Consider the following 55459-nt stretch of genomic DNA (forward strand, 5'->3'; position numbering starts at 1 on the left):
CGCGGCGGTGTGCTTCATCGTCGTCTTGACGAGGTCGCAGACGACGGCCACGGTGTGGACGGCCTGCTGGAACTCGCCCAGGCGCAGCGCCGCCGAAGCCGCCGCCCCGCCGGACCAGGAGGGCAGGATGCCCTCGATGGTGACCTTCCCGATGTGCTCGGCGAGGTCCACCAGCGCCTCAGAGGCGGTGCCCCACATCTGCCCGGAGACGCCGATGCGGTCCGGGTTGCCGGAGAACATGCCGATGATGTCCTCCAGCGGCTGGAACAGGGAGACGATGGCGTCGAGTCCGGTCTTCGCGATCAGGCCCAGCCAGTACGCCGGGTCCGGCGGGAAGGGGATCGTCGAGACGGCCATGTCCGCGATCTCGATGCCCGCGCTGAGCAGGCCCGTGAGCTGCTGCGCGTGCGCGAGCAGGTCGTCCAGGACGAGTTCCCCGTCGAACAGCTTGCCCACCAGCGAGGCGGTCTCGTCGCAGACGGCCATGACGTTGTTGACCAGCGCCGCGGGAGGCGTCTTGCCGTAGGCCGACATGAGCGCGTCGGAGGCCGAGCCGGAGGTCGCATCCCCGGTGTCCTCCCCCGGGCCGGTGTGCCGGGGAGCGTCGGACAGGTCCACTATGCCTTCATCGGACACCGTCGGCTCCCTCGCCGCGGTCCTCGATCTCCCCCGCCGCGCGGTCGTCGGTGTCGCCGTAGTCGTCGCAGGCGCGTCCGATCCGGACGGCCACGCCCTCGACGGCCGGGGCGAGCATGCCCATCAGGACGCGCAGCGAGTTCGCGGTGACCTCGTACTGCATGGCGAACGCCGCACCCGGCGCACCCCACATCCAAGACTCGGGGTCGGCTTCGGCGGCGTACCGGAAGACCTCCTCGAAGTCCGGGCTCAGTGATCCCAGCCGTTCGCACGCCTCTCGCACGGGGCCGGTGTCGATCGCGAATCCGTCTTCGGACATGGCTCACTCCTTCAGGGGTCGGCGGCCGGTCCGCCGTCACCGGGCGTCCGCCGAGCATTCCGCGCGAAGGCACGGGAACCGCATCGAATCGGCACGCGCATCGAGGCGAACAATGAGGGCTTGGCCTGCGTCGATACGATGAGCAGGGATGTCGGTGCGCTCCAAGGAGGACGATGCGGTTTCGGGTACTCGGCTCGCTCGAGGTGACGCACGGGGACGGGCGCGTCCCCGTGACGGGCATGAAGGCCAAAGCGCTGGCGCAGCTGCTGCTCGAATCCGGGCGATGGCTGCCCGCGCACCGCTTCGTGGACGTCCTGTGGGACGGCGAGCCGCCGTCGACCGCGCTGCGGCAGGTGCAGAACACGCTCGCGGCGCTGCGGCGGCTGCTCGCCGCGAACGGCGGCGACCCGATCGAGCGCTCCGGCCTGGGATACCGGCTGCGCTCCGAGGAGATCGACCTGGCCCGCTTCGAACGCGACACCGCCCGCGCCCGCGAGGCGATGCGCTCGGGCGACCCGGCCGCCGCCGTGGAGCTGCTGCGGGCGGCGCTCGAGCTGTGGCGCGGAGCGGCCCTCGCCGACCTGCGCGGCGACCGGATCGAGGCCGCGGCGGCCCGCTTGGAGCGCGAGCGCCTCGACGTGCTCGAAGTCCTCAACGATGCCGAACTCGCTTTGGGGCGCAACGAATCGGTCGTGCTCAGAGCCGGCGAGCTGCTCGGCGCCGACCGGTACCGCCAGCGGGCGGCCGCCCAGCTCATGCACGCCCTGCGCGGACAGGGCCGCGCCGCCGAAGCGCTCGAGGTGTACGCCGAGGTCCGCGCCCGCCTGGTCGAGGAGCTCGGGCTCGACCCGGACACCGAACTGCGGGAGGCGCAGCGCCGCGTCCTGGAGGCCCGGTCCGAGGCGGCGGCCCCGCCGCCCTCCTGGACGGCGGCCGTCCCCGCGCAGCTGCCCGCCGCGCTCGGCGGCTTCTGCGGCCGCGGCGCCGCGCTGAAGGAGCTGGACGACCTGCTCGACGCGGAATCCGAGGCGCTGCGGATCGCCGTGGTCTCCGGTCCCGGCGGGGTCGGCAAGACCTCGCTCGCGGTCGAATGGTCCCACCGGGTCAGGGACCGCTTCCCCGACGGCCAGCTCTATGTGGACCTCCGCGGGTTCCACCCGAGCGGGGCCGCGCTCGCCCCGGCCGAGGCGCTGAGCGGATTCCTGACCGCGCTCGGGGTCAGCGCCTCGTCGCTGCCCCGCGGCCTGGAGGCGCGGGCCGATTTGTACCGGAGCCTGGTGGCCGACCGGCGCGTCCTGGTGGTGCTCGACAACGCGCGCGACGCCGAGCAGGTGCGTCCGCTGCTGCCGGGGGCGCCGAACTGCGCGGTGCTGGTGACCAGCCGCAGGCTCATGCCCGGCCTGGCCGCCCGGCACGGCGCGCGGCAAATCCGGCTCGAGGTGTTCGAGCGAGCCGAGGCGCGGGCGCTGCTCGGCCTCAGGCTCGGGGAGGCGCGCGCCGCCGCCGAGCCCGAGGCCGTCGACCGCATCCTGGGCTCGTGCGCGGGCCTGGCGCTGGCGCTGGCGGTCGTCGCGGCTCGGGCGGCGACCGAGACGCGGTTCCCCTTGAGCGTGCTCGCCGAGCGGCTGAGCGCGGCCGACAGCGCTTTGGACGCTCTGGCGAGCGACGACGCGCTCGGCGACGTCCGGGCGGTGTTCTCCTGGTCCTACGACGCGTTGAGCCCGGACGCGGCCCGCCTGTTCGCGCTGACGGGCCTGCACCCGGGCCCGGACTTCTCGGCGGCCGCGGCCGCGAGCCTGGCGGGGGTGCCGCTGCGGCGGGCACGGGCGCTGCTGCGGGAGCTGACCGGCGTCCACCTGCTCACCGAGCACCAGCCCGACCGGTACGCCGCCCACGATCTGCTGGCCGCCTACGCGCGGGAGATGGCGGCGGGCGAGGACGAGTCGGAGCGCGCCGCGGCGAGGCGGCGCATGTTCGGCCATTACACGGATTCGGCGTACCGCGCCTCGAAGACCGTCGACCGCTTCCGCGAGCCGCTGCCGATGCCCACCGCCGAGCCCGGCGTCGTCGCCGAGCCGTTCGAGGAGTCCGAGGCCGCGATGGCCTGGGTGCTGCGGGAGCTGCCGGTGCTCGGCAACATGGTGCAGTGCGCCGAGGACACCGGTTCGGACCGGTACACGACGGCGTTGGCCTGGGCGATCGCCGGGATGCTGCACAGGAACGGCAATTGGGATGTCGGTGTGGCGACGCAGCAGTGCGCGCTCCGCGCCGCGCGGCGGCTCGGCGACCGCGCCCACGAGTGCACCGCGCACGTGTACACGGCGATGTTCCTGTTCTCGTGCGCCGCGTTCGAGGAGGCCGAGCGGCATCTGCGGCGGGCGCGGGCGCTGTGCGACCCCGAACGCGACCGGAAGCCGCTGGCCCGGGTCAACCACCAGTTCGCGGTCGTGTTCAACGAGAGCCGGCGTTTCGAGGAGGCCCTGGATCACTGCCGGGAGGCCTATCGGCTGTACCTGGAGGCCGGCGACGACAACGGCCAGGCCAACACGCTCAACGGCATCGGATGGCTCCAAGCCAAACTGGGCAGGCTCGACGAGGCCCTGGAGCACTGCCGCAAGTCGCTGGCGCTGAGCGAGGCGATCGGGGCGCACAGCGCGCAGTCGGCGGTCCTCGACACCATCGGATTCGTCCTGCACCGGCAGGGCCGGAACGCCGAGGCCGTCGCCTACTACCAGCGGGCGATCGACTTGAGTCGGCGGATCGGGTTCCGCTACAACGAGGCCGAGGTGTCAGACCACCTCGGCGACCTGTACCGGGCGATGGGCGATCCGGCGTCGGCGCGCGAGACCTGGCGGCGCGCGCACGCGATCTTCACGGAGGTGCGCGAGTTCCGCGCCGCCCAGGTGCACGCGAAGATCCGCGAACTGGAGGTGTAGGCGCTGTGGCATCGGCCTCCACTCGGGTTGGGCTCCTTCGGTATCCGGCTAGGCTTAGCGCATGACGCGAATCCCTCACGGTCTCATCTACCGTCGTGCCGCACGGGTCCTCATCGTCGACGAGGACGACCGGGCGCTGCTGTTCTTCGGCGGGGGGCTGGTCCGGCAGGACGCCGACTACTACTTCACCGTCGGCGGCGCCGTCGACGAGGGCGAGTCCCTGGCCGAGGCCGCCGCCCGCGAGGTGCTCGAGGAGACCGGCCTGCGTGTCACTCCGGAGGAGCTCGGGCCGCTGGTGGCCCACACCGAGGGCGCCTGGACCACCCACGACGGGGTGCGCTTCTACTCCGACGACAACTTCTTCTTCCTGCGCACGAGCCACTTCGAGGTGAGCCTCGACGGCCTGGAGGCCGGCGAGGAGAAGGAGATCAGCCGCTACGAGTGGCTCAGCATGGAGGACCTGCGGTCGACCGACGCCTACGTCTTCCCGATCGGCCTGGCCGGCGTCCTCAAGCGGCTCATCTCCGGCGAGGACGTGACCGGCCCGATCGAACTGCCCTGGGTCGACCAGAGCTCGCGGTAGCCGCCGGGGGCCGCCGCGCGGATACTCGAACGGTGAACGCCGCACCAGAGCCCCACATCGTCAGGCGCCGCTGCGCGCGGGTGCTCCTCGTCGACGAGGACGACCGGCTGCTGCTGTTCTACAGCAACGGCTTCGTCGCCCCGGGCGTGGAGTACTACGTGACCGTCGGCGGCGGTGTCGAGGAGGGCGAGTCCCTGGCCGAGGCCGCCGCCCGCGAGGTGCTGGAGGAGACCGGGCTGGCCCTCGACCCGGCCGAGCTCGGGCCGGTCGTCGCCCGCGCGGCCGGCATCTGGTCGGATGCGCCCGACACGCCGATGCACAACGACGAGTCGTACTTCTACCGCCGCGTCCCGCACTTCGAACCCGTGCGCGACGGGCTCGAGGAGGTCGAGCGGCGGGAGTTCGCCGAGGCCCGCTGGCTCACCGCCGAACAGCTCGAGGCCGTCGACCGCCTCGTCTTCCCCGCCGGGGTCTCCGGCCTCCTCAAAGCACTCAACGCGGGGACGGTTCCCGTTGTGCCCGTTGAACTCGAATGGGGCGCTTGGTGCTGGGACGGGAATAGGGGGTGGACGGCGACCGAGCGTCCCGGGATACTCGAGCGATGAGCGTGACCGAACCGACACAGCGAATCGACCGGCGCGGGGCCCGGGGGATCGTGATCGACGAGCAGGACCACGTCCTGTTCATCGGCCGGTCCGCGACGGCCGAGCGGCCCGCGGGCTGGCTCCTGCCCGGCGGCGGCATCGACCCCGGCGAGTCGATGGCCGAGGCCGCCGCCCGCGAGCTGTTCGAGGAGACCGGCCTGCGCGTCGCCCCCGCCGAGCTCATCGGCCCGGTCGCCCGCCAGCTCTACCGCGGTCGGCGCGAGGACCGCCCGTGGACCCAGCAGAACCACTTCTTCTTCACCCGCGCCGAACGCTTCGAGCCGCGCAACTGCGGCGGCGACGCCTACGAGCAGGACCTCGAGTTCCAGTGGGTCGCCGTCGACGACTTCGCCGCGACCGAGGGCCTCGACCGCATCGACGGCCTGCTCGGCCTGGTCAAGCGGCTCGTCAGTGGCGACATCCCCGCCGAACCGGTCGAACTCGACCCCACCGGCCGCCGAAGCGAAGCCGCCGAATGAGCATCGAGACCGAGACCGGCGCCGCTTGAAGTCGAGTGATTCCCCAGCGTAGTGTTGTAGTATTATCTCTACATGCCGAAGCGCCCCAATAAGGACATCCGGGCGGCAATCGAGTACTTGGAGGCGGCGGGCTGGTTCATCGAGAAGGCGGACGGGCACGCATGGGGGCGTGCGTACTGCCCGGGAGGGCGCGACGGCTGTCGTCCACCGACGTCCATATGGTCGACACCGAGGTCGGCCGAAGGCCACGCAAGGCGTCTTCGGCGCCTTGCCGACCAATGTCCGCATGGCTTCGCATCGGAGGATGAGTAAGGAGGCTGAGCTCATGACCGTCTACGCTTTCGAGCTGCGGTTCTCGGCTCCGGCCGGGCACGAGGTCATAGATGCCTTGTACGAAGCCGGTTGGGACGACGCCGTGGTCTCGTTCGATCCGGAGGCCGGTGGTGAAGGGACCGCGATGTTCGACCGGGAGGCCGCTTCGGCCGTCACAGCGGTGGCATCGGCCATCGCCCAGGGGCGCGGCGCCGGTGTCGAACTCACCGGCGTCACCGAAGACCTGGTCACCCTGAAGGAGATCGCCGAACGCACTGGCAGGAGTTTCGCGTCTGCGGATCACTGGGCGGTGGGGCGGCGCGGCCCAGGCGGATTTCCGGCACCTCGGATCCCCCGGGCGAGAGTCAGCCTGTATTCGTGGGCCGAGGTGGCGGTATGGCTGCACGAACACGGTCTTGCGCGCGTTTCGCCGGCTGATGTGGAGATCGCCCGCGTCTGCGAGGTGGCCGATTCGATGATTCGGGCGCATCGTCTCCAGGCCGGTCTGCCCGAACGGGACCGCCGCGAGTTGTGCCGGGCGGTCGCCTTATGCGTTCGGCCGGCCGCTGAAACGGAGCGGGAGGCGCGGGCCGGAGCCCGCGCCTCCCGTGGCGTTCGCTCAGACTTCGCCTTCGGTGCGGTCGCCGGACCAGTCGGTGTGGAAGACGCCCTCGCGGTCGACGCGCTTGTAGGTGTGGGCGCCGAAGAAGTCCCGCTGGCCCTGGATCAGGGCCGCCGGGAGGCGCTTGGAGCGCAGGCCGTCGTAGTAGGCCAGCGCCGCCGAGAAGCCCGGCGTCGGGATGCCGGCCTGCACCGCGGCGGCGACGACGCGGCGCCACGCGTCCTGCGCCTCGGTCACGATCCGGGTGAACTCGGGGGCGGCCAGTAGGGTCGGCAGCTCGGGGTTCTCGCGCCACGCGGCGGTGATCTTGTCCAGGAAGCGCGCCCGGATGATGCACCCGGCCCGCCACAGCGCCGCGCACGAGCCGAGCTCGATGTCCCAGCCGTACTCCTCGCTGGCGGCGGCGATCTGGTCGAAGCCCTGGGCGTAGGCGACGATCTTCGAGGCGTACAGCGCCTGGCGGACGTCGTCGACGAAGCTCTCGGGCAGGTCGATCTTCCCGTCCGGGCCGGTCAGGACGCCGACGGCGCCTTCGCGCTGCTTGGCGCCGCTGGAGAGGGCCCGCGCGAACGTGGCCTCGGCGATGCCGGTGACCGGGACGCCGAGGTCGAGGGCGTTCTGCACGGTCCAGCGCCCGGTGCCCTTCTGCCCGGCCTGGTCGAGGATGACGTCGACCAGGGGCTTGCCGGTGGCCGCGTCGGTGTGCCCGAGGACTTCGGCGGTGACTTCGATGAGGTAGGAGTCGAGGTCGCCCGAGTTCCACTCGGCGAAGATCTTCGCGAGCTCCGAGGGCTCGATGCCCAGGCCGCGGCGCAGCAGGTCGTAGGCCTCGCCGATGAGCTGCATGTCGGAGTACTCGATGCCGTTGTGCACCATCTTGACGAAGTGCCCGGCGCCGTCGGGGCCGAGCCTCGTGCAGCACGGCGTGCCGTCGGGGGCCTTGGCGGCGATGGCCTCCAGGATCGGGCCGAGGCTCTCGTAGGACTCCGCGGAGCCGCCGGGCATGATCGCGGGGCCGAGCAGCGCGCCCTCCTCGCCGCCGGAGACGCCGGTGCCGACGAAGTGGATGCCCCTGTCGCGCAGGGCGGCCTCGCGGCGCCGGGTGTTCTCGAAGTGGGCGTTGCCGCCGTCGATGATCATGTCGCCGGGCTCCATCAGCTCGGCGAGCGAGTCGATGACGGCGTCGGTGGCCTTGCCGGCCTGCACCATGATCATGGCCTTGCGGGGCCGCTTCAGCGAGGCCACGAAGTCGGCGAGCTCCTCGGAGGGCACGAAGTCGCCCTCGTCGCCGTGCTCGTCGATGAGTTCGGTGGTCTTGGCGTAGGTGCGGTTGTAGACCGCGACGGTGAAGCCGTGGCGGGCGAAGTTGCGGGCGAGGTTCGAGCCCATGACGGCCAGCCCGACCACTCCGATGTCGGCGGTGCTCATGCCTTATCTCCCTACTGTGTCGAGCGGCCCTCGGCGACGCCTGCGGAGCCGTCAATCGGTACGGCGTGTGTCCCCGTGATTCTCGCGGAGCCGCCTCGCGGTGGCGCCGCCACGGCACATCGTATCCACGCTGCGGGATCGGCTCGGCCCCGCCGATGACACGGCCCCGACTGCGGACGGCTCGCCCGCCCGGGGCTTAGGCTGGGGGCGTGCAGTATTACGACTCAGTGCTCGACCTCATCGGCGACACCCCGCTGGTGCGGCTGGGCTCGGTCACCGACGGGGTGGCCGCCACGGTGCTCGCGAAGGTCGAGTACCTCAACCCGGGCGGTTCGGTCAAGGACCGCATCGCCCGGCGCATGATCGACGAGGCCGAGGCCTCCGGGGCCCTGAAGCCGGGCGGGACGATCGTGGAGCCGACGAGCGGCAACACCGGCGTCGGCCTGGCGATGGTGGCCCAGCGGCGCGGCTACCGGTGCGTGTTCGTCTGCCCCGACAAGGTCTCCGAGGACAAGCGGAACGTGCTCAAGGCCTACGGCGCCGAGGTCGTGGTGTGCCCCACCGCGGTCGACCCGGAGGACCCGCGCTCCTACTACAAGGTCTCCGACCGGCTCTTGACCGAGATCGAGGGCTCGTGGAAGCCCGACCAGTACTCGAACCCGGCGAACCCGGCCTCGCACTACCACCAGACCGGACCGGAGCTGTGGGCGCAGACCGAGGGCCGCATCACGCACTTCGTGGCGGGGATCGGCACGGGCGGGACGATCACCGGCACCGGCAAGTACCTCAAGGAGGTCTCCGGCGGCGCGGTCAGGATCGTCGGCGCCGACCCCGAAGGATCGGTCTACTCAGGAGGGACCGGCCGCCCGTACCTGGTGGAGGGCGTCGGCGAGGACTTCTGGCCCGAGAACTACGACGCGGGCCTGCCCGACGAGATCGTGGAGGTCACCGACGCCGAGGCGTTCGAGATGACCCGGCGCCTCGCCCGCGAGGAGGGCCTGCTGGTGGGCGGCTCGTCGGGGATGGCCGTGGTCGGCGCGATCGAGGTCGCCCGCAAGGCCACGCCCGAGGCGGTGATCGTGGTGATCCTGCCCGACGGCGGGCGCGGCTACCTCTCGAAGATCTTCAACGACGGGTGGATGACCGAGTTCGGCTTCATGGGCGCGGGCAAGGGCGACACGACCGTCGCCGAGGTCCTGGCCGCCAAGGACGGCGAGATTCCCGAGCTGGTCCACGTGCACCCCAACGACACCGTGCGCGAGGCGATCGACATCATGCGCCAATACGGGGTCAGCCAGATGCCGGTGCTCAAGGCCGAGCCGCCGGTGATGAGCGGCGAGGTCGCCGGGGCGGTGGCCGAGCGGCACTTGATGGACGCGCTGTTCAAGGGCGAGGCGACGCTGCACGACCCGATCGAGGGGCACGTCGGCGGGCCGCTGCCCACGATCGGCAGCGGCGAGCGGGTCGAGCGGGCGGTCGAGGTGCTCCAGGACCACGACGCGCTCATGGTCTTCGCCGAGGGCAAGCCGACCGGGGTGCTGACGCGGCAGGACCTCCTCGGCTACGTCGAAAGGTGATACAAGCGTCACCGAATCGGCGACACGCCGGCTGAAAGACGAGGGCTCGCACGGGAAGTCGCTTAACCTCCGGCCATGCCGAAAACTCCCCATGAGGCGCTGCACCACATCTTCCGTGAGGACCCCGATCTGGTCCGGCGGGCGCTCAAGGAATGCCTGGACGAGGACTTCCCCGCTTTCCGGAGCGTCGCCGTCATCGACTCCGACCTGACCGAGATCAAGGCCATCGCCCGCGAGGTGGACACGGCGCTGATGGTCGAGACCGACGAGGGCGCCGAGATCCTCGTCATCGAACCGCAGTCCACGCCGCCCACGCAGGCCAAGCAGCGGGCCTGGCACTGGTACCTGTCGTACTTCGAGGCCTATTTCGACGTGCCGTCCACCCTGATCATCCTCACGGCCGAGAAGGCCACGGCCGCGACTTGCCGGAAGCCGATGACGCTCGGGCCGGAGCGGCGGGCCTCGGCCACCGTCCACCCGTTCGTCATCGGCCCCGACAACACGCCGTTCATCACCGACCCGGCTCAAGCCGACGACATCATGCTGGCGGTGATGGCGGCGCTGGCCCATCGCAAGAACCCCGAGATCAACACGGCGCTCGACACGCTCGCCGAGGCACTCGACGGCATCGAGATCGAATCCGCCGAGTTCTTCGCCCATTACGTCGAGGTCGGCCTCGGTGAAGGTAGCGCATACGATCACTGGAAAGGCATAATCATGACCATGACCTACCCGTTCGCCTCCAAACTCCGCGACGAGCTCGAGGCCCGCGGCCGCGTTCAAGGGCGAGCGGAGACCTTGTTCGAGCTGCTCGCCGCCCGCGGCATCGAGCTCAGCGAGCCGCAGCGCGAACTCGTGTCGACCTGCGAGGACGAGACGACCTTCTTCCTGTGGGTCCACCGGAGTCTGACCGCCGAGAGCGCGGAGGACGTCTTCGGCGAAGAGTGAGGACACGCCGAGCGGTGACGAAATGGTGAGCAGTCCGTACTGATGGCGGCCGCCCTGCCGTGGGAGCGTTGGGCAAATCGGGCGAGAGGGAATTATCCGCTCCGAAGGGCTTGACATCGCATCGCTGTATGGACAACCATGATTGTAATTTCTGTAAGGGATGTTTACGAATCATGGAGGGCGCCTTGAACCGCATCCGAAGAGCGGCGCTGATCGCCGCCTCCGCCCTGGTGGCCGCGGCCGCCGCGGCCGTCCCGATCGCCTTCGCCACGGGCGCCTCCGCGCAGGCCGCGTGCGAGGGCGCCCCCTGGCAGTCCAGCGAGGTCTACACCGGCGGCGACCTGGTCAGCCACGACGACCACGAGTACCGCGCCAAATGGTGGACCACCGGCGAAGAGCCCGGCACCACCGGCGAATGGGGCGTGTGGGAGTCCCTCGGCGCCTGCGACGGCGCCGGCGAACCGACCGACGAGCCCACCACCGACGAGCCCACGGACGAACCCACCGACCCGCCGGGAGGCGAGGCCGGCGCGGACACCCTCACCGGCTACTGGCACAACTTCGAGAACGGCTCGGGCACGATGCACCTCTCGGAGGTCCCCGCCGAGTACGACATCATCGCCGTGACCTTCGCCGAGGCCGTCGCCAGCCCCGTCGGCGCCGTCGACTTCACCCTCGACCCGGTCCTGAACTACTCCGAGGCCGACTTCAAGGCCGACATCGCCGCCGTCCAGGCCGAAGGCCGCGAGGTCGTCATCTCCGTCGGCGGCGAGCGGGGCAACGTCACCATCAACGACACCGCGAGCGCGAACGCCTTCGCCGACTCGATCCTGTCCCTGATGGACGAATACGGCTTCGACGGCGTCGACATCGACCTCGAACACGGCATCGACGCCGGGGCCCTGGAGACCGCGATGCGCCGCATCCACGCCTCCGCCGGCCCCGACCTGGTCTACACGATGGCCCCCCAGACCATCGATTTCCAGTACACCAGCGGCGGCTACCGCGAGCTCGCGGTCAACACCAAGGACATCCTGACCATCGTCAACATGCAGTACTACAACTCCGGCACCATGCTCGGATGCGACGGCCAGGTCTACGGCCAGGGCGACATCGACTTCATCACCGCCCAGGCGTGCATCCAGCTCGAAGCCGGACTCGCGCCCGGCCAGGTCGGCCTCGGCCTGCCGGCCGTCCCGAGCGCCGCCGGCAGCGGCTACGTTGACCCGTCGATGGTCAACGACGCCCTCGCGTGCATGGAGACGCTCCAGCGCTGCGGCGACTTCGTCCCCGATCAGGCCTACCCGGGCATGGGCGGGGCGATGACGTGGTCGATCAACTGGGACGCCACGAGCGGCTACGACTTCGCCAACACCGTCGGCTGACCGCCGACGCCTTCCCCCGCAGGTGGACCGGCCCCGCTCGACGAGCGGGGCCGGTCCCGTGCGCGGCGGACCCCCCTTTTCCGCCGCGGCCGGACCGGGCTCAGCGAGCCCGGCCCGTCGACGGACCCATCTCGTGCTCGATCGCCGTCAGCCGCTCCTCTGTCCGCAACTCCTCGGCTGTCGGGACGGTGACCACCGTGAAGATCAGGAGCAGCAGCACGATCGCCGTCAAGGTCGCCATCGGGAAGATCAGCTCGATCGAGTGCACGCCGTGGATCTCCTCGCTGATGGTCCCGCCGACTCGCACCCCCATCATCGCCGTGTAGTGCATGAGGTTGACCGCCAAGGCCATCACGGCCGCGGCCAGCCACATCGACACGGTCCGCTCCAGCCGCCACGCCATCCACAGCGCCACCGTGGTCGCCACGACCGCGATCGCCACCGAGGCGATCATGTACGAGGTCTCGTCGCTCATCTCGACGTCGGCGCTGATGGCCGCCATGCCGGTGTAGTGCATGGCCGCCACGCCGACACCGGTGAGCGGACCGGCCACGAGCAGTTTCGGCACCGAGTAGCGGCCCAGCCCGATGACCAGCAGCCCGCAGGCGACCACGGCGACGGCGATGAGCGCGCTGAGCGCGGTCAGGGCCGGGGAGTAGAGCAGCTCGGCGTCGACGACGTTGAAACCGAGCATGGCCACGAAGTGCATGGTCCAGATGCCGGGGCCGCCGATGGCGAAGGCGGCCAGGCACAGCCACAGGGCCCGGCGTCCCGCCTCCTCCTGGCGGCGGGCGTGGCGGGCCACGAGCAGTCCGAGGGCGGACCCGGTCATGGAGACCAGGAACCCGATCGGGAGCGTGATGTATCCGTAGGAGAGGTGTTCGATCATATCGGGCTCCGGGGCAACGGAAGAGGGATCGGAAAGGCTGCGTTTTGGGCGCCGGGCAGTCCCTTGAATCGTACAGCGAATAAGACCGGCGCACTATACCCGCCTTTTCTGGAATGGAGCGCTTCCATTCACCGAGAGAACGTCGCAAATGTCGCCCACATGTCGTTTTGCCAGGGAAAACACCCTGTCATAAACCGTGAAGAACGGCCCGAAAAACCACCGGCGCCGACAATGGAATAGCGCCTCGGCGACGAAGTGATGAACCGATTCCGGCCGTTCGAATTGAACCGGGCAATTGCCTTTGCGCATTTCGGTCCCCGCCGTTCGCTCCGACCGGGCCGGCCCGGTCGGCGAAGCCGGGCCGCACCGGTGCTCGCCGGGCCCCGAGCCGAGAGGTTAGGGTCCCGTATGGCCATGAATGATGACGAACAGATCGTGCGCTCGGCCCTCGCCGCGCCCGCCAGACTCCCCGAGGACGTCATGGACCGGCTCGGCGACGAGCGCGTGACCGTCCTCCTCAGCGCCGCCACCGCGCTGGCGCTGCGACGCAGGTTCCAGACGCACCCCGGCCGGACCCGGATCCTCGAATTCACCGAGGCGCTCCAGGCCCGCTTCCCCGACGCCGCCCCCCTCATCAAACCCATCGTGATCGAAGCGCTGGTCGGCTTCGCCTTCGGCGAGAGCGAACTCGCCGACGGCGCCTCCCCCGACGACCTCCGCACCGCCCTGCTCGTGCTGCCCTACGCGGTCATCTCGGAAGAGGACCTCGAAGGCGAGGACCTCGACCGCTTCGTGACCGAAGTGCTCCAGTCCGTCTACGCCTCAGAGCAGTAGACGCCGAAGGGCCCGCCGCTTCGCGGCGGGCCCCGCACGTCCGCGCGTTCAGGACACGGTGATCTTCGGCTTGCGGCCCACCGTCAACACCGGCTGCCGCGTGTCCTCGAAGAAGTCGTTGCCCTTGTCGTCCACCACGATGAACGCCGGGAAGTCCTCCACCTCGATCTTCCAGACCGCCTCCATGCCCAGCTCCGGATACTCCAGGACCTCCATGGCCTTGATGTTGTCCTGCGCCAGCTTCGCGGCCGGGCCGCCGATCGAACCGAGGTAGAAGCCGCCGTGGGACTTGCACGCGTCGGTCACCTGCTGCGAGCGGTTCCCCTTCGCCAGCATCACCATCGAACCGCCCGCCGCCTGGAACCGGTCCACGTACGAGTCCATCCGCCCGGCCGTGGTCGGGCCGAACGAACCCGAGGCGTAGCCCTCCGGGGTCTTCGCCGGGCCCGCGTAGTACACCGCGTGGTCCCGCAGGTAGTCCGGCATCGGCTCGCCCGCGTCCAGGCGCTCCTTGATCTTCGCGTGCGCGATGTCCCTCGCCACCACCAGCGGCCCCGACAGCGACAGCCGCGTCTTCACCGGGTGCTTCGACAGCTCCTCGCGGATCTCGGACATCGGCCGGTTCAAGTCGATGCGGACGACGTCCCCCTCCAGATCCGTCTCCTCGGTGTCCGGCATGTACCCCGACGGGTCGGTCTCCAGCCGCTCCAGGAACACGCCCTCGGCGGTGACCTTCGCCAGCGCCTGCCGGTCGGCCGAGCACGAGACCGCCACCGCCACCGGCAGCGAGGCGCCGTGGCGCGGCAGCCGGATCACCCGCACGTCATGGCAGAAGTACTTGCCGCCGAACTGCGCCCCGATCCCGAAGTTCCGCGTCAGCTCCAGCACCCGCTGCTCGAGCTCGACGTCGCGGAAGCCGTGCCCCGCGGCCGAGCCCTCGAGCGGCATCGAGTCGAGGTACTTCGTCGAGGCGTACTTCGCGGTCTTGAGCGCGTACTCCGCGCTGGTGCCGCCGATCACGATCGCCAGGTGGTACGGCGGGCACGCGGCCGTGCCGATCTGCCGCAGCTTCGCGTCCAGGAAGGCCATCATCGCCTCCGGGTTCAGGATCGCCTTGGTCTCCTGGAACAGGAACGACTTGTTCGCGCTGCCCCCGCCCTTCGCGATGAACAGCAGTTTGTAGGCGTCGTCGCCCTCGGCGTACAGCTCGATCTGCGCCGGCAGGTTCGAGCCGGTGTTCTTCTCGTCCCACGTCGTCAGCGGCGCCATCTGGCTGTAGCGCAGGTTCAGGTCCCGGTAGGCCTGCCACACGCCCCGCGAGAGGTGCTCGGCGTCGCGCCCGTCGGTCAGGACGTGCCGGCCCCGCTTGCCCATGACGATCGCCGTGCCGGTGTCCTGGCACATCGGCAGCACCCCGCCCGAGGCGATGTTGGCGTTCTTGAGCAGGTCCATCGCCACGAAGCGGTCGTTGCCGCTCGCCTCGGGGTCGTCCAGGATCGAGCGCAGCTGCGCCAGGTGCGCCGGGCGCAGGTAGTGGGAGATGTCGTGGATCGCCTCCGCGGCGAGCTCCGTGAGCACCTGCGGCTCGACGGTGAGGAACCGCCGCCCGGCGGCCTCGGTCACACCGACCCCGTCCTTGGTCAGCAGCCGATACTCCGTCGTGTCGGGTCCGATGGGAAGCAGGTCGGTGTATTCGAACGCGCCAGTCACCGTTCCAACTTAGCGCGCGGGGCACTCCCCGCCGGGCGGGGAGCGCCCCGCCTCACGCGCGATGCGGGCGGAGGCCGCGCACCCCGACTTGTCGGTGCCCATTGGTAGCGTCACATGGACGCGGTCCGGCAGAATCGGACCACGTCAACGCAGGTACGATTGCCAGGTTGTCCACCCGGCCGCCTCCGGTGAGGTGTGGCCCGGCGGGCAGCGAGCAAGTGACCCTCCTGCCGCGGAGAGACCGCGGCCGATGAGACCAGAGGAGGTGGAGCGATCTTGCGGCATTACGAACTCATGGTGATCTTCGACCCGAACGTCGAGGAGACCCAGGTCAGCCCGACGCTGGAGCGGTTCCTGAAGGGCGTCAAGGACGCCGGAGGCGCGGTCGACAAGATCGACGTCTGGGGCCGGCGTCGTCTCGCCTACGAGATCGAGAAGAACAGCGAAGGCATCTACGCCGTCGTCGACCTGCAGTCCGAGCCCGCTCCCGTGGCGGAGATGGACCGGCAGCTGCGGCTCAACGAGTCGGTGCTGCGGACCAAGGTGCTGCGGCCGGAGCTTCGGTAACCCGACATTGCAACTGCGAGACCTTAGGGAGAAGAGGTCATGGCAGGAGAGACAGTCATCACGGTTATCGGCAACCTCGTCGACGACCCGGAACTGCGTTACACGCCGTCCGGTGCAGCCGTCGCGAAGTTCCGGATCGCCTCGACCCCGCGCACCTTCGACCGCGAGTCGAACCAGTGGCGCGACGGCGAGGCGATGTTCCTGACCTGCAGCGTCTGGCGCCAGTACGCCGAGAACGTCGCCGAGTCCCTGTCACGCGGCACCCGCGTGATCGTGCAGGGCAAGCTCAAGCAGCGCAGCTACGAGACCCGCGAGGGCGAGAAGCGCACGGTGTACGAGCTCGACGTCGAGGAAGTCGGCCCGGCGCTGCGATTCGCCACGGCGAAGATCAACAAGTCCGGCGGCGGAGGCGGCGGCCGCTCCCAGTTCGGGGGCGGTGGCGGCGGCGGTGCCGTTCCGGACGACCCTTGGGCCTCGGCCGCCCCGGCCGGTCAGAGCTCCGGCTCTGCATCCGGCAGCCAGGGCTTCGACGAGGACCCGCCGTTCTAACCGGGCCAGACCCGGATCGATCCAAGTAAGGCAAGACATCAATGGCCAACCCGAAGTCGGCTCCCCTGCGGAAGCCGAAGAAGAAGCCCAACCCTCTTGAGAAGGAGGGCATCGAGTACGTCGACTACAAGGACACGGCGCTGCTGCGGAAGTTCATCTCCGACCGCGGCAAGATCCGTGCCCGCCGTGTCACCGGCGTCACCTCGCAGCAGCAGCGGCAGATCGCCGCGGCCGTCAAGAACGCCCGCGAAATGGCGCTGCTCCCGTACACCAGCCAGACCCGTTAAGGAAGGAGCGCACTTATGAAGATCATCCTGACTCATGAGGTCGCCAACCTGGGCTCGGCCGGTGACGTCGTCGAGGTCAAGCCCGGCTACGGACGCAACTACCTGCTGCCCCAGGGCCTGGCGATCGCCTGGACCAAGGGCGGCCAGAAGCAGGTCGACTCGATCCAGCGCGCCCGCGCGGCCCGCGAGGTCCACGACCTCGACCAGGCCCGCACCATTTCCGAGCGGCTGAAGCAGACCGACGCCCACATCGTCGCCCGCGTGGGCGACGCGGGCCGGCTCTTCGGCTCCATCACCGCGGCCGATGTCGTCAAGGCCGTCGACGAGGCCGGCGGCCCGAAGATCGACCGCCGCCGCGTCGAGCTGCCGGGGACGATCAAGTCCATCGGCACGTACGACATCTCGGTGAAGCTGCACCCGGAGGTGACCGCGAAGTTCAAGCTTCAGGTCACCCCGGCCAAGCGCCGCAAGAAGTAGCGCCGAACGAAGTGGAGGCGGGGTCGCGTACGCGACCCCGCCTCCACTTCGTTCCCGCCTTCGAGTGAACCTCTCGGGTCCGCCGGCTCAGGGTCAGATCACCCAGCCGGCCGTCCGCAGCACCACCGTCACCAGGCCCGCGCCCAGGATCGCCGCGGCCGTTCCCGCCACCCCCGCGCGCCAGCCCGCGCGCGGCAGGCGCAGCAGCACCGCCACCAGCAGGCTCGCCGTCAGCGAGGAGCCCAGCCACGCCCACCCGCCCGAGAGCGTCGCCGAGATCCGGGCCGCCGCCGAGCAGCCCGTGTCGGCGCAGTTCGCCTCCACCGCCGGGTGTGAGACCACCCACACCAGGTACACGAGCCCCGGCACGACGTACCACGCCAGCGTCACCAGCAACGTCGGAGTGAACGCCCGCTCCCCGGGCCGGTCGTCGCCCTCGGGATCCAGGCGCGGTCGCCGCTCGGGGCTCTCATTCGAGGTCATCTCGGGCCTTTCGTCACGGCGGGGCCCCCGGGCCGGTGGCGAGCGCGGGGTGCGGCGAGCGCTGTCCCCACCATCATGCCAAGTTGGCACGAAGAAATTCTCATCCACAGGCGGTGGATGAAGAATCCGCAGATCAGACGCGCAACATGAGCAGGAATTCCGTTTCTGTCCACAGCTTGTCCACAGGCCGAGCCGAGTTATCCACAGCTTGTCCACAGCCTTGTCCACAGCTTGTCCACAGGGTTGTTTGCGCCGACGGCCCGAACGACATAGCGTCATTGACGCCGCTCGGTGTCGTACCCGGGCGGTAGATTCTCCATGAACGCACGGTGTCCGGAGGGGGTGGCGAAATGACCGACGTGTCAACCGAAGGCGGCTACTCGCGAGGTTCGAACGGGGCGCGAACCGCCGGTCCGTACTTCGACGACCCGCCGCAGGACGACCCCTTCGGCGGCGCCCGCGCCTACGAGCGCACCCCGCCTCAAGACCTCGCGGCCGAGCAGTCGGTCCTCGGCGGCATGCTCATGAGCAAGGACGCCATCGCCGACGTCCTCGAGACCCTCAAGTCGAGCGACTTCTACAAGCCCAGCCACGGCATCATCTTCGACGCCATCCTCGACAAGTTCGGGAACGGCGAGCCCGCCGACGCGGTCACCATCGCCGCCGCGCTCGCCGACTCCGGCGACCTCGGCAAGGTCGGCGGCGGCCCCTACCTGCACGACCTCCTCGACGCGGTCCCCACCGCCGCGAACGCCGGCTACTACGCCCGCATCGTCAAGGACAAGGCGATCCTGCGCCGCCTCATCGAGGCCGGCACCAAGGTCGTCCAGTACGGCTACGGCGGCGGCCAGGGCGGCCGCGACATCGACGACCTGGTCGACCTCGCCCAGCAGGCCGTCTACGACGTCACCGACAAACGCCAGAGCGAGGACTTCTCGATCCTGTCCGACCTCCTCCAGCCGGCCATGGACGAGATCGAGGCGATCGGCGCCAACCAAGGCGTCCTGACCGGCGTGCCCACCGGCTTCGCCGACCTCGACCGGCTCCTGTCGGGCCTCCAGCCCGGCCAGCTCATCATCGTCGCCGGCCGCCCCGGCCTGGGCAAGTCCACCGCCGCGATGGACTTCATGCGGCACGCGTCCCTCCACCACCGGCACGCCGCCGCCCTGTTCAGCCTGGAGATGAGCAAGCTCGAGATCGTCATGCGCCTGCTCAGCGCCGAGACCCGCGTCCCGATGCACGTCCTGCGCTCGGGCGATCTGTCCGACGACGACTGGACGCGCCTGGCCAAGCGGATGGGCGACATCTCCGAGGCGCCGCTGTTCGTCGACGACACCGCGTCGATGACGATGATGGAGATCCGCGCCAAGGCCCGGCGGCTCAAGCAGCGCCACGACCTCAAGCTCATGGTGGTCGACTACCTCCAGCTGATGACCTCGCCGAAGAAGGTCGAGTCGAGGCAGCAGGAGGTCTCCGAGATCAGCCGCGGCCTCAAGCTGCTGGCCAAGGAGATCGAATGCCCGGTGATCGCGGTCGCCCAGCTCAACCGCGGCCCCGAGCAGCGCACCGACAAGCGCCCGCAGCTGTCGGACCTCCGCGAGTCCGGCTGCTTGACCGCCTCGACAAGGCTGCTGCGAGCCGACACCGGCGCCGAGACCACCCTCGGGGAGCTGGTGTCGTCGGGCGCCGAGGACGTGCCGGTCTGGGCCGCCGATGAGCGGCTGCGGATCGAACCGCACACGCTCACCCACGCCTTCCCCAGCGGCCGGAAGGAGGTCTTTCGAATGACGCTGACCTCCGGCAAGGAGATCGAGGCCACGGCCAACCACCGGTTCCTCACCGTCGACGGATGGGTGGAGCTGCGCGATCTCGCCGTCGGCTCCCGGATCGCGACCCCCCGCGAGGTGCCCGAGCCGCTCAAGGCCGAGGAATGGCCGGAGGCGGAGGTCGTCCTCCTCGCCCACATGATCGGCGACGGCTCGATGGTGAAACGCCAGCCCATCCGCTATGCCAGCGTGGACGAGGCGAACCTCGAAGCGGTGACCAAGGCGGCGGAGCACTTCGGGGTCACGGCTGTCCGCGACGATTACGCTGCGGCCCGAGTGGCGACACTCAGACTCCGGGCGCCGTACCGTCTCACTCACGGCAAACGGAACCCGATCGCCGCCTGGCTCGACTCGCTCGGGCTGTTCGACAAGCGCTCACACGAGAAGTTCGTGCCCGCCGGGGTCTTCTCCCTGCCGAACGATCAGGTGGCCCTGTTCCTGCGGCACCTGTGGGCGACCGACGGGAGCGTGCGTTGGGATGCCAAGGGAGGCCAGGCTCGGATCTACTACGCCTCGACCAGCAGACGGCTGGTGGACGACCTTCGCCTGTTGTTGCTTCGATTCGAAATCCAATCTTCTATCACCGTGGGGAAGAAGGGCGGTTATCGCGATCAGTATCAGCTATGGATTCATGATGGAGCAGACCAGCTGAAGTGGTTGCGACAGATCGGTGTCCACGGGGAACGCGGTGCACGAGCGGAAGTGTGCAAGGCAGAACTCGAAGTTCGTCGGAGGCGGATTGGGCGTGACACTCTGCCTGCGGAGGTCTGGAACCGCATTCGTGCGTTGATGGCCGATCGCGGGGTGAGTCGTGCGCAGCTGTGCCGACAGGTCGACATTGCCAATCGCGGGGATGCGATGTGGAAGAGCGGGCCGAGCAGGCCACGCCTGGCCAAGATCGCCGAGGTCCTGTCCGATCAGGATCTGACTCTTCTCGCAGTCAATGACGTCTTCTGGGACAAGGTCGAGTCGATCGAGCCGATCGGCGAGCAGGACGTCTATGACGCTACCGTGCTCGGGGTTCACAACTTCATCGCAAATTGTGTCATAAGTCACAACTCGCTTGAGCAGGATGCGGACGTGGTCATCCTGCTGCACCGCGACGACTACTACGACAAGGAGTCGCCGCGCGCCGGGGAGGCCGATTTCATCGTCGCCAAGCACCGCAACGGGGCCACCGACACGATCACGGTGGCCGCCCAACTGCACCTGTCCCGCTTCGTCGACATGGCGGTGTGAGCGCGGAGCGTCCCGCGCTCACGGCGACGGTTTCGGAATCCGGGCCCGGCGCTGCGGTCGAGGTCCGGTCGCTCGGGGTCAGTCGTCGAAGAGCTCGGAGAAGAGGGAGCGCTTCTTCTTTTTCTTGTAGTAGTAGTCGTCGCGGCGGTAGTGGTCGTCGTGGTGACGGCGGTCGTCATAGCGACGGTCGTCGTATCGGCGCTCCTCGCGGTACTGCGGCGCGGGCGCCGGCGCCGCCGGGGGCGCCACGGGCGCGCCCTGCGGGTTGTTGAAGGCCGCCTCGGCGTCCATGAGGTGTTCCAGCTCGCCCCGGTCGAGGAAGATCCCTCGGCACTCGGTGCACTGGTCCACAGTGACGCGGTTCCGTTCGTACTGGCGCATCATAGCGCCGCATTTAGGACAGGTGAGATCCATGGGCGCCACCGTACATGCAAAAGTCGTGATCCGCTAATGGGCGCACCCGATCGTCCAGGCGAATCGGTCGTCGCGCCATCATTCGTCAGCGCCACCATTCGACGGTCAGGGACGGCCCGGGGCTTTCGGATCTACCGGGCGGGGGCGCGGTGGCGGCGGCGTCCCGCAGCGGCAGCCACCACCCGAGGAGGACGACCGGGTAGAGGAGGTAGCCGAAGCGGGTCGACGGCATGAGCAGGAACGCCGCCGACAGCCCCGCGGCGCCCCACAGCGCCGCCGCGGCGGCCGTCGTCGGCGGGCGGCGCCACAGCAGCGTCGCGATGAGCAGTGCCGCCGCGCCGAGCAGGACGGGCGCGATCACTTCGCCGCCGGGGACGTATTGGGCCACAAGGAATCCGGGCAGCGGCGACTGGGCGGGCGATTCGACCGCGCCGTGGCCGAGGCCGAAGGCGATGACGTTGTCGTAGAAGCCGCGCGGGTCGGTGGCGAGCACCGGGACCATCGTCGCCGCCACGGGGACGGCGAAGCCGAGCAGGTAGCGGCGCAGGGCCGACGGGGAGCCCGAGCTCCGCCACACCAGGAACGCCAGGACCACCGCCACCGGCCAGGCGAACAGCTTCAGCGCCCCGGCCGCGCCGATGGCGAGTCCGGCGGAGAGGCGGCGTCCGCGCGCGCAGAACGCCAGCGCCAGCACCATCAGGCCGACCACGGGCATGTCGTCGCCGCCGGTGGTGAGCGTCAAGGCGCACACCGGGAAGAGGACGCTCGCCTGGAGCGCGCGCAGCAGCGTGCCCTTGCCCGCGAGGCCGCGCAGCAGCCAGACCGCGGCGGCCAGGCAGGCGGCGGTGGCGAGCGCGAAGTACAGGCGCGCGTCGGTCCACCAGTGCTCGCCGAACAGCGCCGCGGGCAGCCCGAACAGGGCCATGCCCGGCTGGTAGGGGTTGTAGCCGAGGAGCGGTTCGGGCAGGGCGGCGATGGCGTCGGCGTGCAGGTAGGGGCTGCCGGTCTCCAGGAGGCGCTCGCCGGAGGCCTCGACGACGAGGACCTCTTCCTGGGCGCGGCCGCTCGCGCCGTCGGCCCGTTCGACCGCCTGCGCCGTCAGGGGGATGGCGACGACTGCGGCGGCGGTGGCTCCGGCGACGAGCGCGCGTTTGAACCAGGTCACGCCCAATTGCGTGAGCAGCATCGCGATGACGAGCGCGGCCGGGCCGTAGCCGCCGACGGCGACGGCGCCCCAGTGCTCGTGCGGGACCAGCGTCGTCCACAGCGCGGTGGCGCCGGCGAACAGCGCGGCGGTGCCGTAGAAGAGGAGGTCGAGGATCAGGGGTCGCTTGGACACAGGCCTAGCGTACGGGGATGCGCGCCCAGACCTCCTGCGTGCCATCGCCGCGGGAGCGCGAACCCCAGTCACTGGCTAGTTTGGACACGATGAACATGCCTCTGCCGTGGGCGGAGTCGAAGCTGACCGAGCATACGCGGGGGCGGGTGGGGCCGCCGCCGTCGACGACGCGGACCTCGACGTCGCGGGAGCCGACGCTGCACGCGACGCACAGGTCGCCGGCGGGCAGGGGGCGGGCGTGGCGCACGGCGTTGGAGACCAGTTCGGTGGCGCACACGAGCAGGTCGTCGCGGCAGTCCTCGGGCAGGTCGGGGAGGGATTCGCGGAGCCATTGGCGGACCATGGTGGGGGCGTCGGCCTGGTGGGGGACGCGGAGGCGCTCAGGCGCCGGTGTCGCCGCTGGCATCATGAACCCCTCCCACCGCGGTCCGCAACGTCGAAAGCTATACAGCAACCTACCTGCTCGGTGGCCCTGACGCCAGCATTACAGACGGACCCCCAGTCCGTCGTCCGCGGCCGGTGCGGGAGGGTCGGAGGCGGTCAGCCGACGGTGCCGAGGAGCGCTTCGCGCATCGCGGCGGGCCGGTCGGTGAAGATGAGCTCGGCGCCGGCCTCGGCCATTCTGCGTGCGGTGTCGGCGTCGTTGACGGTCCAGACCCACGCCTGGTAGCCCTGCTCGTGGGTGCGTTCGATGAACGCGGGGGCGGACTCGACGTGGTCGACGCGGGAGCTGAGGACCTGGACGCCTTCGGGCGGGCGGCGGAAGGGGTATTCGAAGATCCACACCAGGGGGGTGTCCTGGTCGAGTTCGCGCCAGGTCCTCAGGGCGGCCCGTGAGAAGGACATCACGGTGGCGTCGATCTTCGGCCAGCGGTTCAGGGTCTCCCACAGCCGCATCTCCAGGCGCGGCCCGAACTTGGAGGGGTGTTTGGCCTCGATGAGGAGTTTGAGGTCCTTGCCGGAGTCGGCGACGAGGCCGAACAGGTCTTCGAGGGTGGGGATGCGGGCGGCCTCGGGGTCGTCGCCGCAGTCGGGGTGGAGGGCGGCGAAGTTGAACTCCCGCAGCTGGGCGAGGGTGAGATCGGACACGGCGCCCTTGCCGTCGGAGGTGCGTTTGACGGTGCGGTCGTGGTGGAGGACGAGATGGCCGTCGGCGGTGAGCCGGATGTCGCATTCGAATCCGTCGGCGCCTTCGACGATCGCCTGCCGGTAGGCGGCCAGGGAGTGCTCGGGGAGGAATTCGTTGGCGCCGCGGTGGGCGGCGATCAGCGGTTGCGACACACCATGACGATAACCGCTTCGCGTGGACGGGGCACCACGTAACGGTGTCGGGATCGGTGGTGGTGGAGAACCAGCCGGTTGGGTGGTCTTCAGTCGGGTTCGGGTGGTGGTGGGAGACGGGCCGGTTGGGTGGTCTTCAGTCGGGTTCGGGTGGTGGTGGGAGACGGGCCGGTTGGGTGGTCTTCAGTCGGGTTCGGGTGGTGGTGGGAGACGGGCCGGTTGGGTGGTCTTCAGTCGGGTTCGGGTGGTGGTGGGAGACGGGCCGGTTGGGCGGTCTTCAGTCGGGTTCGGGTGGTGGTGGGAGACGGGCGGGTGACAGGATCGGATCGTGCAGCACGATGAGCAGGGATACACGGACCTCGGTTGGGCCAGGATCGACACGGGCCGTCCGGCGCGGACCGGGGCGGCCGAGGCGGTCTACGCCGCCGGGAAGACGCCGGAGCAGGTGGTCGCCGCGCTCCGGGCGCTCCGCGAATCGCACCCCGGCAGGGTCGCGGTCGCCACGCGGTGCGACGCGGCCTGCGTCGAGCTGATCGAGGCGTCCTTCGGCGCCGAGGCGCGCTGCGAGGCCGGGGTCGCCGCGGTCGGCGACTTCCCCGAGCCGGAGGCCGGGCCGCTCGCGGTGGTGTGCGCCGGGACCTCGGACCTGCCGGTGGCGAAGGAGGCCGAGATCGTCGCGAGGGCGAACGGGCTCGACGCGCACCTGGTGGCCGACGTCGGCGTCGCGGGCCTGCACCGCCTGCTGGGCGAGCTGCCGAGCCTGCGGGAGGCGGCGTGCGTGGTCGTCGTGGCGGGCATGGACGGGGCGCTGCCGAGCGTGGTGGCGGGCCTGGTGAGCGCGCCGGTGGTGGCGGTGCCGACGTCGGTGGGCTACGGGGCGGCGTTCGGCGGGCTGGCGCCGCTGCTGACGATGCTGAACTCCTGCTCGCCGGGGGTGACCGTGGTGAACATCGACAACGGGTTCGGCGCGGCGATGGCCGCGGTCCGCATCATGGGTGTGAAGGCGGAGCGGTGACGGTCGCGTGGTTGGACTGCTCTGCTGGTGCGAGCGGTGACATGTTCCTGGGCGCCTTGGTCGGCGCCGGTGTCGATCTGGCCGTCATGCAGGACGCCGTGGACGCACTCGGCGTCGAGCGGATCCGGCTGAGCTCGCGGACGGTGCGGCGGCACGGCCTGGAGGGTGTGAAGGTCGACGTCGAGGTCCCCGACGTGGCGGTGGACCGGCGCTGGCGGGCGATCCGCGATCTGATCGCGGAGGCCGATCTCGGCGGCGAGGTGCGGCGGAGGGCGACCGAGGCCTTCCGGCGCCTGGCGCAGGCCGAGGCCGCCGCTCACGGCATCGACGTCGACGAGGTGCACTTCCACGAGGTGGGGGCCCTCGACTCGATCGCCGACGTCGTGGGCGCCGCGGCGGGCCTGGAGGCGCTCGGGGCCGAGCGGGTCACCGCGTCGACGGTGACGGTCGGCGGCGGGACGACGCGCGGCTCGCACGGGTCGATTCCGCTGCCCGCGCCCGCGGTGCTGCGGGTCCTGGCCGACGCCGAGGCGCCGTCGGTCGGCGGTGTGCCGTATGAGGCGTGCACGCCGACCGGCGCGGCGATCATCGCGGCGAACGCCGACGCGTTCGGGCCGATGCCGGAGATGGTCGTGGAGCGCGTGGGCGTGGGCGCGGGCGGGCGCGACCCCGAGGAGCGGGCGAACCTGCTGCGGATCGTCGTGGGCCGCGAGGTGGGCGCGGCGGTGCGCCGACCGGTCGTCATCGAGACCAATGTGGATGATCTGGATCCGCGGCTGTGGCCGCAGGCGCTGGCGGCGCTGCTGGAGGCGGGGGCCTCGGACGCGTGGCTGACGCCGATCCTGATGAAGAAGGGCCGTCCGGCGCACACGGTGCACGTGCTGTGCCGGGCCGAGGCGGTGCGGGCGGTGCGCTCGGCGCTGGTGCGGCATACGACGACGATCGGGATGCGCTCCTACGAGGTCGACAAGCACGCGCTCGAGCGGCGGTACACCTCGGTGGAGGTCGACGGCTACGAGATCGGCGTGAAGGTGGCGCTCGACGACGGCGAGGTCGTGAACGCCTCGGTGGAGTACGAGGACGCGGTGGCGGCCTCGGCGGCGCTCGGGCGGCCGGTCAAGGTCGTGATCGCGCAGGCGAGCGCGCTGGCGGCCGAGCGGTACTGAGCCGCGCCGGTCAGCAGCCGCCTCCGCCGTCGCCTCCACCGCCGCCTCCGCTGGAGCCGGTGTCGCAATTGGATCCGCTGCCGTCGCTTCCGGTGGACCCGTGGAAGAACGTGCCGCTGTGGTAGGTGGAGCCGCCGGCGGGCCTTCCGGTGCCGCCGGCCTTCACCGCGAAGACGGCGATCAAGGCCATGATGGCCAGCAGCCCGCCGAATACGATGACTATGAGCATGAGCTCAGTGTAGGGCGGATCCGCTCGACCGAGGGGACAGCGCCGGGCCGGCCTGGGTGCCTACGGTGGCCGGCCCGGCGCTGGGCTCTAGGAGTGGTCGTGGGCGCTCGAAGTCCGCGGGACGGTGCCGATCTCCTCGCCTTCGCCGAGGACGACGAACTGGCCCATCATCCCCTGGTCCTCGTGGGTGAGCAGGTGGCAGTGGTACATGTACGGCAGGTTCGGGTCGGTGTAGTCGCTGAAGCGCATCGCCAGCCGGTACTTCCGCTGCGGGATCAGCCGCACGGTGTCCTTCCAGCCGCGCAGGTGCGGCGGCGGGGTCTCGTCGTCGACGCTGAGCACCTGGTACTGGACGTCGTGAACGTGGAAGTTGTGCAGGTAGCCGTCGTTGTTCGACACCTCCCACACCTCCACGCTCCCTTCGCGGACGCCGAAGTCGATGCGGTCCATCGCCATCTTCTCGCCGTTGATCGAGGTGCCCGAGAGTTTGAAGGACCGCTCTTCGGCGACGTCGGCGCCCTCGAGGTCCGGGGCCGTGCCCATCGAGGCGGGGATCTCGGTCTCGTCGGTGAGGGAGCCCGCGGCCCGGAACTGGACCACGTCGAAGCGGTCGTCGGCGCCGTTGAACCGCCCCAGGCCGAAGACGTAGCCCTCCTCAGCCGGGTAGGAGCGCAGTTCGACGGTCTCGCCGGGCTCGAAGGCGACGACGATCTCGGCCCGCTCCCCGGGGGAGAGCTCGATCCGCTCGGTCTCGTGCGCCTCGGGCAGCAGGCCGCCGTCGGTGGCGATGAGGTGGAACGGCCGGTCGTCGCTGAAACCGAAGTTGTACAGCCGCGAGTTCGAGCCGTTGAGCAGCCGCAGCCGCACCAGGCGGGTGCCCACCTCGAAGTACGGGCCGATCGTGCCGTTGACGAGGATGTGGTCGCCGAGCACCCCTTGGGAGGACAGGAACGCGCCCGAGTCGTCGAACTGGTTCCCGTCGTCGAACTTGCGGTCCTGGACGATGAGGGGAACGTCGTCGACGCCGTACTCGCCGGGCAGGTTCAGGCTCTCGGACTCGTCGTCGTCGACGATGAACATGCCGGCCAGGCCGCGGTAGACGTGCTCGGCGGTGCGCCCGTGCGGGTGCGGGTGGTACCACAGGGTGGCCGCGGGCTGGTTGACCGTCCACTGGGGCGTCCAGGTCTCACCGGGCGAGACGGCCTGGTGCGGGCCGCCGTCCATGACCGCGGGCAGGTGCATGCCGTGCCAGTGGATCGAGGTCTCCTCGTCGAGGCCGTTGCCGATCGCGAAGGCGACCTCCTCTCCTCGCTTGGCGCGGATCGTCGGCCCGAGGTAGGAGCCGTTGAGGCCCCATGTCCGGGTGGCGGCTCCACTGCGGAACTCGGTCTCGCCGGACTGCGCCTCCAGGGTGAACACCCGCGCCCCCGAGGAGTCCTGTTCGGACTCGGCCAGCGGGGGGACCGCCAGCGGCGAGTCGAAGTCGACCTTGCCGACCGTGTCGACCTTGGCCTCGTTGTAGAGGTAGGCCACCGTGCCGCCGCCCCCGAACACGAGGGCGCCGACGCCGCCGCCGCCGCCGATGAGGGACCACTTCAAAGCCTTACGCCGTTCCATGAGGGCAATCCTGGTCGTCAGGGAAGGCGCGCGGCATCGGGCCGTGGACGTGAATCGGCGTACGCCCAGAGGACTACGCGCGCGAGCGGCGTCAACCGCTGGTGGTGCCTCCCCCGTCGGCGGCGAGGTAGCCGCGCAGGTGGGCGGCGTTGACGGCCTCGGCGCGGTTGGCGGCGCCGAGCTTCGACATCGCCCGCGAGAGGTGCACGCTGACGGTCTTCTCGGAGATGTACAGCTCCGAGCCGATCTGCCGGTTCGTCAGGCCCTTGGCGACCTGGCGCAGCACGTCCAGCTCGCGCGGGGTGAGCGGCCCGGCCGCCGGCGAGGCGATGTCGAGCCTGGCCCGCGCGGACAGGGCGGACACCCGATCGAGCAGCGGCTTCGCGCCGAGCCGCTCGGCGGTGTCCTTGGCGGCGGCGAGGCGCTCGCCGGCCTCGGCGCGGTCCTCGGCGCCGCCGCGCGCCAGCAGCGCCTCGGCCAGGCGCCAGCGCGCGTACGCCCGCCGGTAGGGCTCGCCGTCGCCGGTCTCGCCGTACGTGAACGCGTCGATGACCTCGCGCCACCGCTCGGGCTCGCCGTCGCAGTCCAGCCGGGACGCCTCGGCTTCGAGCGCGGCGGCCCACGCCCGGCCCTCGGGCCCGAGCGTCCCCGACAGGGTCCTGCCGTGGCTCAGGAAGAACCGCCCGCGTTCGGCGATGTGCTCGCCCGCTCCTACGGCGTCCTTGGCGGCGGCGAGGTCGCCGCGGCTCCGGGCGGCCTGGGCGAGGTCGCCGGCGGCCGCGACTCCGGCGACGCACACCGAGACGCCGGCCATGTAGTAGGCCGGGAGGTGCTCGATCCGCCTGATGGTCCGCTTCGCGGCCCCGACGGCTTCGGCGGGGCGGCCCCGCCAGCACTCCAGCTCGGTGCCGCACAGCCCGGTGAGCGCCAGGACCTGGCCGTCGACCTGCCAGCGGTCGGCGAGGTAGGCCAGGCGCCGGTCGGCCGCCTCGAAGCGGCCGCGCGCGACGTCGACCAGCAGCGCCGCGGCGGCGAGCCGGGTCATGACCACGCCGGGCACGACGGTGGCGGCCATCTCGGCGGCGGCTTCGGCGGCGTCCCAGTCGCCGAGCATGTAGTTGCAGATGACCTGGCGCACGGCGGTCTCGGTGCCGTAGGCGCTCCACTTGTAGCCGGTGTCGCGGGCGCGGGCCATGCCCTGGTCGAACTCGGCCAGGGCCAGGGCGATCTGCGCCTTCTCGAGGTGGGCGAGGCCGGCGCTGAAGTGGGAGCGCAGTTCGACCTCGTGCCAGCCGGTGCCGCGCACCAGCTCGCGGCCCTGATCGTGGAGCCGCAGGGTCTTGTCGATGTCGCCGCCCTGCCGGAAGAGGGCCGAGCCCGCCGAGAGCAGGGCGTCGGCCTTGGCGGCGACGTGCCCGCCGGGGCCGTCGATCGCGTCGGCGGTGGCGATGGTCCGCTCGGCCCAGGCGGCGGCCTCGTCGTAGTCGCGCATGACGTGGTGGGTGCGGGCCAGGATCGCCTGGGTCCACGCCTTCGTGGCGTGCGGCGGGTCGTCCTTGACCAGCTCCCACGCCTCTAGGGCGACGCGGTGGGCCTCGGCTTCGGTGCCCTCCATGACGAGCAGGTGCTTGGCGTACTTGCGGCGGGTCCCGGCGGCCTGGATCGGGTCGCCGCCGCGGTCGGCGAGGGCGACCGCGGCGCTGGAGTAGGACAGCGCCCGCTTGAACTCGCCGCTGGCCTCGGCCTGGCCGCTCGCTCCCAGCGTGAGGCTCAGCTCCGAGCATCCTTTCGGGCGTTCGTCCTCGGGGACGCTGTCCAGCAGGCGCAGCGCGCGCTCGAAGTGCAGGAGCGCCTCGGCTGGCGCCGAGAGCTCGTCGGCCTCGTGGGCGGCCTTGACGGACGCGGCCAGCGCGGTGGGCAGGTCGCCGGACTCGTGCGCGTGGTGGGCGAGCTCGGCGGCGGCGCCCTTGCCGGTGTCGCCGGCGAGCGATTCGGCGATGCGCTGGTGGTAGCGGCTGCGCTCGCCCGGGAGGAGGTCGGTGTAGACGGCCTCGCCGAGCAGGGCGTGCCGGAAGGCGTAGGTGTCGGCGCTCTTCTGGACGATGATGCCGTGGGAGATCGCGGCCCGCAGCGCCTGGTCGAGTTCGCGCTCGTGCTTGATGCCGGTCTCGTCGAGCAGCGACCAGGCGGCGGCGTTGAGGCGCCGGTGGGTGAACAGGCGGCCGATGACGGAGGCGAGGCGCACCACCTGCTGGGCGGTGTCGGGGAGGCGTTCGAGGCGGGAGAGGAGGACCTCGGCGAGCTCGAAGGTGACGGTGTGGGTCTCGGCGGCGGCCAGCTCTTCGGCGAGGAAGGCGTTGCCCTCGCTGGCGGCGGCGATCTTGGCGACGCTCTCCTCGTCGAGTCCGGTGTTGAGCTCGCGCACGAAGTCGGCGGTGCGCTGGGGGTCGAAGGGGTTGAGGTGGAGGCGTTCGACGGCGGGCAGGCGCACGAGCTCGGCGATGAGGGGCCGCAGCGGGTGGGAGCGGTGGAGGGCGTCGGCCCTGTAGGTGCCGAGGACGAGGACGGGCTGGTCGGTCAGGCGGGAGGTGAGGAAGGCGAGGAGGTCGCGGCTGGAGCGGTCGGCCCAGTGGAGGTCCTCCAGGACCAGGACGAGGGGCTGGGCGTCGGTGACTTCGGCGAGCGCGGCGCTGAACGCCTCGAACAGGCCGAGGCGGCCGAGCTCGCCTTCGGCGCGGTGGGTCTGCCCGGGCAGGAGCGGTCCGAGGCCGGGGAATCTGTCGACCACGTCGGGGTACCGGCGGGCGAGCGTGCCGATCACCTCGGCGAACGGCAGGTAGGGCAGGGCCGAGTCGGCGGTGTCGAGGCAGTGGCCGGTGGCGGTGAGCACACCGCCACCGACGCCGGTGGTGAATTCCTGCATGAGCCGGGATTTCCCGACTCCCGCGTCGCCCGAGATGAGGATCGTGGCGGGCTTGCCGTCCCGGGCCTGGTCCAGGGCGCACCGCAGCGTCGCGAGCTCGTTGTCGCGGGCGAAGAGCGGGAGATCGGAACCGAGTCGCGGCATGTCCGTAATCATGACACGGCCTCGTGACATTCCGGTGTTCTTATTTCGCGGTCTGGAGGCGGCGGGCCGCCTTGGCGGGCCGCTCTTCCTTGCGGCCGAAGGCCTTCCCGACGCGGGCGGCCAGGCGCTCGCGCCGCTCGGCCTTCGCGGCCTTGTGGACGCGCTGCGCCTCGCGGGCGCGCTCGGCCTCGGCGATGAGCTCGCGGGAGCGGGCGTAGTGCAGGTAGTGGAGTTCGTGGTCGTTCATGGTGCTTCCCTTGGTGTCGTTCTCGCTTGTGGCACCAAGTCTTCGGCTGAGGCCGCCGGTGCGGCATCAGCACATCGCGCAGGACCACGCCTGAGGGACCCTTACTCTCGGCTCCGCGGGCGCGCGGGGCCCTTACTTCGGCACCCGGTCCCTTACCCCGAGGCGCGAGGGCCACCAGATGCCGCGGCCGATGTCGACGGCCAGGGCGGGCACGAGGAGCGACCGCACCAGGATCGTGTCGAGCATGACGCCGAAGGCGACGACGAACGCGATCTGCGCCAGGAACAGGATCGGCAGCACCGCCAGCGCCGAGAACGTCGCGGCGAGCACCACCCCGGCGGAGGTGATGACGCCGCCGGTGGTGACCAGGCCTCTCAGGGTTCCGGCCCTGGTGCCGAGGCGCTGGGCCTCTTCGCGGACGCGCGTCATGAGGAAGATGTTGTAGTCGATGCCGAGGGCCACCAGGAACACGAAGCCGAACAGGACCACGGCCGGGTCGGCGCCGGGGAAGCCGAGCAGGTGGTTGAACACCAGCGCCGAGACGCCCATGGTCGCCCCGAAGGAGAGCACGACGGTGGCGACCAGCAGCAGCGGCGCGACGATCGAGCGCAGCAGCAGGACGAGGACCACGAGGACGACGGCCAGGACGATCGGGATGATGACCTTCTCGTCGCGCTCGGATGTCTGGAGGGTGTCGAGCTGGACGGCGGTGGCGCCGCCGACCTTCGCGTCGGCGCCGTCGACGGCGTGCACGGCCTCGCGCAGGCGCTCGACGGTGTCGATCGCGGCGTCGGAGTCGGGCGCGTCCTCCAGGACGGCCTCGATCATGACCAGGCCGCCCGCGACGACCGGCTCGCCGGACTCGTCGGCGCCGACCGTGACCTCGGCGACGCCGTCGACCTCGGCCGCCGCGGCGACCGCCTCGGCCTCGTCCGCGTCGGCGATGATCACCGCCGGGGCCCCGGCGCCGCCGGGGAAGTGCTCGGCGAGGACCTCCTGGCCGGTCACGGAGTCGACCTCGGTGAGGAACACGTCGGTCTGGGCGGTGCCGTCGGCTTTGAGCTTGGTCATGAACGCGGCGGCGATGAGCAGGACCGCGGCGGTCGAGGCCCACACCAGGCGGGGCCGGGCGGCCACGAGCGCGGCGACGCGGCCCCACAGCTTCGAGCGGTGCGCCCGCCCGTCGGCGGCGGGCCTGCGCGGCCAGAACGCGGCGCGGCCGAGCAGCGCGAGCATCGCGGGCAGGAACGTGACCGAGGCCAGGAAGGACGCGCCGATGCCGATCGCGGCCACCGGGCCGAGGCCCTGGTTCGACTCGAGCTCGCTGAACAGCAGGCAGAGGACGCCGAGGACGACCGTTCCGGCGGAGGCGGCGATCGGCTCGATCGTGCCGCGCAGCGCGCTCCGGACGGCGCGGAGCCGGTCGGGCTCGGCCCGCAGCCGCTCGCGGAAGCGGGCGACCAGGAGCAGCGCGTAGTCGGTGGCGGCGCCGAACACGAGGATGAACAGGATGCCCTGGCTCTGGCCGTTGAGGTCGACGATTCCGGCGTCGGCGAGGAGGTAGACGGTGAAGCTGGCCAGGCCGAGCGCGAAGACGCCGGAGAGCAGGACGACGAGCGGCAGCAGCGGGGAGCGGTAGACCAGGACGAGGATCACCGCGACCACGGTGGCGGCGACCAGCAGCAGGAGCCCGTCGACGCCGCCGAAGGCCTCCCCGAGGTCCGCGCCGAGCGCGGCCTGGCCGGTGACCAGGGCGGTGAGGCCGTCGGGGCGGTCTTCGGCGAGGATCTCGCGGATCCGTTCGACCGCCCCGTCGGTCTCCCCGGAGTCGTCGACGAGGACGACGATCCGGGCCGCCTCGGGCGCCTCCCCCGATGAGGGGACCGGCGCGGGCGGCGGGCCGACATTGGACGCCAGCTCGGCCAGTTCGGCGGATACGGCCTCCAGGTAGGCGAAGTCCTCGCCGGTCAGGCCGCCGGAGCGCTCGGCGACGACGACCACCGGGGTCGCCTCGGTGTCGCTGAACGCGGTCTGGAGCTCGCGGACCTCGGTCGACTCGGCCGAGGACGGCAGGAAGGCGGAGCTGTCGTTGACGGCGACCTCGCTGAGCTTGCCCGCGTAAGGGCCGCTGAAGGCCCCGACCGCCAGCCAGGCGAGCGCCAGCAGGGCGGGCACCAGCCAGCGCAGGCGGCTGACGGGTTCGGGGGATCGCTGTTCGGTCATGTCGGTGACTTCCTCATCGCCGGATCCGCGGACGAGTAATTCCATCATCGAGCGATTCGGCGCTCGAACGCCGCCCGAACCCGCGCGTCCGCTTCCCTCCCGCGGCCGGTAGGTTCTGCGGGCGGCTCGAACCGCGGACAGAGAGGACACCTCCATGCGCAAGCTCGTCTACTACGTGGCCACGACCCTCGACGGCCACATCGCCGGGCCCGGCGGCGGCGACCCCACGGGCGAGTCCTACTTCCCGGTGCCGCAGGACCTCGTCGAGCACATCGTCGCCGAGTACCCCGAGACGCTGCCGGGCCCGGCCCGCGCCGCGATGGGGATCGAAGGCCCCGGGAAGCACTTCGACACCGTCCTGGAAGGACGCGCATCGTTCGAGATCGGTTTGCGGGCGGGCCTGCCCGACGCCTACCCGCACCTTCGGCACCTGGTGTTCTCCAGCGGCCTCGAGGCCGATCCGGCGTCCGAGGTCGAGATCGTCAGGGGCGACCCGCTCGAACGCGTCCGGGAGCTGAAGGCCGAAGACGGCCTCGACATCTGGATCGTCGGCGGCGGCACGCTCGCCCACGCGCTGCTGCCGGAGATCGACCGGCTCGTCCTCAAGCAGAGCCCGTCGGTGATCGGGAGCGGCGTCCCGCTCTTCAACGGCCCGTTCGCACCGCACGTGTTCAAGCCGGTCGGCACCGTCGAACTCGACAGCGGCGTCCGCGTCATCACGCTCGACCGCGCCTGAGCGTCAGCCGAGCAGCAGCGCCGCCCCGACGGCGGCCATCGCCACCGCCCCGCCGAGGTGCGGCACGTACGCCGGGCCCGCCTTGACACCGTGCCGCACCAGCACGACCGCGTCTCCGGCGGGGACCAGCGCCGCCGCCAGCACCAGTGCCCCGGCCAGATCCCGCGAGGCCCACAGCGCCCCCGCCGCGACCATCGCGCCGAGCGCCACGTCCCGCCACGCCGCGGCGGCCGCCCACGACCGCGCCACCGCGTCCCCGCGCTCCACCGTGATCCCGTAACTGCGCGACACGAACTCGGGCGCGACGAAGCCCGCCACGCCGAGCCCGGCCAGCCCGGCCCCCAACAGCACCGCCGCCCACTCGGCCCATTCGCCGACCATCCGCGCCCTCCTGTGTCCATTCGGCGCCCCTCACCGCCGCCGTCGCCATACGCTGGCCTGGAGCGTGGCTCTGCATCGAGGGACTGCCGTCATTCTCCAGTGGCGGTGATCGGAACCGGGAGGCGCACCGTGGACGCACCAGTCGAACCCCGCATCGACGCCCGGCGCTGGCCCGACGTCGCCCGCGTCCCCCGCTCGCCGCTGCGGGCCGCGGCGGCCTCGGCCCTGCTGCGCCGCGCCGCGAACCGCCTGCCGCTGCACGTCGAGACGCCCAGTACGTCCACCGGCTCGATCGGGCCTCCCACGCTGCGGCTCCACCGCCCCGAGGCGTTCTTCCACCGCGTCGGCGCCGGCGGCCTCATCGGCTTCGGCGAGGCCTACCAGGCCGGCGACTGGGACTCCGACGACCTGCCGGGGCTGCTGACCGTGCTGGCCGCGAACGTCGACTCGCTCGTGCCGCGGCCGTTCCAGGCGCTGCGGCGGCCCTTCGTCGGCGCCCTGCCCGCCCGCCACGACAACACGCGCGACAACGCCAGACGCAACATCGAAGACCACTACGGCCTGTCCGACGCGATGTTCGCCCTGTTCCTCGACGAGACCATGACCTACTCGTCGGCGCTGTTCGGCGGCGCCCCCGCCCGCTGGGAGGACCTCGCCGAAGCCCAGCGGCGCAAGATCGACCGGCTGCTCGACCGCACCGGCGTCGAAGCGGGCTCCGCGGTCCTGGAGATCGGGACCGGCTGGGGCGAGGCGGCCGTGCGCGCCGCCGAACGCGGCGCGCGCGTCCACGCCGTCACCTTGTCGTCCAACCAGCTCGAACACACCCGCGCCCGGGCCGCCGACCGCGGCGTCGCGGGGCGCGTCGAGGCCGAACTGCGCGACTACCGCGACCTCGACCCGGACCGCCGCTACGACGCGGTCCTCAGCGTCGAGATGATCGAGGCCGTCGGCGAACGCTACTGGCCCGACTACTTCGCGGCCCTGCGCCGCTCGCTCGCGCCCGGCGGCAGGGTCGGCCTCCAGGCCATCTCGATGCGCCACGACCGCATGATGGCCGCGCGGCGCACCCACACCTGGATCCACAAGTACGTCTTCCCCGGCGGGATCATCCCCTCGATCCCCGCGATGGAGCGCTGCGCCGGCCTCGCCGGGCTGCGCATCGTCGACCGGCTCGACTTCGGCGGCGACTACGCCCAGACGCTGCGGCTGTGGCGCGAGCGCTTCGGCGCCCACTCGGACCGCCTCGCCGCCCTCGGCTTCGACGAGGTCTTCCGGCGCACCTGGGAGTTCTACCTCGCCTATTCGCAGGCCGGTTTCGCCAGCGGCCACCTGGACGTCCACCAGCTCATCCTGGAGGGCCGCCGCTGATCCTCGCCATCACCGCGAAGCCATGACGCATTCGATTCCTCGTACGCCTGTGCTTTAATGCCTCGGTGAACGTAGCTCGGTTCGGACCTCTGATCGGCTCCATCGGCGGGCTGGTGTTCATCCTGATCAACGCGGGAGGACTGCCGGGCGCCGCGCCTCTGGTCGTCCGCCTCCTCGGCGTGGCGGCGTTCGCGTTCGTCATCTGGTTCGCGATCTTTCGCCCGCGTTCGCACCGAGCCCCGAAGGCGACGCCCACCCCGCATGAGATACGCGTCTACTGGACCTGCGTAGGCGCGATGGCCGCCGCCATCCCACTCGGCGCGATCGTCATCGCCAACGTCCTCGACGTCCCCGAACTCACGGTCTGCTGGGTGGTCCTGGTGGTCGGAGCGCACTTCCTGCCGTTCGCCAAGACCTTCGAGGCCCCCGTGTTCACTTCGGTGGCCTGGACGCTCATCGGTCTCGCCGTGATCGGCGGAGCGCTCACCCTCGCCGTCGACGCCCAGGCCGCGGCCTGGGCCGCGGTCCTCGCCGGAGTCGCACTGCTCTTCTTCTCCGCGCTCGGCGCCCACACCGGTGGGCGCCTTCGCTCGGCCTGACCGGCGCTACCGGCGCGGCGGCTCCACGTCCACCTGGGCCTTGACGACGCCGACAGGGCAGCTGAGGCCGTTGGGGCCGTGGTTGCAGTACCCGTTCGGATTGTGGTGGAGGTACTGCTGGTGGTAGTCCTCGGCGAGCCAGTACGGCCCGGCCGGGACGATGCTCGTCGTGATCGCTCCGAGGCCCGCCCGGCTCACGGCCGGCGCGAACGCGCGCTTGACCGCCTCGGCCGTCTCGCTCTGCTCGGGCGTGGTCGTGAAGATCACCGAGCGGTACTGCGTGCCGATGTCGTTGCCCTGCCGCATGCCCTGCGTCGGGTCGTGGTTCTCGAAGAACACCTTGAGCAGCTGCTCATAGGAGACCTGCTCGGGGTCGTAGACGACCCTGACGACCTCGGCGTGGCCGGTCAGGCCCGTGCAGACCTCCTCGTAGGAGGGGTTCTCGGCCTCGCCGCCCATGTAGCCCACCGACGTGGTCCACACGCCCGGCGTCCGCCAGAACAGGCGCTCGGCGCCCCAGAAGCAGCCCATGCCGAAATAGGCGATCTCGGAGGCGCCGGGGGCGGGGCCCTCGATCGGGTGATGCAGGACAGGATGGGTCATGACGCTCATGTCTCACTCCGTTCGGTCCGCGTCCGGCAAGCTTGTCACGCGGAAATAACAATCGACAGCCTTCGCCGTATTCCATTAGCGTCGGTGCATGGTTTCCAAGATTCACACGATCACGTTCGACTGCCGCGACGCCTACGCGCTCTCGAAGTTCTGGGAGCAGGTCACCGGCTACACCGAGGACCCGGACGACCCGAACGAACCGGAGCACGAGGAGAACTACATCGGGCCGGTCGACGGCCAGTCCGGGCTCATCTTCCAGAACGTCCCCGAGGAGAAGACGGTCAAGAACCGCGTGCATCTCGACCTGGTGCCCGACACCACCCGCGAGGAGGAGGTCGAGCGCCTGCTCGGCATCGGCGCGACCTTCGTGGCCGACCACCGCACCGAGGACGGCAAGGGCTGGATCGTCCTGGCCGACCCGGAGGGCAACGAGTTCTGCGTCGTGCGCTCCGAGGCCGAGCGCGCCGCCGCGGGCTCCTAGTCCGAAGACGACCGTAGGCGCCCCGAGCGGGACGCCTACGGCTCAAGTCTGTGCGCGGGGTTCACTTCTCGGCGACGGCGTCGAGGGTGCCGTCGCCGTCCGAGTCGACGGCCGCGGCGTCGTACTTGCCGTCCCCGTCATGGTCGAGCAGGACGTGGTCGATGACGCCGTCGCCGTCCGAGTCGACCGCCTTCATGTCGGCGGTGCCGTCGCCGTCGACGTCGACGTGGTACTCCACCGAGCCGTCGTCGTTGCGGCGCACGCCGACCGTCTCGTCGACGCCGTCACCGGTGATGTCCATCTTGTGCACTTCGTCGAAGCCCATGAGGCAGCCCCTAAGGAGAAGTAGGTACGTGTTGCCCGCAGCTTAGCGCGGCGGCACATGCCCGATCCGTCCGCGGCGGGCCCCCGGAGGCGCCCGATCCGTGGGACGACCTGAGGATAGGGAGGACCCACGGGCGTATGTGACGGCGCTTCGGCCTCGGGCATGGGTACGGTTAGGGGCATGCACGAGGGCCACGGATTCTCCACACTCGCGATCCACGCCGGGCAGGAACCCGACCCGCTCACCGGAGCGGTCGTACCGCCCATCTACGCGACTTCCACCTACAAGCAGGACGGCGTCGGCGGCCTGCGGGGCGGATACGAGTACTCGCGCTCGGGCAATCCCACGCGCACCGCCCTGGAGACCTGCCTGGCCTCCCTCGAAGGCGGCTCTCACGGCTTTGCCTTCGCCTCCGGCCTCGCCGCCGAGGACACCGTCCTGCGCGCGCTGCTGGCGCCCGGCGACCACGTCGTCATCCCCGACGACGCCTACGGCGGCACCTTCCGCCTGTTCGACAAGGTCGCCTCCCGCTGGGGGCTGGACTACACGCCCGTGCCGATCACGAACCTCTCGGCCGTCACCGCGTGCCTGACCGAGAGCACCCGCATGATCTGGGTCGAGACGCCCACCAACCCGCTGCTCAACATCGCCGACATCGCCGCGCTCGCGGACCTGGCGCACCGGCACGGGGCGATCCTCGTCGTCGACAACACCTTCGCCAGCCCCTACCTCCAGCAGCCGCTCGCGCTCGGCGCCGACGTGGTGGTCCACTCGACCACCAAGTACATCGGCGGGCACTCCGACGTCATCGGCGGCGCCGTGATCGTCGACGACACCGAGCTGGCCGAGCCGATCGCCTTCCACCACAACTCGATGGGCGCCGTGGCGGGGCCCTTCGACGCCTGGCTGACGCTGCGCGGCGTCAAGACCCTCGCCGCGCGCATGGACCGCCACTGCGACAACGCCGAGGCCGTCGCCGAGTTCCTCGCCCGCCACGACGCCGTCAGCGCGGTGCACTACCCGGGCCTGGGCTCGCATCCGGGGCACGACGTGGCGGGCAAGCAGATGAAGCGCTACGGCGGCATGATCTCCTTCCGGCACGCCGGCGGCGAGCAGGCCGCCGTCGACGTGTGCGACCGCACCGAGGTCTTCACCCTCGGCGAGTCGCTGGGCGGCGTCGAGTCGCTCATCGAGCACCCGGGGCGCATGACCCACGCCTCCGCCGCCGGCTCGGCGCTCGAGGTGCCCTCCGACCTCATCCGGCTCTCGGTCGGCATCGAGGACGTCGACGATCTCCTGGCCGACCTGCGCCGGGCCCTCGAAGGCTGAAGGGACCGGCCCGGCGAACCCGCACCCCCGAAACGAACGAAAGGACGAGAGCCGTGAGCTGGTCGGGAACAACCGCGCAGCAGATAGCCAAGGCGGTCAGGCGAGGCGACGCCGTCGCCGCCGTCGTCGTCGACCACCACCTCCGCCACGTCGAGGACCACCGCGAGGCGGGCGACGCCCTCACCGCGGTCCGCAAGATCGAGTCGCTCGCGGAGGCCGCGGCCGTCGACGAGATCGAGGACCGCTCGGCGCTGCCCGCCGCGGGCGTGCCGGTCGCCGTCTGCGAGCAGCTCCCGGTCACCGGGCACGCGCCGCGGCTCGGATCGAACGCGACGGTGCTGCCGATCGCGGAGACCGACCACGAGGCGGTGCAGCGCATCAGGGGCGCGGGGGCCGTGGTGCTCGGCTTCGGGCGGTCCTCGGAGCTCGGGCTGTGGCCCGCGACCGACGACGACGGCAACGTGCCGGCGAACCCGTGGCGTCCCGACCGGGGCGTCGGCGGCCCGTCGGGCGGGACCGCGCTCGCGGTGGCCGCCGGGGCGGCGCCGATCGGCATCGGCCTGGACGGGCCGGGTTCGGCCGGCGGCGTGCGCACGGCCGCTGCGGCCTGCGGGCTCGTGGCGTACAGCCCCGAGCACATGCCCGCGGACATCAACACCGACCCCGACCACTGGCTGGGGGCGCACGTGGGCGTCATGGCTACCACAGTGGACGACGCGGCGCTCGCCTACGCGGCGCTGACGCACCGCGCCCCCCGCGCGACGGGCGATCCGGGGCGGCTGCGGATCGCGGCGACGAACGCGACGCCGCTGCCGGGGCGCGTCGACGACGAGGCCACGAAGTCGCTGCTCCAGGCCGTGCGGTCGCTGACCGACCTGGGCCACGACACCTTCCGCGCCCGCCCGAAGTACGGCCCGAAGCTGACCGCCGCGTCCTCGGGCGCGTGGTCGTGCGCGGCGTACCTGCGCAGCCTCAAATGCGGGCCGGACGGCCTCCAGCGGCGCACGAAGCGGCTGGCGGCGGTGGGCGAGAAGACGTATCTGCGCGGGCTGTTCGGCGGCATCCTCGGCGACGGCGGACGGATCCGGCGCGACCTGGAGGACTGGTTCGACTTCGCCGACTACGACCTGCTGGTGACGCCGGGACTGCCCGGGCCGCCGCCCGCGGCGCAGGAGTGGTCGACGCAGACGCTGCGGTCGAACGTGACGCACCTGGTGGGCACGGCCGCGTTCACGGCGCCGTTCGGGCTGGCCGGGCTCCCGGCCCTCGTCGTCCCGGTGGGGATGCGGGGCGACGGCGTCCCGGCGACGGTGCAGCTCGTCGGCCCGCCCGGTTCCACCGGCAGGCTCTTCGACGTGGCGGCCCAACTGGTCGCCAAGCTCCGGCCCCGCCGCTACGCCCCCGGCCTGACCTGGGACTGAACCGCCCGGGTCATCCGTCGGCGCCTTCCAGCGGCCCGGACGCCCCGCTGTACTCGGCGACGCAGTCGCCGTCGACGACCAGTTCGGTCGCCACGGGCGGCGCGGGCGGGTACGCCGTGGGGTCCGAGAAGGTCACCTCGACCTCGAACATCGTCAGCCCCGATCCGGCGTCGGTGCCGGACGGGGTCGTCACCAGGTAGAGGACGCTCGATCCGGAATCGGGCTCCTCGAACTCCTGGATCGCCGCCACCACCGCTTCGAGGTCCATGCCGGAGTATTCGGGGCATTGCCACTCGGCGGCCCTCGCGGCGTCCTCCTCGTCGAAGAGCGCGTAGAGGAAGTCCGTGGTGGCGGCCACGACGTCGTCCGTCGTCGGCTCGGGCGGGCCGGTCGACACGACGTCGAAGACGCAGTACTCCTCGCCTTCCACGCGGAGGCTGGCGACGAACGCCTCCTCGACGGGGCGGTGATCGCCGGCGGTGTAGGTGAGGACGGCGTCGACATCGACGTCGGTGCCGTCCGTGTACTCCGCGCTCCCGGTGCTCAGCCGGACGTCGAGCGTTTCGCCGTCGAACGCTGCGGCGTGGGACTCGCGGAGTTCGACCAGCTCGGCCGGCGTCACTTCGGGGGAGGCGCCTTCGCAGAGGGCCTCCTCGGCCTGTTCGGGGTCGCCGTCCGAGCCGAAGCGGAGGTACTGGCCGGCCAGGTCCGTCGCCTCGGCGGGGTCTGCGTAGACCGGGACTTCGCCCCCGTCGTCCCAGGTCACGATCATGGCCACGGTCCAAGCGACGATCAGCAGGCCCAAGGAACCGAGCGTTATGAGGAGTGCGCGTCGACGCCGGGGCCGGCGGGCGCGTGGAGGTTCGCCGTATTGCGGCCCGCCGGAGGGATGGTTCGGCTGGAAGTCCATGCGATGGATCGTAGTGACGTACGTCAACTTTGCTGAAATCCATCGTGTACGACTGATGAGCTGGTTGTTTACATCGTCCCCACTCGTCTCATCCGTCCCGAGTGGAACTATCCGAGGGCTCGGCCGCTCGGTTCGGGTCTTCACGGCGCGACCACGGTGGAGCGCGGGAGACGATAGCATCGGTTGCCGAAACCCCCTTCCCCGATCCGAACGGACCGCCTCGTGCGCACACCCGTCCTCGTTCCCCTCGCCGCCTGTCTCCTCGTCGGGGCCGCCGCCTGCGGCGCCGGAACCGAACCGGCCGATCCGACCCCGTCCGAATCCCCCGCCGTGAGCGACCTCGAACGGCTGGACCGGCTCTGGGCCGACGTCGCCGCCGCCCGCTTCGACCTGAAGTACCGGGAGGCCGAACTCATCATCGACTGCCTTGAGGGCCAAGGCTTCGAAGTCCACAACACGGAGGACCTGACCCAGGGTTGGGGCCACTCCTCGATGGCGCCGAGCGCGACGCTCGAAGCGGTCGACGACCCGTTCGGCCTGCCGACCGCCGCCGAAGCGGAGACGCGCGCGCTCGGATTCTGGCTCGACTACGCCGACACCTACGACGACCAGGAGGGCATCGAGCTGCACGAGGCCGAAATGGAGGCCGAGTCCGACCCGGTGGAGGAAGTCACCGAGCTGGGCGACACCTCGGAGCTCGAACGTCTCGGCGAAGGCTGGAATCAACTGCCCCCGGTCGACCAGATGCGCTGGGAGATCGCCTACCGCGGCTTCGACTGGGCCACGACCAGCAAGACCGCCAGCATCCTCTCCGACGACGACTGGGAGGCGATCGGGCATCCCGGCGGCGAGTGGACCCCGGTGTCCTCGATGACCTCCGGTCCGCAGGGCTGTCAGGCCGAGGTCCTGAACGGGCTGTACGGGGAGCCGCGCCAGGTCGAGAACGGCTTCACCGACCCGCAGTGGGTCTGGGGACCGGTGCTCGATGCGCAGTCCGAGGCCTTCGAACCGATCGACCTGAGCGGGGAGCCCGAGGCCGATCTGCTCCTCGAATGCCTCGCCGAGGCGGGCTACGGTGATTGGGCGTTCTCGGGGAGCGGCCTCGACTTCGGCGATCACTGGCGAGAGCGGTACCTGCCTGAGGCCGCAGTGGAACGCGAGGACGGCTCCATCGAGTACAGCCACTCGGACGTCACCGACGCCGACCGCGAGCGCTATGCGACCGTCAAAGCCGAGGAGTTCGAAGCCGCGGCGGCCGTCGCCGAGTGCGACGCCGCCAGCGGGTACACCGAAGCCGCCACCGTGGCCTACCGCGAGGCCCTCGCCGCCCGGCTGCTCGACGCCGAACCGGTCTACGAGGCGTACCTGGCAGAGCTCGAAGCGGCTCTGGCGTCGATCGACTCCTGACGGGACACGGGGCGGGGCGCGGGATCGCGTTCCTCCAGGGACTCGGCCACGCGCTCATGGCCTTCTACGCCGTCACCCGACCATCCCGCTACGTCGGAAGGGTGCGTGTCTGCAATGGATGAAGACGTCTACCTCGGCGAGTTCCGGCGCGGCCCGGCCATCTTCACCGTCTTCTCCATCGACAAAGAGGGAGGCATCCGCGTCGACTGCAGCGACGGCAACGGCCCCGGCGAAATCCGCACCCTCGCCCTGGGCGGCCCTGCCCGCTGGTTCGGCGCCTGGAACGGCGATGAATGGTGCCCTGGATCGAATCGGAGACCCGCCGCATCGCCCACGGCACCGGCCCCGAGAAAACCTGAGACTCGGGCGCGGCGGTGGGCTGAACCGTTGTCACAGGCCCTCCACAGCACCGCCGCGTCCGACCCGCTCCCTCGGATCGGCAACCCCCAGGGCCGTACCGAGGGAACCACAGGGCCGGTCGATCATGGTGGAGATCGACCGGCCCTCACGCGTTCACCAGCCGTCAGCGGTCGAAGACCCGACCGACCAGCGCTTCGAAACGCGCTTTGGCTCCGCTTGTCCGCGCATGCACGTCGCTGTCGTCGAGCGCGATCAGGACGGCGCGAATCGCTCGCGAAGTCGCGGTCTCGGCGGACGGAGCCTGCCGGCCGAAGTGGATCCGCTCTGGGAGCCGATGAGACCGGCAGGGAGGTGCGGAGCGCGGCATTACGGCGACCTGGGACAACAGCGCGGGAACTCCCTGGGCGGCAACTGTGTTCGGCGAACCGGAGCTCCTTCACCCCCGCAAGGGGGCTCGGTCGCGGGTGGGCCCGGCCCCTCGCCTCTTCATCCGGTGATCACGCGTGGCTCGGGTATGCGATGTCGGGCATCAAGTCGTGGTGGACACCGACGCCGAATCACTCTTCCCAGACCGGCACGAGGGGCAGGCCCCGGCTGGTCCGCTCATGGTCGACGACGCGTTGGATCAGTTCCGTCTTGCGCTTGGTGTAGACCAGGCCGTCGTCTTCCTCAGCGGCGATACGCTGTTTCAACTCCCCGTACTCCGCCGCCGTTTCCGGATGTGTCCGAAGGTGGTCGCGAAACAGCCGCTCGTTGCGCGTGTCCCAGCTGTCGGCGGTGACGATATGCAGATGGTGGCTGCGCTGACCGTCGACGGCATCCCTGTAATAGAACAGTCGTCCGGTCATCCCGTTCTCCTGTGGCCGGTAGCCCAGACGATCCAGCGCGGAACTCCGGTCGGCGGTGACGTCGCCCAGCCTGGCAACCGATGCCATCAGGTCGATCACCGGTTTGGCGGCCAGGCCCGGCACTGACGTGCTGCCTACGTGCTCGACATCGAGGAACATGCCGGGCAGTGCGTCGACCAGCTCGGCAATGGCCTGAGCCGCCCGCTGCGGCCAGGAAGGGTCGTATTCTGCTACCTCAATCGCCACCCGCACATTGTAGATGCCGCAGATTCCCATGCCGTCCCCTGCTCGATCACATCACGCCGTGCTGGACGCTGATATCGCGCAATGAACCTCTTGCGTCCTGAGCGAGACTTGTCGCGCGGCAAGGGGTGCGTGCGATGAGCATCTGATTGGCATGGGAGAAGCTCCTGGCAGAACGACAGGTGCTCCCCCGCGAACTCCACCAGGATCATCTACCGCCGCCCTTCCTGGTCGTCCTCGCCGAAGCCGGTTCGATCGGGGAAAGCCCCTCAGGCCCCCGCAAGAACAGGATCGCGCCGTGTCATGCCGTCCTCCGTTGAGGGGCGGCGAAGTCGACTCCGCTCATGCTGGGAGAGGCGGGCGCGACCAGGCATCTCACCTGCGGAGGAAGCCGATGAGCCGCTCGTTGACCAGGTCCGGGCGCTCCGCTGACACGAGGTGCTTGGCGCCGTCGACGGCCAGGACCTCGGCGCCGTCGATCTCGGCGGCGATGCCCTCGGCGTCGGCCCGCGAGATGGTCTCGTCGTCCGTGCCGTAGACCACGAGCGTCTCGGCCTCGATCGCATCCAGCTGCTCGCGCAGGTCGAACTTGGCGATCGCCTCGCAGCAGCTGGCGTAGCCCTCCGCGTCGCATCCGGCGAAGCGCTCGCGGAACTCGGCGACGACCTTCGGGTGCGCGGCGTGGAAGTGCGGGGAGAACCAGCGGTCCATCGCGGCGTCGGCGACGGCCTCGCAGCCCTCGGCCTTGACGGTGCGGGCCCGCTCGTGCCAGCCCTCGATGGTGCCGAGCTTCGGGGCGGTGCTCATGAGCACGAGCCGGTCGACCCGGCCGGGGTGCCGCACCGCCATCGTCATCGCGATCGCGCCGCCCAGTGAGATCCCGACCATGTGCGCGCGCTCGACGCCGAGCCCGTCGAGCATGTCGGCGACGTCGTCGGCGAGGTCGCCGACGTTCCAGTCGCCCGACTCGGCGTTGGTGCCGCCGTGGCCGCGGATGTCGAAGCGCACGAGCCGGAACTCCTCGCCGAGCGGCTCGACCTGCGGTTTCCACATGTCGAGGGTGGCTCCCAGCGAGTTGAGCAGGACGACGGGCTCGCCCGTGCCGTCGACGAGGTGGTACGGAATCATGCGGCGGCCTCCTCAAGCTCGTCCGTCGCGTCGGGGGACGCGGGCCTCTCCACCGGATCGTATGGGAACCGGAGCCCGCGGGGAAGTCCAACCGCCCGATCGGACACGCCGCCTCGGCCCAGCGAAACCCCAGCAAAAGCACGTGACGGGGGTCTCCAGCCCCTGGCTGGGGGCTCGCCTCGACACTGTGTAAACTAGTCCCGGTTCCAAGGTCTGCGACCTCGGAATCGATCGCAAGGGGCTTTGGCGCAGTTGGTAGCGCGTTTCCATGGCATGGAAAAGGTCAGGGGTTCGAATCCCCTAAGCTCCACCAGCAGAAACGCCCCCGGCAACAGTTCGCCGGGGGCGTTTTTTAGACCACTGAGGGACCCACAGAGCCCCTTTATCTAGTCGACCAAGCCATCCTTGAAAGCTCGGTCCAGCAGTTCAGCGCCCTTGGTAACGACCGGCCGGAGCTGATGCCGGTAGACGGTTCGAGTCGTACTCGTGCGCTTGTGTCCGACAAGATCGGCGATCAATTCCTCATTCGCGCCCTGGTCGGACATGAGCGAAACGAACGTGTGCCGGAACTCCCGAGGCGTCCAGTTCCCCGGAACCTCGGCTGCCGCGACCACCGCCCGAAGGTCCCGCCGGACATTGGCAGGGTCACGCTCGGTGTTGTTGCTCGTGGCGAAGACGAACACCATGCGCTCTCGGCTACGTCCGGCTTCCTCTCGCTCCAACTCCTCATGGACCCGGTAAGCCGTCAAGATCGAGACCACGAAGCTCGGCAAGGCGATCGTCCGCCGACTCTTCTGCGTCTTCGTGTCACCGCCCAGCCGCACCGAACGCCACACCTCGACATACGGCGCTTCCGTCTCCGGATGCTTCGTGCCGCATGAGCAGACCTGACCCTTGACCGGGTTCAAGTGGGTGTTTTCCCACTTCAACGGCCGCGCCTCCTCAGTTCGGACGCCCGTGAACACCGACAGTGCGATGTATGGGTGAATCCAGGAGCCGCGACTAGCCCGAAGAACGGCTTTCGCCTGGTCCAAGGTCATGGACTTGCTAGGACGACCGTCTGTGCCCTTGGGTGCATCCACCAGCATGGCGACATTCCGACCGACCTTGTTCCGAGCCTCAGCGAACCGGATGATCCGACGCAGTGTCCCCAGAATCAAGCTGATGACACTAGTTGCATACCGCGAGGTCAACCCGTCAAGGAAGTCGTCCACGTCATCGGCGGTCAACTTCTTGAGCTTGGCCTTCCCAAGTCTGGCGATGATGTGTTTCTCCGTCAGGCTCGTCAGCTTGCCAACAGTCGAGGCGTTGCGACCACGAAGACCACGGGCAAGCCAGTCACGAGCGGCCTGCTCAACCGTGTACTTGTCTCCCAGCTCAATCCCAGCGTCATGCTCGTCCTTGAGCTGCTTCAGTTTCGCCCGGACGATGGTCTTCGTCCGGCCTTCCACCTTCGGACGGTTCCGAGTCCCATCAGGCTTGTAGCCCAACGAGATCTTGCCGACGTAGCACTGTTTCGACTTGTCCCAGAAGATCGTGCCGTCACCATCGCGCGCCTTCCTGCGCTTCTTATCCTGCTGGTCAGCCATGGCTCATAGCCGTTTCAGCCCCGCGGTTCCACAGGTTTTCCAGCGAGTCCACCCGACCGGCGTCGATGAAGGCGTCAAGGTCTTCCTGCTCGAATCGGACGTACTTGCCAAGCTTGTAGTAACGGATGCGACCTTCCAGAACCAAGCGGCGGATGAACCGCTCAGTCACCGCCATGTACGCGGCGGCCTCCTTGACGCCATAGCTGACGCGAACGGTCGTGTTCTCCTTAGTTGCTTCACACATGATGTTCCTTAATAGATAGATGATTCCTGAATGGACCAAAGTTCTTCACGGGCGACTTGGCGTTGTTCCCGAGCGCGGGCAGCGGCGGAGTTCGCCATGAGCGCGTCGGCTTCGGTGTGCCAGCCTTGACCGTCGTAGACCAGGTGGTTGACCAGCACCGTCGTATCAGGCTCAGCGGTGTCAACGCCGAGTTGACAGCGCGTCCAGGCCGCGCGCGCTTCGCGGAGCGATGCGAAGGTGGTCGACCAGACGCGAGCCTTGGTCAGGAAGTGGCCGCCGAAACCGAGCATGTGCGCCCACCGGCGAAGCCGAAGCCATTGCCCACCAGGCTCACCGAGGGACCAGCAAGCGTGGATGAGTCGGGCGATGTGATCGCCTGCGGGATCGGCGTATGCCTCCACGGTGTCCTCAGTGAGACGCCGGGAGACGTGGCCGGTGTCCTCGGTGGCCTTGGTGGCGTACTTGGCGAGATAGCCCGCCGCGTGGCCTTCGGTCAGCTCACCGGCACCGAGTTCGACCGTTCGCACGTCGATCTGCGATCCCCAGCCGATGCGCCAGCCGCCGGGGCGCTCAGCGTGGCCGGGAGTGGTGAACTCGGTTCCCGCAGCGGCGTCGGTCACGAGTGCGGCGATGGTCTCGGCGTCGAGGACAGGCGGAGGCGGGATCACTGCGTCGTCGCCGGGAAGGTGGCCGTCGAGGCGGATCAGGGCGTGGAAGTGGATAGCGCCCCGGCGCTGGAACTCGGCGACCTTGACATAGCGCAGCCGCACCGAGGCCGGATCCAGACCGGCCGCCTTGGCGGTCCGGGCAAGCGCCCGGTCGAGGCCGATGCGGGTGCGTCGCCATAGTTCGCCAGCGAAGCCGTTCCAGACCACTTGCGCCGCATGGTCGTAGCAGTCCAGGCACAACGGCTGTCCCAGCTCAGGGGCATCCTCACCATGACGAGCAGCGCAGGCGAGCGTAACCCCGTGTGGGCAGACCTGGGCGTCACGGCGAGCGTGGCAAGGAGCGACAGCGCCGGAAGCAGTGCGGCGGCGGGCGTGGACGGGGCCGAAGGCCGGGGCGGTGAAGGTGACGAAGACCGCCGGGTGGCCGACCACGGTGGCCGGGACGCCCTTGCCGCCGGTGAGGCCGGATCGGATGAGGTGGAAGGCGTCATGCTGGTAGGTCTTGGCGCACGAGGGGCACAGGTGGGCTCGGCGGGTACCGCACGCCTTATAGACCACGCCATCGGGCATCGTGTGCGTAGTACGGGCCGAAAGGATGTGTCCGGTCGTGCCATCGGCGGTGATCAGGTCGCCGCGCAGGCGGACCGGGGAAGCGCAGCCAGCGGCACCGGCGACGTGGGCGAGCCACGGTTCCCACCCGGTCGACTCGGCGCGGGCAATGATGCCGGGCAGGAGATCAGCGAACTTGGCGGGAAGGGCGGCCCCGCCCGCCACCGTGGAAGCAGTGGCGGGAGGAGCCGGGGCGGTCAAGGAAGTCGTCACAGGAAGACTCGCTTGACCTGGTTGTGATAGACCGCTGTGGCCGGGAGGGACATGATCCGCTCCAGCAGGCCAGCGAACGGCTCGGGGATCTCCTCACGGTGGATCTCCCACGCATAGAGGAACTCCGAGAGCTGCCCATAGTCGGGTAGTTCCTGTTGTTCGAGACCGGCCACCACTCGCATGCGGCCGATCAGTTGTTCTTTCGTCCACCCCCGGTCAAGCCGGGTTTGATGGAAATGGGTACGAGCGACCATCAGGCCACCGCCCACAGGTGCCGCTCCCGGTACTCGACCGGGGGCGACGGTTGTGCCGCCGCAGCGGCCAGGGCACGCAGCCGAGACACCAACCTGTCGGCGGTGTACTTGGCTGTCAGCGAACCCCATACGGAGCGGACCGCCTCGTCCACGATGACGGGCACGCCGTCAAGGTGGGCCAGCATGGACCGCAGGGAACGCGAACGAACTTCTCTGAAACCGATCGCGTCAAGACCGGAGACGACCAGACCCATCAGGTCCTCGAACCCCAATTCGGTGGGGTCGGTCTCCGGGAGGCCAGCGGCGACCATCGCCACGGCCAACTCATCATCGTGCAGCGCCTCCAGGACGCTCACCGAGGGGACAGCAACCATCAGGCCACTGCCTCACACAGCATGGACACCAGCTCACCCGTATCCGGGTGATCCAGGTCCAGGCCCCGACCAGAGTCGTTCCAGTCGGAGTTGTAGAAGACCGCGTTCGCCGCAGCCGTCTCCCGAGCCCGGTCAGTCTGGAACTGCCGGTACTCCAGGCCGCCCCACTTCTGGAGCGCGCCCAGCAGCTTGACCCGCTTGAGGCCGTAGTTGGTCACGCCCTGGCACGCCAGGGTTTCGACCTCGTTGATGGTGAGATCCTGCTCAAGCAGGTGAGTCGGCGCATCCGACGCATACAGCGCCACGCCCATCTCGAACACGTCCAAGGTCCCAACGACCTCGGTCAGCGGCACCGCCGCCACAGCGGTGTCACCGCTGAGCTTGCCTTCCTTGTACTGCACCACCGGGCACGCCGCACAGGCCGACCCGTCGCTGTTGATCTCGTCGCGGATGGCCGAACCCTGCTCGACCCCGGTAAACTGGGTGCGCATCTTGCTTCTCCTAATCCGTTGGAGCGATGCATCAGCCCTGATGAGTGCCTGCTCATCGGGGCTTTTTCTTGGCAACTTCCATATTACTAGTAGAACTAGTTCACTGCAAGTCGGGGTTAAGTGCCTGATTGTCGGGTAGCTGACAGACACCTAGTTGAACTAGGATTGAGGCATGACGAACTTCGACCTGACCGACCCTCGATCGCCTTCCGGACGCATCGAGACCGACCTTCGGGAGGCAATCAGAACCAGAGCCCTGAAGCCTGGTGACCGACTCGACACCTACGACACCCTCGCGCAGCAATATGGGGTCGACAAGAACACCGTCGCGGCTGCCGTAGGCCGCCTGAGAGATCAGCGGCTGGTATACACAAAGCGCGGCGTAGGCACCTTCGTAATCGATCAGTCGAAGATCGGGGCAGACCCCAATGATGAAGCAGCCCTTGACAACGAGGTATCCGAGAGCCTTACCGAGCTGCATCGGAAGCTTGCCCGGATCGAACAGAGGGTTGCCGCCCTTGAGCAGGAGAACAAGCCTGTTCCAGACCTGCCAGACGATCATCCAAGCAAGTCAACTTAGCGTTAACGGCGCGAAGTTCGCATAGCAGGGTGAACTTCGCGCGAAGGCGTTCATTAGTAGCATTCGATGTGACCATGGTCCTAGACTGGCAAGAACACGCGAAGTTGCCGAGATGTTCTGAGTTGCCTGGTGGACATTGGCAACTTGGCAACCCGACTATGGAGGCATGAGGTCAGTGTTTGCCGAGACTCTTCGCCGTCTCCTTCAAGAACGCGGATGGAGCCAAAACGAGCTGGCCCACCGCATCCCCTCCAACAAGGGCTATGTCTCGAAGCTGGTCAACGCCAAGCAAACCCCTTCCGAACGAGTTGCCGAGCGGTGCGACCAGCTCCTGAACGCCAGGGGCGAGCTTATCGCCGCCGCCCATCTGGATATAGCCGCCGCTCGCGACTCCAGCCCCAATCAGACGACTGAACTGCTACAACGCATCCGGGCAACCGATGCAAGCAGCACAACTATTGACGCCCTTCGATCAACCGTCGAAGATCTGTGCTGCCAGTACGCAACCGTTGATCCTCTCCGCCTGCGGAAGGAAGGTCATCACTGGCTACGCGAAGTCGGACGCATGATCCAACAGCCCATCGGCCTGAACGCTCACCGTGAATTGCTGGTCAACGCGGGATGGTTGGCCCTTCTCATTGGCTGCCTTGAATATGACCTTGGAATGCGAGCCTCCGCAGAGGCAACCCGTACCATGGCATCTCACTTGAGCGTCGAGGCCGGGGCTCCCGAAATTCATGGTTGGGCTCTTGAAATGAAAGCCTGGATCGCGCTGACTCAGGGCCGCTACCAGGACGTACTAGACGCCGTCGACGAAGGACAGAACCTAGCCGCAAGCCACAACGTCGCCGTACAACTCGCAGGACAAAAGGCCAAGGCCCTGGGACGTATCGGCGACGTCGAAGGTGTGCGAAGAGCTCTTGACCAAGGTGCGCACATTCTGGATCAGTTTGAGGAACCTTTGCGCCCAGATAACCATTTTGCGATCGATCTTCCGAAATGGCAGTTCTATGCCATGGATGCCTACTCTCAAGCACAGGACTATGACCTGGCAACTCAATACGCGGACGAAGTGATTCGACTTGGAACTACTCCACAAGGCATTGAGATCTCGCCCATGCGAAACCTGGAAGCGAAACTAGTTCTCGCTATCACCGCAGCACGCCAAGGCGAACTCGACCAGGCCGTTGGAATGGCCGATGAAGCTCTCAGCACCAATCGCAAGTCTTTGCCGTCCCTGCTGATGTTTGCGGGAGAGCTATCGAGCGAGCTTCAGCAGCGATTCCCAGACGAGTCCGCGACCAAGGACTTCCAAGAGCGTCTTCGGACCTTGGCTGGTTAGTGATTGCACGCCCAATCCTTCGACGGAGACCGCCAAGGAACCTGTGAGAACTTTCTATACATCTTCAAGGCGGCCTATCGGCCGCGTGCACGCCGCCGCGGCGTGGTCCTCGCTGCGCTGCGGGCAGCGCGCGGCGGCGGCACACACGAAGGAGCCGCCTGAAGATGAGATGGAAAGTTCCGGCCGGAACCCTTGGCCGGGGACCCCGTCGGGCGCGCGGCCTGGGCTGTGAGCGGGCGATCCCTGCGGGGCCGCCCAGTCGCCGGTCCAGCTTATCGCGCGCCCGACCCCGGCCAATGAACCCGGCCTCCAATGTCAACCTTGAATTAACACCACTTTGGACAGTCTGACGATACCAAGTTGGGACCCATATGCCGGGGAAAGGGTCGGTCAACTGCGGACAGAACCGGATCACGAACGATGCCAGATTTCAGCCTTGACCCGCAAATTCTTATGCCAAATCGGACACTCTTCGCTCAAAAATCCTGATGGCATGGAAAAGGTCAGGGGTTCGAATCCCCTAAGCTCCACCACTTTGATCAACACCGCCTCTGAGCAGGCGAAACAAGTTCGGATTCGTGACACCTTCATGGTCGTGTCCGAACAACGGCTCATGATCTCGAACCGCCGGTTATCCGTTCCTTATACCTCAGTTGTTACTCAGGGTTCCAAGAAGCTCTCAAACGAGGCCGGAGTCGCCGCACACCAGCGGGGATCGGCCGATCCAGGTGTCTTGCTCGACGGCGTCGAGGACGATCCAGCGAGGTCCGCGGTTGATCTACTTGCGGATTTGACGGCGCCGGATGCCCTGGCGTGCGCCGGACCGACGGGTGAGGGCGACGGCGCGGGCAGGCGTCCAGTCGGTCTCCTCGGCGGCGGTGCGGACGTTGCCGATGTCGACGGGCGTGCCCTTGACCGGTCCGACACCGGGTGGGACCGCGACCGCACTGGGGTCGCGGCTCCGCCCGGGCGCGGGGCGCATACGTGAGCAGGTGCGTCCCCGCGCGGGGACCGCCGCCGAGGACGAGCAGGTTCGCCCTATGGAAATTTCAGCATCAGCCGAATCGGTCACGGTGCAGCGGTGGCCGTGGCGAGTTCCCGGGCGCGGTCGTGGGCGTGTGCCATCGGTGCCTCGTATTTCGGCAAGAGCGCCGGGGCGTGCGGGACCATGGTCAGTTCGGGGATCACGGTGGTCACGTCCAAGCCGAGCAGGTCGTCATGGCCGAGGACACAGTACGGGCACGACGTAGTCAAATCCCTCCCTCGGGCACCGGGTTCATACCTGCCGCGCGCGGAGATCAGCACCGCCGGGCCTCTGCGGCTGGGGACGGCCCGGCGTGGCCGAAGGTGCGGCCGTCGACGACGATCTGGTCGAGCCACGCCTTGAACACCGACGGCAGGGTGAACGTCGCGAAGCCCCGGCGCAGCAGCGCGAACCTGTCGACCTCGGTCGCCCGTTCGGCATGGACTTCAAAGCCGAGATGCACCCGCACGGTCCCACGTCCGAATATTTGTTCGTTTGGTTCCGAACAACATGTACAATCTTGGTATGAGTGACGTTGAGGCCTTCATTGAGGAAGCGGGGCTCTTCTTTGAACGGCTCGGCCTGAGTCGAACAGCCGGCGGGGTCATGGGATATCTGCTCACGGCCGATACGGAGGGCGCGGACGCACCCGAGCTGTGCGCGACCCTGGGCGTGGCCAAAAGCAGCATGAGCGTGGCCCTGCGGCAACTGGAGCAGGCCGGCCTGCTCGAACGGTTCCGCCGTTTCGGGCACCGCCGAGACCGATACCGACTCACCGAAGACGTCTTCGGGCGCGCGTTCCGGGCCAAAATGGCGGAGTTCGAACGCTTCCAGCAGTTCGCCGAACAAGGGCTGGAAGCCGTCGGCGACGACCCTGCCCGGCGCAAACGCCTGGAGAACATGCGCGACATGTACGCCTTCATGGCCGAACGGTTCCCGCGACTGCTCGACGAATGGGAGTCGTCCCGATGAGGGCCCTCATCATCACCACCGGCAGTCGCGGCGACATCCAGCCGTTCATCGCACTCGCGCGCGGCCTCATCCGAGCAGGGCACGAGCCGCTGCTGGCAGCCCCGCGCCGCTTCGCGCCGCTGGCGCATCCCCATGGCGTCCCCTTCGCCGCCCTGGACGACAGCGTGCTGGAACTCCAGGGCGAGCTGGCGGGCAAGGGCACGCGCGCCGCACTCACCGCCGCGGGCAAGTTGAAGCCGTTGATGCGGCGCTGGCTCGACGACCTCGCCTCGCTGGCGGACACGCCGACGGACATCGTGGTGTACGCGCCGAAGACCCTCGGTGCGCCGTCGCTGGCGGAACGCATGGACGTGCCTTCGTTGCCCGCCTTGACCATTCCGCTTTTCCAGCCGACCACGCACTTCCCGGTGCCGATCGCCGCCGCACGGCTGCCGCGAGTGCTCAACCGGCCGAGCTGGCGACTGGCGGGGGCAGTGGAGGCCCCGTGGCGGGGTCTGGTGAGCCGCTGGCGCGAGGACGCTCTCGGGCTCGCGGGCTCCGCGCCGAGCCTCACTGAGCGCATCGCTGCGAACGGTGTCCTCAACGCCTGGAGCCGGCACCTCCTGCCCGCACCGACGGACTGGCCGGCCGCCGCCCGGCCATTGGGCTTCTGGCCCCTTGCCGCCGAACCCGACTGGCGGCCTCCCGAACGCCTCACCCAGTTCCTCGATCAAGGCGAGCCTCCCGTGTACATCGGGTTCGGCAGCGCCGTCGGTCGCCATCCCGAGAAACTGACCGGGACCGTGCTGGAGGCACTGCGCCTGACCGGGCGCCGTGTCATCATCGCCACCGGCTGGGGCGCGCTCAAAGCCTCCACAGAAGACAAGGACGTTCTGTTCGTGGACGCGGTTCCCCATGACTGGCTGCTGCCGCGCACCGCCATGGCCGTCCACCACGGCGGCGTGGGGACCGTCGCCGCCGCAATGCGCGCGGGGATCCCTCAGATCATCAAGCCCTTCATCGGGGACCAGCCGTTCTGGGCCCGACGCGTCCACGCCCTCGGCATCGCGCCCCCACCGTTGGGGAGGCTCACTCCCGAGCGGCTGGCGGCGTCGATCGACCGAGCTGCGGGCCTCGCCGATGAGGCTCGTGCCCTCCAAGCGCTCGTCAAGGCCGAGAACGGCATCACGGCCGCCGTCGCAGCGATAGAGCAAGCCGCCGAGTAACCAGCAAGACCGCGTAGGCGTGCGTCGATGAGCTCTTGTCAACCTGGTTGAGTTCGGTTGCGGGGCGACATGAAAGCTCATGGCAGAACAACAGCTGCCTACTTCCGTTGCCGCCAAGAGCTTCGATAGCTGATATACCAGCCGGCCTGCCGCTCTCGACCCGCGCCCTCGGTCGGCTGCTGCGGTGCCGGTGGCACCGCAGCAGCCGACTGAATCAGGTGACGTGACTGGTGTTTGATGTGAGACTGCCGGAGGGACGCCGTGCGCAACGAGGTTCGCGCCGCCGGTGTCGAAGACTGGCTTGAGCGCCTGCCCGCGCTGGTCTCGAGCCTTGAGGCTGAAGGACGATGCCCAAGCTGCCAGACGAGGTCGCCGCTGAACTGCGCGACCTCCGGGCACGGGTCCGCGACCAGGATAA

57 protein-coding genes and 1 tRNA gene (2 of these 58 cut by a window edge) are annotated in these 55459 nt (G+C 69.6%); 29 read left to right on the forward strand and 29 right to left on the reverse strand.

All coding sequences use genetic code 11. From position 1 onward, the window contains the following. Nucleotides 1-636, reverse strand: the 5' portion of a protein-coding gene (locus tag YWW_RS0101940) for a hypothetical protein (RefSeq protein ID WP_155829815.1). 276 nt of this gene lie to the left of the window's left edge; the window shows 636 of its 912 coding nt (coding positions 1-636); its start codon is at nucleotides 634-636; its stop codon lies beyond the left edge, outside the window. Beyond that, nucleotides 626-955: a hypothetical protein gene (locus tag YWW_RS0101945; RefSeq protein WP_026928771.1), complete on the reverse strand. Its 330-nt coding sequence runs from the start codon at nucleotides 953-955 to the stop codon at nucleotides 626-628. Before YWW_RS0101945 ends, YWW_RS0101940 begins: the two co-directional genes overlap by 11 nt. A gap of 173 nt (nucleotides 956-1128) precedes the next feature. Between YWW_RS0101945 and YWW_RS0101950 the strand changes: the two genes are divergently transcribed. The 4 genes from YWW_RS0101950 to YWW_RS33625 all read left to right on the forward strand — a co-directional run bounded on the left by YWW_RS0101950 (nucleotide 1129) and on the right by YWW_RS33625 (nucleotide 5597). After that, entirely contained in the window at nucleotides 1129-3891 is a 2763-nt protein-coding gene (locus YWW_RS0101950; protein WP_035703909.1) for an AfsR/SARP family transcriptional regulator, read from the forward strand. Nucleotides 3892-3952: 61 nt separating this feature from the next. Beyond that, on the forward strand, nucleotides 3953-4474 hold the full coding sequence (locus YWW_RS27775; protein WP_035703911.1) for an NUDIX hydrolase: 522 nt from the start codon (nucleotides 3953-3955) through the stop codon (nucleotides 4472-4474). A gap of 32 nt (nucleotides 4475-4506) precedes the next feature. Beyond that, nucleotides 4507-5079, forward strand: a complete 573-nt coding sequence (locus YWW_RS27780; RefSeq protein WP_169732252.1) for an NUDIX hydrolase — start codon at nucleotides 4507-4509, stop codon at nucleotides 5077-5079. After that, on the forward strand, nucleotides 5076-5597 hold the full coding sequence (locus tag YWW_RS33625) for an NUDIX domain-containing protein (RefSeq protein WP_081687118.1): 522 nt from the start codon (nucleotides 5076-5078) through the stop codon (nucleotides 5595-5597). Before YWW_RS27780 ends, YWW_RS33625 begins: the two co-directional genes overlap by 4 nt. Nucleotides 5598-6528: 931 nt before the next feature. Here the strand turns inward: YWW_RS33625 and gndA are convergent. Continuing rightward, nucleotides 6529-7959 carry an NADP-dependent phosphogluconate dehydrogenase gene (gene gndA, locus YWW_RS0101970; protein ID WP_026928773.1) on the reverse strand — a complete coding sequence of 477 codons (1431 nt, stop codon included), beginning with the start codon at nucleotides 7957-7959 and terminating at the stop codon, nucleotides 6529-6531. A gap of 209 nt (nucleotides 7960-8168) precedes the next feature. Here gndA and YWW_RS0101975 point away from each other — a divergent pair, with 209 nt between their 5' ends. The 3 genes from YWW_RS0101975 to YWW_RS36755 all read left to right on the forward strand — a co-directional run bounded on the left by YWW_RS0101975 (nucleotide 8169) and on the right by YWW_RS36755 (nucleotide 11869). Further along, entirely contained in the window at nucleotides 8169-9536 is a 1368-nt protein-coding gene (locus tag YWW_RS0101975; RefSeq protein ID WP_026928774.1) for a cystathionine beta-synthase, read from the forward strand. A 75-nt stretch (nucleotides 9537-9611) separates the two neighbouring features. Continuing rightward, a complete protein-coding gene (locus tag YWW_RS0101980; protein ID WP_026928775.1) occupies nucleotides 9612-10484 on the forward strand; it encodes a hypothetical protein in 873 nt (290 codons plus the stop codon). Nucleotides 10485-10669: 185 nt separating this feature from the next. Next, a complete protein-coding gene (locus YWW_RS36755) occupies nucleotides 10670-11869 on the forward strand; it encodes a glycosyl hydrolase family 18 protein (protein ID WP_051325292.1) in 1200 nt (399 codons plus the stop codon). 100 nt (nucleotides 11870-11969) lie between these two features. Here the strand turns inward: YWW_RS36755 and YWW_RS27790 are convergent, their stop codons facing one another. Next, complete coding sequence (locus YWW_RS27790) at nucleotides 11970-12758, reverse strand: MHYT domain-containing protein (protein ID WP_051325265.1); 789 nt, start codon at nucleotides 12756-12758, stop codon at nucleotides 11970-11972. 414 nt (nucleotides 12759-13172) lie between these two features. Between YWW_RS27790 and YWW_RS0101995 the strand changes: the two genes are divergently transcribed. Beyond that, on the forward strand, nucleotides 13173-13592 hold the full coding sequence (locus tag YWW_RS0101995; protein ID WP_155829817.1) for a hypothetical protein: 420 nt from the start codon (nucleotides 13173-13175) through the stop codon (nucleotides 13590-13592). 48 nt (nucleotides 13593-13640) lie between these two features. Here YWW_RS0101995 and YWW_RS0102000 read toward each other — a convergent pair whose 3' ends face one another. Further along, nucleotides 13641-15302 (reverse strand): fumarate hydratase, encoded by a 1662-nt coding sequence (locus tag YWW_RS0102000; protein WP_026928778.1) that lies wholly within the window; start codon nucleotides 15300-15302, stop codon nucleotides 13641-13643. A 276-nt stretch (nucleotides 15303-15578) separates the two neighbouring features. Here YWW_RS0102000 and rpsF point away from each other — a divergent pair, with 276 nt between their 5' ends. Genes rpsF through rplI form a run of 4 tightly spaced genes read left to right on the forward strand, consistent with a single transcriptional unit; the run spans nucleotide 15579 to nucleotide 17182 of the window. Next, nucleotides 15579-15869 (forward strand): 30S ribosomal protein S6, encoded by a 291-nt coding sequence (gene rpsF, locus YWW_RS0102005; protein ID WP_026928779.1) that lies wholly within the window; start codon nucleotides 15579-15581, stop codon nucleotides 15867-15869. 39 nt (nucleotides 15870-15908) lie between these two features. Then, entirely contained in the window at nucleotides 15909-16418 is a 510-nt protein-coding gene (locus YWW_RS0102010; protein WP_026928780.1) for a single-stranded DNA-binding protein, read from the forward strand. Between the two features lie 41 nt (nucleotides 16419-16459). After that, nucleotides 16460-16705 (forward strand): 30S ribosomal protein S18, encoded by a 246-nt coding sequence (gene rpsR / locus YWW_RS0102015; protein WP_026928781.1) that lies wholly within the window; start codon nucleotides 16460-16462, stop codon nucleotides 16703-16705. 15 nt (nucleotides 16706-16720) lie between these two features. Continuing rightward, the gene (gene rplI / locus YWW_RS0102020) at nucleotides 16721-17182 is read left to right on the forward strand and encodes a 50S ribosomal protein L9 (protein ID WP_026928782.1); all 462 of its coding nucleotides are present in this window, start codon (nucleotides 16721-16723) and stop codon (nucleotides 17180-17182) included. Between the two features lie 93 nt (nucleotides 17183-17275). Here rplI and YWW_RS0102025 read toward each other — a convergent pair whose 3' ends face one another. Further along, a complete protein-coding gene (locus YWW_RS0102025) occupies nucleotides 17276-17665 on the reverse strand; it encodes a hypothetical protein (RefSeq protein ID WP_026928783.1) in 390 nt (129 codons plus the stop codon). 350 nt (nucleotides 17666-18015) lie between these two features. On the opposite strand from YWW_RS0102025, the gene YWW_RS27795 reads away from it, so the two are divergent. Then, nucleotides 18016-20730 (forward strand): replicative DNA helicase, encoded by a 2715-nt coding sequence (locus tag YWW_RS27795; RefSeq protein WP_081687121.1) that lies wholly within the window; start codon nucleotides 18016-18018, stop codon nucleotides 20728-20730. 78 nt (nucleotides 20731-20808) lie between these two features. Here the strand turns inward: YWW_RS27795 and YWW_RS0102035 are convergent, their stop codons facing one another. From YWW_RS0102035 to YWW_RS0102050, 4 genes are all read right to left on the reverse strand, one after another. Further along, complete coding sequence (locus YWW_RS0102035; RefSeq protein WP_026928784.1) at nucleotides 20809-21144, reverse strand: TFIIB-type zinc ribbon-containing protein; 336 nt, start codon at nucleotides 21142-21144, stop codon at nucleotides 20809-20811. 85 nt (nucleotides 21145-21229) lie between these two features. Beyond that, nucleotides 21230-22483, reverse strand: coding sequence for a glycosyltransferase 87 family protein (locus YWW_RS27800; RefSeq protein WP_051325266.1), 1254 nt, complete (start codon nucleotides 22481-22483; stop codon nucleotides 21230-21232). Nucleotides 22484-22487: 4 nt separating this feature from the next. Continuing rightward, the gene (locus tag YWW_RS27805) at nucleotides 22488-22892 is read right to left on the reverse strand and encodes an ATP-binding protein (RefSeq protein ID WP_051325267.1); all 405 of its coding nucleotides are present in this window, start codon (nucleotides 22890-22892) and stop codon (nucleotides 22488-22490) included. A gap of 131 nt (nucleotides 22893-23023) precedes the next feature. Beyond that, nucleotides 23024-23764, reverse strand: coding sequence for a glycerophosphodiester phosphodiesterase (locus tag YWW_RS0102050; RefSeq protein WP_026928785.1), 741 nt, complete (start codon nucleotides 23762-23764; stop codon nucleotides 23024-23026). A gap of 328 nt (nucleotides 23765-24092) precedes the next feature. Between YWW_RS0102050 and larB the strand changes: the two genes are divergently transcribed. Both larB and larC read left to right on the forward strand, forming a co-directional pair. Next, entirely contained in the window at nucleotides 24093-24779 is a 687-nt protein-coding gene (larB, locus tag YWW_RS27810; protein WP_035697441.1) for a nickel pincer cofactor biosynthesis protein LarB, read from the forward strand. Beyond that, the gene (gene larC / locus YWW_RS0102060) at nucleotides 24776-25945 is read left to right on the forward strand and encodes a nickel pincer cofactor biosynthesis protein LarC (RefSeq protein ID WP_026928786.1); all 1170 of its coding nucleotides are present in this window, start codon (nucleotides 24776-24778) and stop codon (nucleotides 25943-25945) included. The genes larB and larC overlap by 4 nt, the downstream gene beginning before the upstream one ends. A gap of 10 nt (nucleotides 25946-25955) precedes the next feature. On the opposite strand, the gene YWW_RS27815 is transcribed toward larC, so the two are convergent. From YWW_RS27815 to YWW_RS0102085, 5 genes are all read right to left on the reverse strand, one after another. Continuing rightward, entirely contained in the window at nucleotides 25956-26174 is a 219-nt protein-coding gene (locus tag YWW_RS27815) for a hypothetical protein (RefSeq protein ID WP_035697440.1), read from the reverse strand. Nucleotides 26175-26261: 87 nt separating this feature from the next. Next, on the reverse strand, nucleotides 26262-27791 hold the full coding sequence (locus YWW_RS0102070) for a multicopper oxidase family protein (protein ID WP_026928787.1): 1530 nt from the start codon (nucleotides 27789-27791) through the stop codon (nucleotides 26262-26264). A 91-nt stretch (nucleotides 27792-27882) separates the two neighbouring features. Then, nucleotides 27883-30858 carry a helix-turn-helix transcriptional regulator gene (locus tag YWW_RS37670; RefSeq protein ID WP_026928788.1) on the reverse strand — a complete coding sequence of 992 codons (2976 nt, stop codon included), beginning with the start codon at nucleotides 30856-30858 and terminating at the stop codon, nucleotides 27883-27885. 40 nt (nucleotides 30859-30898) lie between these two features. Further along, the gene (locus tag YWW_RS0102080) at nucleotides 30899-31105 is read right to left on the reverse strand and encodes a hypothetical protein (protein WP_026928789.1); all 207 of its coding nucleotides are present in this window, start codon (nucleotides 31103-31105) and stop codon (nucleotides 30899-30901) included. A gap of 132 nt (nucleotides 31106-31237) precedes the next feature. After that, nucleotides 31238-33328 carry an MMPL family transporter gene (locus YWW_RS0102085; RefSeq protein ID WP_051325293.1) on the reverse strand — a complete coding sequence of 697 codons (2091 nt, stop codon included), beginning with the start codon at nucleotides 33326-33328 and terminating at the stop codon, nucleotides 31238-31240. Nucleotides 33329-33482: 154 nt separating this feature from the next. Here YWW_RS0102085 and YWW_RS0102090 point away from each other — a divergent pair, with 154 nt between their 5' ends. Continuing rightward, nucleotides 33483-34064 carry a dihydrofolate reductase family protein gene (locus tag YWW_RS0102090; protein WP_026928791.1) on the forward strand — a complete coding sequence of 194 codons (582 nt, stop codon included), beginning with the start codon at nucleotides 33483-33485 and terminating at the stop codon, nucleotides 34062-34064. 3 nt (nucleotides 34065-34067) lie between these two features. Here the strand turns inward: YWW_RS0102090 and YWW_RS33630 are convergent, their stop codons facing one another. Beyond that, nucleotides 34068-34445, reverse strand: a complete 378-nt coding sequence (locus YWW_RS33630) for a DUF4267 domain-containing protein (RefSeq protein WP_051325268.1) — start codon at nucleotides 34443-34445, stop codon at nucleotides 34068-34070. Between the two features lie 129 nt (nucleotides 34446-34574). Here YWW_RS33630 and YWW_RS0102100 point away from each other — a divergent pair, with 129 nt between their 5' ends. Beyond that, nucleotides 34575-35813, forward strand: a complete 1239-nt coding sequence (locus YWW_RS0102100; protein WP_035697538.1) for an SAM-dependent methyltransferase — start codon at nucleotides 34575-34577, stop codon at nucleotides 35811-35813. A 65-nt stretch (nucleotides 35814-35878) separates the two neighbouring features. After that, entirely contained in the window at nucleotides 35879-36412 is a 534-nt protein-coding gene (locus YWW_RS33635; RefSeq protein WP_051325269.1) for a hypothetical protein, read from the forward strand. Between the two features lie 6 nt (nucleotides 36413-36418). Here YWW_RS33635 and msrA read toward each other — a convergent pair whose 3' ends face one another. Beyond that, the gene (gene msrA, locus YWW_RS27830; RefSeq protein WP_035697432.1) at nucleotides 36419-37024 is read right to left on the reverse strand and encodes a peptide-methionine (S)-S-oxide reductase MsrA; all 606 of its coding nucleotides are present in this window, start codon (nucleotides 37022-37024) and stop codon (nucleotides 36419-36421) included. Between the two features lie 88 nt (nucleotides 37025-37112). Here msrA and YWW_RS0102115 point away from each other — a divergent pair, with 88 nt between their 5' ends. Then, the gene (locus tag YWW_RS0102115; protein ID WP_026928793.1) at nucleotides 37113-37505 is read left to right on the forward strand and encodes a VOC family protein; all 393 of its coding nucleotides are present in this window, start codon (nucleotides 37113-37115) and stop codon (nucleotides 37503-37505) included. A gap of 61 nt (nucleotides 37506-37566) precedes the next feature. Here the strand turns inward: YWW_RS0102115 and YWW_RS27835 are convergent, their stop codons facing one another. Beyond that, nucleotides 37567-37830, reverse strand: coding sequence for a hypothetical protein (locus YWW_RS27835; RefSeq protein WP_051325270.1), 264 nt, complete (start codon nucleotides 37828-37830; stop codon nucleotides 37567-37569). A 180-nt stretch (nucleotides 37831-38010) separates the two neighbouring features. Here YWW_RS27835 and YWW_RS0102125 point away from each other — a divergent pair, with 180 nt between their 5' ends. Both YWW_RS0102125 and YWW_RS0102130 read left to right on the forward strand, forming a co-directional pair. Then, entirely contained in the window at nucleotides 38011-39159 is a 1149-nt protein-coding gene (locus YWW_RS0102125; RefSeq protein ID WP_026928794.1) for a cystathionine gamma-synthase, read from the forward strand. A 53-nt stretch (nucleotides 39160-39212) separates the two neighbouring features. Continuing rightward, nucleotides 39213-40580: an amidase family protein gene (locus YWW_RS0102130; protein ID WP_026928795.1), complete on the forward strand. Its 1368-nt coding sequence runs from the start codon at nucleotides 39213-39215 to the stop codon at nucleotides 40578-40580. Nucleotides 40581-40590: 10 nt separating this feature from the next. Here YWW_RS0102130 and YWW_RS0102135 read toward each other — a convergent pair whose 3' ends face one another. Next, nucleotides 40591-41385 carry a hypothetical protein gene (locus tag YWW_RS0102135; protein ID WP_026928796.1) on the reverse strand — a complete coding sequence of 265 codons (795 nt, stop codon included), beginning with the start codon at nucleotides 41383-41385 and terminating at the stop codon, nucleotides 40591-40593. Nucleotides 41386-41712: 327 nt separating this feature from the next. On the opposite strand from YWW_RS0102135, the gene YWW_RS0102140 reads away from it, so the two are divergent. After that, nucleotides 41713-42897 carry a hypothetical protein gene (locus YWW_RS0102140; protein WP_026928797.1) on the forward strand — a complete coding sequence of 395 codons (1185 nt, stop codon included), beginning with the start codon at nucleotides 41713-41715 and terminating at the stop codon, nucleotides 42895-42897. A gap of 917 nt (nucleotides 42898-43814) precedes the next feature. Here YWW_RS0102140 and YWW_RS0102145 read toward each other — a convergent pair. Beyond that, nucleotides 43815-44351 carry a GrpB family protein gene (locus YWW_RS0102145; RefSeq protein ID WP_211228393.1) on the reverse strand — a complete coding sequence of 179 codons (537 nt, stop codon included), beginning with the start codon at nucleotides 44349-44351 and terminating at the stop codon, nucleotides 43815-43817. A 372-nt stretch (nucleotides 44352-44723) separates the two neighbouring features. Beyond that, the gene (pcaD, locus tag YWW_RS0102150) at nucleotides 44724-45476 is read right to left on the reverse strand and encodes a 3-oxoadipate enol-lactonase (protein WP_026928799.1); all 753 of its coding nucleotides are present in this window, start codon (nucleotides 45474-45476) and stop codon (nucleotides 44724-44726) included. A 237-nt stretch (nucleotides 45477-45713) separates the two neighbouring features. Between pcaD and YWW_RS0102155 the strand changes: the two genes are divergently transcribed. Then, nucleotides 45714-45789: transfer RNA gene (locus YWW_RS0102155), tRNA-Ala, on the forward strand. Between the two features lie 73 nt (nucleotides 45790-45862). Here YWW_RS0102155 and YWW_RS0102160 read toward each other — a convergent pair. Genes YWW_RS0102160 through YWW_RS0102185 form a run of 6 tightly spaced genes read right to left on the reverse strand, consistent with a single transcriptional unit; the run spans nucleotide 45863 to nucleotide 49918 of the window. Then, on the reverse strand, nucleotides 45863-47065 hold the full coding sequence (locus YWW_RS0102160) for a tyrosine-type recombinase/integrase (protein WP_026928800.1): 1203 nt from the start codon (nucleotides 47063-47065) through the stop codon (nucleotides 45863-45865). After that, on the reverse strand, nucleotides 47058-47309 hold the full coding sequence (locus YWW_RS0102165) for a helix-turn-helix domain-containing protein (RefSeq protein WP_051325271.1): 252 nt from the start codon (nucleotides 47307-47309) through the stop codon (nucleotides 47058-47060). Before YWW_RS0102165 ends, YWW_RS0102160 begins: the two co-directional genes overlap by 8 nt. A gap of 8 nt (nucleotides 47310-47317) precedes the next feature. Next, entirely contained in the window at nucleotides 47318-48799 is a 1482-nt protein-coding gene (locus YWW_RS0102170) for a replication initiator (protein WP_026928802.1), read from the reverse strand. Beyond that, a complete protein-coding gene (locus tag YWW_RS27840) occupies nucleotides 48796-49053 on the reverse strand; it encodes a hypothetical protein (protein ID WP_155829819.1) in 258 nt (85 codons plus the stop codon). Before YWW_RS27840 ends, YWW_RS0102170 begins: the two co-directional genes overlap by 4 nt. After that, nucleotides 49053-49427: a hypothetical protein gene (locus YWW_RS0102180; protein ID WP_026928803.1), complete on the reverse strand. Its 375-nt coding sequence runs from the start codon at nucleotides 49425-49427 to the stop codon at nucleotides 49053-49055. The genes YWW_RS27840 and YWW_RS0102180 overlap by 1 nt, the downstream gene beginning before the upstream one ends. Then, a complete protein-coding gene (locus tag YWW_RS0102185; RefSeq protein WP_026928804.1) occupies nucleotides 49427-49918 on the reverse strand; it encodes a hypothetical protein in 492 nt (163 codons plus the stop codon). Before YWW_RS0102185 ends, YWW_RS0102180 begins: the two co-directional genes overlap by 1 nt. Nucleotides 49919-50090: 172 nt before the next feature. Between YWW_RS0102185 and YWW_RS0102190 the strand changes: the two genes are divergently transcribed. The 3 genes from YWW_RS0102190 to YWW_RS35655 all read left to right on the forward strand — a co-directional run bounded on the left by YWW_RS0102190 (nucleotide 50091) and on the right by YWW_RS35655 (nucleotide 52828). Beyond that, a complete protein-coding gene (locus tag YWW_RS0102190) occupies nucleotides 50091-50498 on the forward strand; it encodes a GntR family transcriptional regulator (protein WP_026928805.1) in 408 nt (135 codons plus the stop codon). A 175-nt stretch (nucleotides 50499-50673) separates the two neighbouring features. Beyond that, nucleotides 50674-51840, forward strand: coding sequence for a helix-turn-helix domain-containing protein (locus tag YWW_RS34710; RefSeq protein ID WP_162145907.1), 1167 nt, complete (start codon nucleotides 50674-50676; stop codon nucleotides 51838-51840). A 436-nt stretch (nucleotides 51841-52276) separates the two neighbouring features. Continuing rightward, the gene (locus YWW_RS35655) at nucleotides 52277-52828 is read left to right on the forward strand and encodes a hypothetical protein (protein ID WP_155829821.1); all 552 of its coding nucleotides are present in this window, start codon (nucleotides 52277-52279) and stop codon (nucleotides 52826-52828) included. An 80-nt stretch (nucleotides 52829-52908) separates the two neighbouring features. Here YWW_RS35655 and YWW_RS33640 read toward each other — a convergent pair whose 3' ends face one another. Together YWW_RS33640 and YWW_RS33645 are read right to left on the reverse strand one after the other, a co-directional pair. After that, complete coding sequence (locus YWW_RS33640) at nucleotides 52909-53094, reverse strand: hypothetical protein (protein WP_026928807.1); 186 nt, start codon at nucleotides 53092-53094, stop codon at nucleotides 52909-52911. 44 nt (nucleotides 53095-53138) lie between these two features. After that, nucleotides 53139-53333, reverse strand: a complete 195-nt coding sequence (locus YWW_RS33645) for a hypothetical protein (RefSeq protein WP_155829823.1) — start codon at nucleotides 53331-53333, stop codon at nucleotides 53139-53141. 56 nt (nucleotides 53334-53389) lie between these two features. On the opposite strand from YWW_RS33645, the gene YWW_RS0102215 reads away from it, so the two are divergent. From YWW_RS0102215 to YWW_RS35660, 3 genes are all read left to right on the forward strand, one after another. Then, nucleotides 53390-53836, forward strand: a complete 447-nt coding sequence (locus YWW_RS0102215) for a GbsR/MarR family transcriptional regulator (RefSeq protein WP_162145908.1) — start codon at nucleotides 53390-53392, stop codon at nucleotides 53834-53836. Beyond that, nucleotides 53833-55041 carry a glycosyltransferase gene (locus tag YWW_RS0102220; RefSeq protein ID WP_026928810.1) on the forward strand — a complete coding sequence of 403 codons (1209 nt, stop codon included), beginning with the start codon at nucleotides 53833-53835 and terminating at the stop codon, nucleotides 55039-55041. Before YWW_RS0102215 ends, YWW_RS0102220 begins: the two co-directional genes overlap by 4 nt. A gap of 347 nt (nucleotides 55042-55388) precedes the next feature. Beyond that, nucleotides 55389-55459, forward strand: partial view of a hypothetical protein gene (locus YWW_RS35660; protein ID WP_155829827.1) — the 5' end (the start) only. It continues 88 nt past the right edge of the window; the window shows 71 of its 159 coding nt (coding positions 1-71); its start codon is at nucleotides 55389-55391; its stop codon lies beyond the right edge, outside the window.

The organism is Glycomyces tenuis DSM 44171 (assembly GCF_000427885.1).
GTDB classification, from domain to species: domain Bacteria; phylum Actinomycetota; class Actinomycetes; order Mycobacteriales; family Micromonosporaceae; genus Glycomyces; species Glycomyces tenuis.

Coding starts and splice junctions, on each gene's coding strand:
- YWW_RS0101945 (WP_026928771.1), bottom strand. CDS start 955: ATGTCCGAAGACGGATTCGCGATCGACACCGGCCCCGTGCGAGAGGCG.
- YWW_RS0101950 (WP_035703909.1), top strand. CDS start 1,129: ATGCGGTTTCGGGTACTCGGCTCGCTCGAGGTGACGCACGGGGACGGG.
- YWW_RS27775 (WP_035703911.1), top strand. CDS start 3,953: ATGACGCGAATCCCTCACGGTCTCATCTACCGTCGTGCCGCACGGGTC.
- YWW_RS33625 (WP_081687118.1), top strand. CDS start 5,076: ATGAGCGTGACCGAACCGACACAGCGAATCGACCGGCGCGGGGCCCGG.
- gndA (WP_026928773.1), bottom strand. CDS start 7,959: ATGAGCACCGCCGACATCGGAGTGGTCGGGCTGGCCGTCATGGGCTCG.
- YWW_RS0101980 (WP_026928775.1), top strand. CDS start 9,612: ATGCCGAAAACTCCCCATGAGGCGCTGCACCACATCTTCCGTGAGGAC.
- YWW_RS27790 (WP_051325265.1), bottom strand. CDS start 12,758: ATGATCGAACACCTCTCCTACGGATACATCACGCTCCCGATCGGGTTC.
- YWW_RS0101995 (WP_155829817.1), top strand. CDS start 13,173: ATGAATGATGACGAACAGATCGTGCGCTCGGCCCTCGCCGCGCCCGCC.
- YWW_RS0102010 (WP_026928780.1), top strand. CDS start 15,909: ATGGCAGGAGAGACAGTCATCACGGTTATCGGCAACCTCGTCGACGAC.
- rpsR (WP_026928781.1), top strand. CDS start 16,460: ATGGCCAACCCGAAGTCGGCTCCCCTGCGGAAGCCGAAGAAGAAGCCC.
- rplI (WP_026928782.1), top strand. CDS start 16,721: ATGAAGATCATCCTGACTCATGAGGTCGCCAACCTGGGCTCGGCCGGT.
- YWW_RS0102025 (WP_026928783.1), bottom strand. CDS start 17,665: ATGACCTCGAATGAGAGCCCCGAGCGGCGACCGCGCCTGGATCCCGAG.
- YWW_RS27795 (WP_081687121.1), top strand. CDS start 18,016: ATGACCGACGTGTCAACCGAAGGCGGCTACTCGCGAGGTTCGAACGGG.
- YWW_RS0102035 (WP_026928784.1), bottom strand. CDS start 21,144: ATGGATCTCACCTGTCCTAAATGCGGCGCTATGATGCGCCAGTACGAA.
- YWW_RS27805 (WP_051325267.1), bottom strand. CDS start 22,892: ATGATGCCAGCGGCGACACCGGCGCCTGAGCGCCTCCGCGTCCCCCAC.
- YWW_RS27815 (WP_035697440.1), bottom strand. CDS start 26,174: ATGCTCATAGTCATCGTATTCGGCGGGCTGCTGGCCATCATGGCCTTG.
- YWW_RS0102070 (WP_026928787.1), bottom strand. CDS start 27,791: ATGGAACGGCGTAAGGCTTTGAAGTGGTCCCTCATCGGCGGCGGCGGC.
- YWW_RS37670 (WP_026928788.1), bottom strand. CDS start 30,858: ATGCCGCGACTCGGTTCCGATCTCCCGCTCTTCGCCCGCGACAACGAG.
- YWW_RS0102080 (WP_026928789.1), bottom strand. CDS start 31,105: ATGAACGACCACGAACTCCACTACCTGCACTACGCCCGCTCCCGCGAG.
- YWW_RS0102085 (WP_051325293.1), bottom strand. CDS start 33,328: ATGACCGAACAGCGATCCCCCGAACCCGTCAGCCGCCTGCGCTGGCTG.
- YWW_RS0102090 (WP_026928791.1), top strand. CDS start 33,483: ATGCGCAAGCTCGTCTACTACGTGGCCACGACCCTCGACGGCCACATC.
- YWW_RS33630 (WP_051325268.1), bottom strand. CDS start 34,445: ATGGTCGGCGAATGGGCCGAGTGGGCGGCGGTGCTGTTGGGGGCCGGG.
- msrA (WP_035697432.1), bottom strand. CDS start 37,024: ATGAGCGTCATGACCCATCCTGTCCTGCATCACCCGATCGAGGGCCCC.
- YWW_RS0102115 (WP_026928793.1), top strand. CDS start 37,113: ATGGTTTCCAAGATTCACACGATCACGTTCGACTGCCGCGACGCCTAC.
- YWW_RS27835 (WP_051325270.1), bottom strand. CDS start 37,830: ATGGGCTTCGACGAAGTGCACAAGATGGACATCACCGGTGACGGCGTC.
- YWW_RS0102125 (WP_026928794.1), top strand. CDS start 38,011: ATGCACGAGGGCCACGGATTCTCCACACTCGCGATCCACGCCGGGCAG.
- pcaD (WP_026928799.1), bottom strand. CDS start 45,476: ATGATTCCGTACCACCTCGTCGACGGCACGGGCGAGCCCGTCGTCCTG.
- YWW_RS0102160 (WP_026928800.1), bottom strand. CDS start 47,065: ATGGCTGACCAGCAGGATAAGAAGCGCAGGAAGGCGCGCGATGGTGAC.
- YWW_RS0102165 (WP_051325271.1), bottom strand. CDS start 47,309: ATGTGTGAAGCAACTAAGGAGAACACGACCGTTCGCGTCAGCTATGGC.
- YWW_RS27840 (WP_155829819.1), bottom strand. CDS start 49,053: ATGGTCGCTCGTACCCATTTCCATCAAACCCGGCTTGACCGGGGGTGG.
- YWW_RS0102180 (WP_026928803.1), bottom strand. CDS start 49,427: ATGGTTGCTGTCCCCTCGGTGAGCGTCCTGGAGGCGCTGCACGATGAT.
- YWW_RS0102185 (WP_026928804.1), bottom strand. CDS start 49,918: ATGCGCACCCAGTTTACCGGGGTCGAGCAGGGTTCGGCCATCCGCGAC.
- YWW_RS0102190 (WP_026928805.1), top strand. CDS start 50,091: ATGACGAACTTCGACCTGACCGACCCTCGATCGCCTTCCGGACGCATC.
- YWW_RS0102215 (WP_162145908.1), top strand. CDS start 53,390: ATGAGTGACGTTGAGGCCTTCATTGAGGAAGCGGGGCTCTTCTTTGAA.
- YWW_RS0102220 (WP_026928810.1), top strand. CDS start 53,833: ATGAGGGCCCTCATCATCACCACCGGCAGTCGCGGCGACATCCAGCCG.